Raw genomic sequence first — 57,671 nt, 5'->3', positions numbered from 1 at the left:
CGGGCTGGACCGGGCAGCCTGGAAGCGTCAACCGCAGGGCGACCTGGAGTTCGCCGTCCTCCCCGAAGCCACGTCGGAGAACGCGGTGGTGGGCCCCTTCGTCCACCACCTCGCGGCCCGCCTCGGGGACCACAACGCCCGCCCGGACGCCCCGCGGGTCAGACTGCGGATGGCCGTGGACATGGGCGTGGCCGCGGTCGCCGCTCTCGGCCACGCCGGTCCGGCCCCGGTCGCCGTGGCACGCTACGTCAACGCGGCCCAGCTCAAGGCCGTACTCGCCACCCTCACCACGGCGGATCTCGCCGTCATCCTCTCGGACCGGCTGTACCAGGACGTCGTACGGTGCGGGCGGCGCAACCTCGACCCGGGGCAGTATGTGCGGGCCCATGTGCGGGAGAAGGAATTCGGCGGTTACGGCTGGATCCGCGTGCCGGGCCACACGCCGGACGACGTGCGGTCGGCCCTGGCTCAGGCGCCGGAACCGAAGCCCTCGCCGGACGCCGCCGTCCAGGGCGGGACGAGCCTGTCCCAGTACGTCCGCCATGGCGCCGCTGTCGGTCGGGACGTCGTCGGCGGTCTCACCGTCGGCCTGCCCGTGCCCCCTCCGCCGACCGGCTCCGGGCCCGCCCGGTGACGGGCTCCCACAAGGCATCGCCCTGGCGTGAACGGGGCGACAGCCAGTGGGCGGACTACGGGGTGAACGTCGGTCACGCCGTGTACGGCGGAATTCACTTCCACCCGCCCGCCTCGCCCGCCCCCTCGTCTCAGTACCGGAACGGAACGGCGCACCGAACCCGCCTGGCATGGCACGCGGCTGCGGCGTCGGCTCTGTCCGACCTCGCACGCACCTGCGGCCGAGCCGCTGCCGCCCTGGCATACCTCCGGCCCGACGAGGCCGGAAAGGAGGAAGGATGACATCGACCGGACTCGGGAGCGTCTTCGCCCGGATCGACCAGGGCGTCCTCGGGCCGCCCGGCTCCCCGCGCCCCTCTCTCACCGTGCACGTCGGCTCCCGTGCGGTCCTGCTCTCTTTGGAGGAGAGCAGGAAGGCGTTGTACGGCCCGGGGCGGGACCCGGCGCTGGGCGCGGCGGTCTGGCGTCAGGCCGTCACCGAGGCCCGGCGGGAGCCGCGGGACGGCGACGGCACCGGACGGCTGCTCGTCGTCTGGCTGGCCCTCCCCGGGCTGTACCGGAACCTGCACCGGATCCTGCGCCTATGGGGGCGGCTCGACCGGGCCGACCTGGAGGCGGAGGCCGTCCTGGCCGTACTTGCCGCCCTCGACGCGGCGAACCCCGACAGCCCGGACGCGGGCGGCTGCCTCGTCAAGGAGGCGGTGAACCGGATGTGGGCGTACGCGAAGCGGGTCACGCGGGAGGTTCCCGTTCTCGACATCGGTGCCTTCGCCGAAGCCCGCAACGGCACTGCGCCGCCGGAGGAACGAACCCACCAGCCCGAGGGGTGGGAAGTGCACATCACGCCCCCGCCCCGCCGCGGGGGTCTGTACGCCACGCTCCGCTTCGCCGAGCCGCGCCCACAGCGCGACGGCCGGCGAACCGGTACCCGCCTGCCCGACCTGGTCTTCCGGGCCCGCCGCCACGAGGACGCCGACCTCATCGGCACAGTGGTCCTGCGCCCCGCGGGAGCCGGGCGGTGAGCGGGCGGTCCGGCCTGCCGCTCGGCTTCGCGGAGGCCCTCGACCTGCCCCTGAGCGTCGACCTGCGCACAGCCGCCCGCGCCTTCGCCATCTGCCCCGCGACGGCGTACAAGCTGATCCGCCTCGGCGCCTTCCCCTGCCCCGTGCTGCGGGTCGGCGGACGCTACCGCATTCCCACGGCCTACCTGCTGCGCACCCTCGGCATCGAGGAACGACCGGTGTACGCCATCCCCCTGGAGGACGACGCGGCGCCCGCAGCCCGGCCCCACGACATCCACGTCCGCGCATCGGAGGTTTCCCCATGATCACGTCGCAGACGCTCCGACAGGAGCCCGACCAGCCTCGGAGGTGCTTCGTCGTCGGCCCCATCGGCGACCCGCACGCCGCGCACGGCACCCCCGAACGCGAGGCGTACGAGCACCACCTCGGCATCTTCGAGCAGGTGATCGCCCCCGCCTGCGAGAAGTACGGCATCAGCGCCGTGCGCGCGGACGGCATCGCACATGCCGGTGACATCAACGAGCAGATCTGCCGGCACGTCGTCGAGTCCGACCTGGTCGTCGCGGACGTGAGTGGCGGCAACCCCAACGTGATGTACGAGCTGGGGCTGCGACACATCACCGGCAAGCCGACGATTCACATCGGGGAGGCCGGGCAACTGCCCTTCGACATCGCGTCGATCCGGACGATCCGTTACCAGCGGACGCGCAGCCACCTGGCCGGAGCGCGCAAGGAGATCGAGAGCGCCCTGGAGGCCGGGCTCCGGGACGGCTTCGAACTCCTCACACCGGCCCGAGTGCTCCGTGGCCTCCAGATCGGTGACGGACCGGCCTCCGCCACGGAGAACGGCGGCGGAGGGAAAGAGGAGGACGAGGACCCGCCCGGTCTGCTCGACGACTTCGCCGTGATCGAGGACGGGCTGGGTGAGATGGCCGCCGACATGGAGGCGATCACGAAGACGATCGAGACGATCGGAGCGCTGACCGAGCAGTCCAGCACCGAGTTGCTCGATCTGACCCAGGCGAAGGCGCCCGCGAGCGCACGGCTCGTCGCGGTCGCCCGGTACGCGGAGACGATCAGCGCACCGGCGATCGAACTGAACGCCGTGGCCGCCGCGTTCGCGGAGCGGATGGCGACCCTGGACAGCGGGGTGCGGGCCGCACTGGGGTTCATCGAGATGACGCCGCCCGGTGAGCGCGGCGAGGAAGCGGAGGAGTTCCTGGAGCAGCTGATGTCCCTGGACGCGGCCGCGCAGGAAGGTCTGGCACAGATCAGCTCCTTCGGCACCTCGGCGGGCGCCATGGTCCGGCTGAGCCGGCACCTTCGCAAACCGGTGAAGGAGATCTTCGCCGGAGTGAAGCAACTGACGTCCGCCATCACCAGGATGGGGGAGTGGGCGGCCAAGGCCCGTGCGCTGGCGCACAACCCCCTTGCGTGACACCGCCTGACAGGAACCCGGGCCTCCTCGGAGGCCCGGGTTCGGCAACGGCGTTGCGGGTGTCCCCCAAGCCCGGCGTCAGTCCCCGATGCGCGGTGGGCGCCGCCCCTGCCCGGAGGGGGTACGGGGCACTCAAGGAGGCACAGTGCGCAGGCTCAGCAACGCCGCCATAGCGGGCGTCACGGTCGTCGCCCTGTGTTCCGGGGCCTGGCTGCTGCGCAGCGGCACCGCGACGCACGCGCCGCCGCAGCCGACGGCGGGCCAGGCCCGGTCCGGCCCCGCCGACCCGCGCTGCCGCCCTCCCGCCCGACCGCATCCGGATCCCCGCGATCCGCGTGTACGCCCCCCTGGCGGGTCTCGGGCTGACGAGCACGGGCAGCCTCGACGTCCCGCCCGCCGGCCGCCGGAACCTCGCCGGGTGGTACCAGGCCGGCACCACCCCCGGGGAGCATGGCACCGCGATCGTCGCCGGCCACGTCGACAACGCCGACGGCCCGGCCGTCTTCTACTCGCTCGGCGCCCTGAAGAAGGGCGACACGATCGAGGTGGACCGACGGGACGGCGGCGTGGCCGTGCGAACCCAGCCCGACGGGCACGTCGTACGCCAGCACCTCCACCACACCGCCGAGGGTGTCGCCGTCCTTGTGGGCCTGGTCGATCTCCGCGACCATCGCCTTCGAGGCATCCGCGTCCAGGCAGCGCACCGGGTCCGCGTCCAGCTTCTCCACGTCCGCCGGCGTCGGGTACACCCCGTACGGCGCCTTCGCGCCCGCCAGCTCCACCACATGGGAGACGATCTCGATGCCGGCCGTCTCCTTCAGGTACGACCGGGCCACCGCACCGAGGGCGACGCGAGCGGCGGTCTCGCGGGCGGAGGCCCGCTCCAGAATCGGACGGGCCTCCTCGAAGCCGTACTTCTGCATCCCCGCCAGGTCGGCGTGGCCCGGGCGGGGCCGGGTCAGCGGGGCGTTGCGGGCCAGCCCGGCCAGGATCTCCGGGTCCACCGGGTCGGCCGCCATGACCTGCTCCCACTTCGGCCACTCGGTGTTGCCCACCATGACCGCCACCGGCGAGCCCAGGGTCAGCCCGTGCCGGACACCACCCAGGAAGGTGACCTCGTCCCGCTCGAACTTCATCCGGGCACCGCGCCCGTAGCCCAGCCGCCGCCTCGCCAGATGGTCCGCCACCATGTCCGTGGTGATCGGCACGCCGGCGGGAAGACCCTCCAGCGTCGCCACGAGTGCGGGACCGTGGGACTCCCCCGCGGTCAGCCAGCGCAGCGAGCTCACCGGCGCCCCCGCCGCCGCCGTGCGGTCTCCGTCAGAAACTCGGCGACCAGGAAGGCCAGGTCGAGGGACTGACGGCGGTTCAGACGCGGGTCGCAGGTGGACTCGTAGCGCGCGGTGAGGTCGACGAAGTCGATCTCGTGGCCGCCGCCGACGCACTCGGTGACATCGTCGCCGGTCAGTTCCACGTGAATGCCTCCGGGGTGGGTCCCCAGCGACCTGTGCACCTCGAAGAAGCCCCGGACCTCGTCGAGGACGTCGTCGAAGCGGCGGGTCTTGTGGCCGGAGGGGGCCTCGATCGTGTTGCCGTGCATGGGGTCGCAGATCCAGGCGACCTGAGCCCCGGAGGCGGTGACCTTCTCCACGAGCGGCGCGAGCGCGTCCCGTACCTTGTCCTTGCCCATGCGGGTGATGAACGTCAGGCGCCCGGGCACCCGGTCCGGGTCGAGGCGGTCCACCAGCCGCAGGGCGGTGTCGGCCGTGGTGGCGGGGCCCAGCTTGACGCCGATGGGGTTGGCGACACGGGAGAAGTACTCCACGTGGGCCCCGTCGAGGTCACGCGTCCGCTCGCCTATCCACAGCATGTGCCCGGAGGCCGCGTACCTGACTCCCGTACGGGCGTCCGCACGGGTGAGGGCGGACTCGTAGTCCAGGAGCAGTCCTTCGTGGGACACGAAGAACTCGGCGCTGTCGAAGTCCTCCGGAGTGCCTCCGGTGGCGCGCATGAAGTCCAGGGCATGGTCGATGTGGTCGGCCAGCCGCTCGTACTTGCCCTTGAGGGGCGATCCGGCCACGAAGTCCCTGTTCCACTCGTGGACCTGGCTAAGGTCGGCATAGCCGCCCGCCATCAACGCCCGGACGAGATTGAGGGTGCTGGAGGAGGACTGGTACACCCGCAGAAGGCGCTGTGGGTCCGGAACGCGTGCTTCCGGAGTGAAGGCGAATCCGTTGACCGCGTCGCCCCGGTAGGCCGGCAACGTGACGCCGTCACGGGTCTCGGTCGGCCGCGAGCGCGGTTTGGCGTACTGGCCGGCGAGGCGGCCCACCTTCACGACCGGCATGGCGGCGGCGTAGGTGAGGACGGCGGACATCTGCAGCAGGGTGTTCAGCTTGTTGCCGACGGCGTCGGCGGACACCCCGGCGAAGGTCTCGGCGCAGTCGCCGCCCTGCAGGAGGAAGGCGTCACCGCGCGCCACGTCGGCCAGGCGGTCGCGCAACCGGGCGCACTCACCCCACAGGACGAGGGGCGGCAGGCAGGCGAGCTGCCGCGTCACGGCGTCGAGGGCGACCGGGTCCGGCCATTCGGGCTGCTGGGCGGCCGGCCGGGCGCGCCAGGACTTCGTCATGTCCACCGGCGCCGGGTCCGTGGTTGCCGTGGTGGGCGAGGCGGGGGGAAGAAGGGTGTCCACGAACTCTCCTGAGCTGGTCGGGTCACGTCTCACGAGGTGGGGGCGAGAGGACTGCGGCGGCATGGCGGTCAGGACGCGTCCGCCAGCTCCATCACGTACCGCCCGTAGCTGGAGGACGCCGACAACTCCTTGCCCAGGAGCATCAGTTGTTCCTTGCCGACGTAGCCCATGCGGTAGGCGACCTCCTCCAGGCAGGAGATGCGGATGCCCTGCCGCTTCTCCAGCAGCTGGACGAACATCGCGGCCTCCAGGAGGCTGTCGTGTGTGCCCGTGTCGAACCACGCCGAGCCCCGGCCCAGGTTGACCAGCCGGGCCCGGCCCTCACGCACGTAGGTGAGGTTGAGGTCGGTGATCTCCAGTTCGCCACGGGCCGACGGGGTGAGGCGGGCGGCACGCTCCACCGCCTCGGCCTCGTACATGTACAGACCGGTGACGGCGAGGTTGGAGGCGGGCCGGGCCGGCTTCTCCTCCAGGGTCACGATGGTGCCGTTGTCGTCGACGGTCGCGACGCCGTAGCGCTCCGGGTCGCTCACCGGGTAGCCGAAGAGCGTGCAGCCGTCGAGACGTTCGATCTCCTGGCGGAGCATGTCGGGCAGGCGGTGGCCGTAGAAGATGTTGTCGCCGAGGACGAGGCAGACGTCCTCGCCGTCCGCGAAGGGGCCGCCGAGGACAAGGGCTTCGGCGATGCCTCGGGGGGCGTCCTGGACGGTGTAGTCGAGACGGATGCCGAGGCGGCTGCCGTCACCGAGGAGCGACTGGTACGTCTCCAGGTGTTCAGGGGCGGAGATGACCAGGATCTCGCGTATGCCAGCCTGCATCAGGACGGACAGCGGATAGTAGATCATGGGCTTGTCGTAGACGGGCAGCAGCTGCTTGGAATGCACGCTGGTGAGCGGGCGCAGCCGGGTTCCGGAACCGCCGGCGAGGATGATGCCGCGCATGGTGATTCCCTTCGTTCTCGTCGGGCGTATGGTGGGCGGGAACGCTTGCGAACCGGTCGGGGCCGGGCGGGAGATCAGGCGATGGCCGTGGTCAGCGGCTGCCACCAGGAGACGTTCTCCCGATACCAGGCGATCGTGGCGGCCAGCCCGTCCTCGAACGACACCTGGGGCCGGTAGCCCAGAGCCCGCAGTTTGCCGTCGTCCAGCGAGTAGCGCCGGTCGTGCCCCTTGCGGTCGGGGACGGGGCGCACGGACGACCAGTCGGCGCCGCACGCGTCGAGGATGAGACCGGTGAGCTGACGGTTGGTCAGTTCCTGTCCGCCGCCGATGTTGTACACCTCGCCGGGCTCCCCCTTTGCCAGGACCAGGTCGATCCCGCGGCAGTGGTCGTCCACGTGCAGCCAGTCGCGCACGTTCAGGCCGTCGCCGTAGAGGGGCACCTGACCGCCCTGGAGAAGCGTGGTCACGAAGAGGGGGATGACCTTCTCGGGGTACTGGTACGGGCCGTAGTTGTTGCTGCACCGGGTGATGCCGACGTTCATCCCGTGGGTGCGGCCGTACGCGCGCACCAGCAGGTCGGCGCCCGCCTTGGCCGCCGCGTACGGGGAGTTCGGAGCGAGCGGCCAGTCCTCGGTCCAGGACCCGGAGTCGATGGACCCGTACACCTCGTCCGTGGAGACATGGACGAACCGGGACACGCCGGTGCGCAGGGCGGCCTGGAGCAGGTTGTGGGTGCCGAGGACGTTGGTGGTGACGAACTCGGCGGAGCTGTCGATGGAGCGGTCGACATGTGTCTCGGCGGCGAAGTTGACCACGGCGTCGACCTCGGACAGCAGCTCAGGGACCAGCACCGGATCGGCGATGTCGCCCTCGACGAAGCGCAGCGCCGGGTGGCCGGCGACCGGGGCGAGGTTGGCCCGGTTGCCCGCATAGGTCAGCTTGTCGAGAACGGTGACGTGGTCCACTGCGAGGTCCGACCGGCCGTCGAGCAGCCGACGGACGTAATTACTGCCGATGAATCCGGCTCCGCCGGTCACCAAAACGTGCATGCCAAACTCACCCTTCGGCGGGTTTTACAGGATTTCTTCGGAGGGTTTGCACCAGGAATTAGAGGCCAGTCGGGACGGCACTGGCGTCAGGGCGGCCACCGGGTTTTGAGCGGCATCGGCGCAGCGGTCACCGGCAGCCCTACAAGCATCGTAGAACATCGAACATAGCTGCGCAACGCCATGATCTTGTAACCGTAAGTAGAGACCTGGCCCGGAGAGGGCGCACCCACGGCACGCTCCAGGTAATGACTTCTAAAAGTCACCACGTCAATCAACGGGGCGGAATGAATCGTTCCGGTAGCCGTGAGGAGGTGTAAAAAATCGGTTACAGGGAGACGGCTCGCACTGCCCTCGCGGCCAGCGGTCGGCCGCCCTTGCGGATTGACTCGAAGTGTCGTTAGTTTCATCCGTCATGGAAGATTCCGCCGAAATGCAGGGCGGTATTCGATGGCAGGGGGGATTCATGCCTGTACAGCCCGACCGCGACGCTGACGCCATGTCAACCGGCGTGCTGGAGCGCCGGAGAGTGGTCCCGCCGCGCGACGAGGCCGTCGATCCCCAGGCGCTGGTCGAAGCGGAGACGGAGCTGTCCGCCGGCACGGCCGTCGGACCGGGTGCCTGGATCCGCTTCGGCACGACCGTGCACGCGTCCCGCGTCGAAGGTGGCGTCTTCATCGGCTTCCGCTGCCGGATCGCCGCCGCGCACATCACCTCCGGATGCCAGATCGCCTCCCTCACCCGGATCGGCCGGCCCGGCGCGCGGCGGGTGGTGATCGAGGCCGGTGCCTGGATCGGCGCGCGTGTCGTGATCGAACCGGGGGTACGGATCGGACCCGGTGCCGTGGTCGCGGCCGGCGCGCACGTCACCTCCGACGTGCCGGCGGACGCGATCGTCGTGGGGCGCCCGGCGCGTGTGCTGCGCCACCGTGACGTGACCGAGGACGGCGCCCCGGACTTCGGCGCCATCATCGCCCGGGTACGCGCCCGCGCCGACTCCAACCGCAAGCCGCTGCCCCCGGGCTGGACCTCGGACGGCGGTGGGATGCTCGACGCCGACCTGTCCGGCGGCCCCCAGGTCCGCCTGGGCGCCGGGCTGATCGCCATGGGCCGCGCCGACGGCCCCTCGCCCCGGGGCGGCCTGCGCGTCGGCCCCGACGTGACGATCGGCGACGAGTCGGTCCTGGAGGCATCCGGCGGCATCGACATCGGTGCCGGCACGGTCCTCGGGCCCCGCACCCTCGTGTTGTCGAGCCGCCACGACCTGACACGGCGTTCACTGCCCTGGCAGGACGGGCCCGTCTCCATCGGCGCGGGAGTCAGCGTCGGCGCGGACGCGACCCTGGTCGGCCCCTGTGTGCTCGGCGACGGCGCCGTGGTTACCCCGGGGGCCGTCGTCGTCGGTGACGTCCCCGCACGGCACACCACCTCCGGAGTCCTGGAAAGGAAGAACCCATGAGGATCGTCTTCGCCCCCGCCCCGACCGGCTCGGGGCACAACATGCGCACCCTCGCGCTGGCCCGCGAGCTGCGCCGGCAGAACCCGGACGCCGAACTCACCGCCCTGCTCGGCTCGTTGCAGCCGACCTTCGGTCCGCTGTTCGAGGCGGCCGGTGTCCGGGTGATCGACATCGCCGGCGACCACGTCGACCACGCGACCCGCAGCAACCTCACCCGCGACCTGGGCTGGCGGACGTACATCAAGGACTACGTCGCCCCCGCCTTCGTCAACGGCGAACGGGTGCTGAGCTATCTGTCGTACTACCAGGACCTGGGAGCGGACCTGGTGGTCAGCGACTACAACACCTCCGCCAGTATGGCCGCCGCCCTCAGCGGCACCCCGCACGCCCTGGTGACGGAGCGGTACGACTTCACGCTCGTCCAGATCGACGACCGCACCCTGGAGGCGGGCGGCTTCCGGGTCGACCACGAGGACCTGCGGCGCGGCCGCAACGCCCTGCACGCCGTCTTCGACTGGATCGTCTCCACCGCCGAGATCGTGCTGACCGACAAGCCGTACGTCCCGGAACTCGACGAGGGCACGTCCGTCGCCCGGGCCATGGCGCAGGGCAGAGCGGTGTTCACCGGGCCCATGATCCGCGAGGTGCCCGAGCGCGGCGACGGCGCCGCCGTCCGCGCCTCCCTCGGCCTCGGCCCCGGACCGCTGATGGTCGGCTCCGTCGGCGGCACCAGCATGTTCTGGGAGAACAAGCAGCGGGTCATCGAGTCGTACATCCTCGCCCACCGGCGGCTGAAGCGCGAGCACCCCGACCTGCAGCTCGTCCTGCTGGGCCGGGAGTGGGTGGAGGCCCCCGACGACGTGGTGGTCCTCACCTACCTCCCGGACTGGATGCCGCTGCTCCAGGAGGCCGACGTCCTGCTGTCGGCGCCCGGCTGGATCACGGTGACCGAGGTGGCCGCCCTGCGCGTACCCACCGTGTTCGTGCTCAGCAGCCTCGGGGAGTACCACGAGGTCGAGGCCTCCGACCGGCTCGGCCGGCTCGGTTTTCCCTCGCTCGTCGCGCCCGGCACCGACGAACTCGTCGACGCCGTGCGGCCGTTCATCGAAAAGCGGAGTGCGGAGCCCGACGGGCGGCCGAGCGGGGAGCCGGCCCCGGCCCACCTCGCCGTCGCCCCGGAGGGCCCGGGTACGTCCAAGGCCGCCGCCCTGCTCAGGGACGCCGCCCTGGCCGCCCGCGCCCGGCGTGCCCGCCATGCCGAGGAGGTCCTGGGGTGAGCGACCCGGCCCACACCGACGTCTCCCTCATCTCCGGGGCCACCCGCATGCTGCTCGCCGGGGACGGCTCCACGACTCTCCTGCTGGAGGCGCTGCTCGACTGCCGGCTCACCGTGCACGTCGACCGCCAGGAACTCGTGCCCGCCGACCGGCTGGCCCCGGCCGCGCTCGCCGCCCTCGGTCTGGGCGCGGGAGACACCGCCGTCGAACGCATCTCGGCGCTGCGCACCCCCGCCGGCACGGTGGTCAGCCGTAACACCGTGGTCTTCACCGCACCGCCGGCGGGCTGGTCCGGCTCCGCGCAGGACCTGGCTCCCCTCGGCCGGCGGCTGCGCGAGGGACGCACTCGGCAGCACCGGGAGATCCTCTCGTCCGGGACCGCCGCATGGCAGGACGGCGGACGACAACGGGCCTGCGCGTACAAGGAGTACGTCATCACCTGCGACGACGGCAGGCGGCTGTACGTGCACGAGCGCTTCAGCCCCGACCACGTACACCCTCCGGCGGAGAACCGCACGGACCAGGACGCCGACTGGCGCGCCCGCCTGCCGCACACCGGCTGACACCCTCTCAGATAGCCCCGCGCACTCCTGTTGGCCGTCGGCCCGAGCACTGTTAGCATGGCCACTGTTTCGATGTTCTACGAACAATGAATAAAGAAAGCGGCTTCCCTGCCCCCTCACGCCCCAGAGTCAGGAGCCAACCCATGAGTCCCCCTACCCTGCGCGCGTTCGTCCTCGAACAGGTCCTGGACGCCCAGGCCCGCGTCCCCGCGGTCGTCGGCCGGGACGCGACCGACGTGATCACCCCCGACCGCACCCTGCGCGACGCGGCCCTCGCCCTGCTGGTGCTGCCCGGGCCGGACGACCAGGACCTCACCGCCCGACTCCTGTCGGCCCTGCGGGAGTTCACCGACCCGGAGCACCCCGGCTACCGCGAACTGCTCGATGTCACCGGTGCCCCGCACCCGGTGGGTGACGTCCGCACGCCCTCGGTCCAGGCGCTCGCCGCCTGGGCCCTGCACCGGGCCGGCGACCTGCTCGGCGACACGGATCTGGCCGCCGAAGCACGCACCGCGCTGCGTAGCGTCACCGACGCGGTGACCCGCCACGCCTGGCCCGCCCGCCTCGACCGGTCCTGGTCCACGGTCCTGGACGGGGCGAGCCCGCTGGAGGAGGCCGCCGTCCTGGTCCTGGCCGCCGACGCCGTGGACGACGGCACCCCCGAGTGGTCCGCGTTCCTCTCCGACGCCGCCCGGCACCTGGAGCGGTACGTGCACGGCGACGGCGTCTGGGCCTGTCTCACCCCGCGCGGCGAACCGGACACCGTGCACGGCCACCGCACCCGCGCGAGCGCCCTGGCCGCGCTCGCCTGGACCCGGCTCCACGAGCGCGGTCAGGACGGGGCGGACCGCGCCCGCAGGGCGCTGCTGCACGTCCAGGCCCACCATCCGCACGTGGGTGCCCGTGGCTACTGGGACCGCAGCGACGCGGCCTCCGTGGTCCGGGTCGACCCGGTCGCCGCCCTGCACGGCCGCCCGGACTCCCCCTTCCCCGCCAAGCTTGTCGCCGACCACGCCCTCCTGGCCCTGGCCGCCCGCCGGACCGCCGAACTCGGTGGAGGCGCCGACGGCGTGGACGTACGACTCAAGACGATGGCCGAGGAGGCCGCCGCCGAGGTCGAGCGCTACAGCGACCCGCGGGCCGGCGGTGTCTTCCAGGGGCAGGGCAGCTGGTTCTCCACGCCGGTCGACCCGACGGTCCCGCTGGCCCGGCACGTCATGGTGCCGCCCCGCACGACCGGCTCGTTCGCCGTCGGCAACACCACGTACGTGCCCTTCCACGGCAAGCACGCCCAGACCCAGCTCCTCGCCCTGGCTGCGCTCGGGGACCGGCGGCCCCCGGTCCCCGCGGCCCCGGCGCTCACCGAGCCGCCACAGCCGGAGCCGTTCGACAACGACCTCACCCGCGTCACGAGCGCCCCGCTCTCCGAGGGGCTGGTCGACATACCGGGCTACCTGCGCTGGCTGAGGTCGACCGCCTCCGGCCTCGGCTACGGTCTCACCCCGTACCGCGCCCCGCTCGGCCTGCGCTCGGACCGCACCGCGCAGACGTTCTCCGTGCTGCACGTGGTCTCCGACCTGATGGCCCTGGGCGAACCGGTGCCGAACGTACCGGGGGTGCTCGCCGGGGTCTTCGCCACCCAGAACACCGACGGCGGCTTCGGGGAGCAACCCTCCCTGCCGTCCGAGGCGTTCACCACCTACTGCGCCGTCCTGACGGCGGCCGTGCTGGGCGGTGCGGACCACCCGGACTTCGACCGCGAGCGGTGCGTGGAGTTCGTACGGGCCTGCCAGCGCCCCGAGGGCGGTTTCGGCAACGCGCCCGGTTTCCCCTGCGACGCCTGGCACTCCCACCTCGCCGCGCTCACCCTGGTCGCGCTCGACGCGCGCCCCGAGCGTCCGGACGACCTAGTGGCGTACCTGCTGAACTGCCAGAACCCCGACGGTGGTTACGGCAACCAGCCCGGCTCGCCGTCCGACACGTTCGCCACCTTCCGGGTGGTGGACACCCTGGTCGCGCTCGGTCTGCGTCCGCCGCACGCCGAGAAGACCGTCGCCTGGCTGCGGAGCCTGCAAACCGAGGCGGGCGGCTTCCGCTACCGGGACAACGGCGTGGAGAGCTTCGTCGGCTCCTACCACGCCATCGCGGCGCTCTACGTCCTGGGCGCCCTCCCTGCCGACACCGCCGCCTGCACGCGGTGGATCGCGGTCCGGCAGAGCGCCGACGGCGGCTTTTCCCGGACACCCGGCGGACCCTCCGAAACCACCGACGAAGGGTTCATCGCGATCCAGGCCCTCCACATGCTCGAAGGGAAGCTCAACCGCTCCTGGGCGGTGATGATGACATGACCGGTGTTTCCTCGACTCCCACCGTCGCCGCGGCGGCCGACAGCCGGCCCGCCCCCTCGGCGCGGACCGTCTCCCTCCTGTGCTTCGCGACGATGTTCGTCATCGGCACCGACACGTTCCTCGTCGCGCCGCTGCTGCCGACCCTGGCCGGCACCTTCGACGTCTCCTCGGACGTCTCGGGCTGGATGGTCAGCGCCTACGCGCTCGGCTACGCCCTCTTCGCGCTCGTCGCCGGCCCCCTGTCCGACGGGCGTGACCGGCGCAGGGTGCTGCTGGCCGGGCTGGTCGGATTCATCGTGATGACCGCGCTGTGCGGCTTCGCCCAAGGCCTGTGGACGATGATCCTCTTCCGGTTCCTGGCCGGTGTGAGCGCCGCGTTCGTCTCCCCGCAGATCTGGGCGTCCATCCCGGTCCTGGTGAAGCCGGAGGAGATCATGCGGACCATGGGCTTCGCCACGGCGGGTCTGTCCATCGCACAGTTCGCGGGCATCCCGCTCGGCAGCTGGCTGGCGGCCGTCTCCTGGCACCTGCCGTTCTGGGCGATCGGCGTCGCCTCCGCGCTGCTGTGGCTGCTCCTCGCCCGTCTCTTCCCGTCGGTCCCGGGCCGTCCGAACGCCTCCGGCAACGGTGCCCGGTCGATCCCGCGGACGTACGGCACGGTCCTCGGCGCCGGCCGCCTGCGCTGGTATCTCCTCGGCTACCTGGTGTTCCAGACCGGCAACTTCGAGGCCATCTCCTTCTTCGGCTCCTGGTTCACCAAGGACTTCCACCTGAGCGTCGGCTCCGTCGGTACGGCCATGATGGCGGTCGGCGCGGGCAACGTGATCGGCTCGCTGTTCGGCAGCCGGGTCGTACGGCGCCTGGGCCTGTACCGGTCGCTGCTGACGGCCGTGCTGACCCTCGTCGTCCTGTACTGCCTGGTGCCGCTCGCGCCGAACCTCCCCACGGCGCTGGTGCTGCTGGCGCTGGTGATGATGGTCGCCGGGTTCGTCTTCCCGGTGTTCATGAGCATCCTTCAGCAGCAGACCGAGACCGCCCGCGGCACCGTCTCGTCCCTCGCCAACGCGGCGATGTACGTCGGCACGACCGTCGGCGGCGCGGTCGGCGGTGTCCTGCTGGCCGATGTGACCGGCTTCTGGGGCGTCGCCGCCTTCACCGTCGCCGCGTACCTGGTCTCGCTCGCGGTGTACGCGGCGGCCGGGGCGTTCCGCCGCCGGCCGGCGGTACGGCCGCAGGGGGCCGGCGCGTGAGCACGGCCGTCCTCTTCGACCGGTACGGGACACCGGACGAGCTGTACCGGGCCGACGTCCCCGTCCACTCCCCGGGATCCGGCGAGGTGGTGGTCCGCTACACCGCGATCGGTGTCAACCCGATCGACTGGAAGCTCCTGCGGGGCGACCTGCGCACCCACGTCCCGCTGGGCCTGCCCGGCGGCTGCCCCGGGGTGGAGGCGGCGGGGGTGGTCGTCGACGTCGGCGCGGGCGTACGGCGGTTCCGCGTCGGCGATCCCGTCATCCGGCACGGGCGGCCCGGCACCTACCGGGTGCACGAGGTGGTACCGGCCTCCCAGGAGGCCGACGAACTCACCGCGTGGCCCGCCCGGTTCTCCGCCGAGCAGGCCGCCGTGCTGCCCGTGGCCGCCGGCACCGCCTACTCGGCACTGCGCCAGGTCGGGCTGCGTGCCGGGGAGCGGCTCCTGGTCCACGGGGCCTCCGGCGGCGTCGGCCTCGCCGCGGTGCAACTCGCCCTGCTGACCGGTGCCGCGGAGGTGATCGGCACGGCCTCGGCCCGGCACCACGAGCTGCTGCGGCGGTTGGGGGCCGTCCCCGTCGAGTACGGCGACGGGCTGCCGGAGCGGCTCGCGGGACTCGGCCCGTTCGACGCCTCGGTGGACTGCGCGGGCGGGCCGGGACCGGCCGAGGCGGCACTGCGGCTGGTGGCCGACCCGGGGCGCCGGGTCACCATCGTGGCCGACCCGGAGGTCCAGCGGCGCGGTGTGCCGTATCTCGAGCACGTACCGCTGGAGCTGGCCGCCACTCTCGACCTGATCGGCCACAGCCCCTTCGAGCTGCCCGTCACCGCGCGCTTTCCGCTGTCCCGTGCTGCGGAGGCGCTCCGGCTCGGGCAGCGGGGCGGGGTCGGGGGAAAGATCGTGCTCCTTCCGGAGGAGTGACGCGGCGACAAGCCGCGGCACCCCGTCCATGACTCCCCGCCCCACCATGCGACCCCCGCATCACCCCTCACCTGAACAGGGAACAGAACATGACCTACCGCTATGACGCCGACCTCGTCGAAGCCGCAGGGAACTTCGGGGTCTTCGACCTGACCGACCCGCAGGAGACCCGCGCCAAGCTGCTCGCGGCGAGCGCCGGGCGCCCCGCCCCCGACACCACCGGGGTGGAGGTGACCGACCTGAGGATCCCGGGCCCCGAGGACAACCCCCAGGTCCCGGTGCGGGTCTACCGGCCCGCCGGAGTCGAGGAGGACCTGCCGGCGGTGCTGAACATCCACGGCGGCGGCTTCGTCATCGGCCGGATCGAGGTCGACGACGCGACCTGCCTGGACATCGCCCGCCGGGTGAAGGCGGTCGTCGTCTCGGTCGGCTACCGCCTCGCCCCGGAGAACCCCTACCCGGCCGGTGCGGAGGACTGCTACGCGGCCCTGGAGTGGCTGGCCCGGACCGCCGGTGACCTCGGCGCGGACGCGGGCCGGATCGCGGTCCACGGGATCAGCGCCGGCGGCGGGCTGGCCGCGGCGGTGGCCCTCATGGCGCGTGACCGGGGAGGCCCGCGGCTCGCGTTCCAGTACCTGGACCTTCCGGAGCTGGACGACCGGCGGGACACGCTGAGCATGCGCCGGTTCACCGACACCCCCGGCTGGAACGCTGCGAACGCCGAGCTCAGCTGGCGGCACTACCTGGGCGAGCGGGCGGGGAGCGAGGACGTGCCCGTGTACGCGGCGCCCGCCCGTGAGAAGGACCTCTCGGGACTGCCCCCGGCGTACGTGACGGCGCTCGAGTACGACCCCTGCCGGGACGAGGCGGTGGCCTACGCGGAGAACCTCTTCGCCGCGGGCGTCCCCGTCGAGACGCACGTGTTCTCCGGCGCCTACCATCTGGCGTACCTCATTCCCACGGCCAGGGTCTCCCGGCGGCGGGCCGAGGAACGCGTCACCGTGCTGCGGCACGCGCTGCACGACTGACCGGGAAAGCGCCCGGGGCCCGCCGTCCGCGGAGACGGCGGGCCGTGGAGGCTACCGGACACCTCGACAATGTTCTACCATCGTGGAACATCGAATTTTGCCCGGACTTTGCCCGCCGGGGGACGGGGCACGGACCGATACCGACAAGGAGGTCGTGCATGCGCACTGCGCTCTACCACCCCGACCGGGACGACATCTCCCTGGACAAGGTGCTGCACGCCCTGAGCGACCCGATCCGCCGCGACATCGCCCAGGTCATGCACGAGCAGGGACCACGGGTCTGCGGCCAGCTCGACTATCCGATCGCGAAGTCGACGCTCTCGCACCACCTGAAGGTGCTGCGCGAGTCCGGCGTCATGCACACCGAGGTGCGGGGCACCACCCGGGTGATCACGCTGCGCCGCGAGGACATCGAGGCCCGCTTCCCGGGCCTCCTGGACGCCGTCCAGGTCACGGCCCCCGCTCCGGAGCGCGCCCTCACCGCGGTCTGAGGGCGACGTGGTCGTCCACCCCCACCTGACCGGCAGCAGGTGACTCTCCCAGGACGTTGGCCTTCCCCCACGCCCCCAGCGGTTCCAGTGCCTCGTTCAGGGACTCGCCCCGGGGCGTGAGGGAGTACTCCACCCGGGGCGGCACCTCGTCGTACGCATCACGATGCACGAGGCCGTCGGCCTCCATCTCCCGCAGGTGCGAGGCGAGCACCTTCTCCGTGATCCGCCGCGCCGAGGCCCTCGCCGCCGAGGGCGTGACCGTGGCCCCGACCGCCGCCGAGGCGGTGGCCGCCGACCGGCTCGTGATCGCCTGCCTCCTCGACGACGCCTCCGTCGGCCAGACACTCGAAGGGGCCGACCTGGCCGGGCGGGACCTGGTGAACCTCACCACCGGCACGCCCTCCGAGGGCCGTGTCCGTGCCGCCTGGCCCGCGGCACCCGTTTCCTGGACGGCGGGATCATGGCCGTACCGCCGATGATCGGGGACCCGGACTCCGGCGCCTACGTCTTCTACGGCGGCTCGCCCGAGCTCTTCGAGGAGCACCGGGAGACCCTCGCCGTGCCGGCCGGAACCACCTTCGTCGGCGCGGATCCGGGGTTCGCCGCGCTGCACGACGTGGCGCTGCTCAGCGGCGTGTACGGCACGTTCGCGGGGGTCACCCAGGCCTTCGCACTGATCCGCCGGGAGGACATCCCGCCGAAGGACTTCGCGCCGCTGCTCGCGTCCTACATCACCGCGATGACCTCGGTCGTGCAGGAGACCGCCGACCGCCCGGAGAGCGGCGACTACCGCGAGGCCGTCGCCTCCAACCCGGCCATGCAGGTCGCGGGCTACGGGACGCTCCTGCGCACGTCCGAGGACGCAGGGCGTCAGCACGGAGCTCATGACGCCGTTCATGTCCCTGATGCGGCGCCGCCTGGCCGACGGCCACGGCGACGAGGACACCACGGGGGTGATCGACCTGCTCACCGCTCGCTAGGCCACCCACTGCTCGTACGCCAGGTTCGCCACCAGAGCGAAGACGACCGTCAGCAGCACGATCCGTACGAAGCGGCTGCCCTGCTTCAGGGCCGTGCGTGCGCCCAGCATGCCGCCCGCCAGGTTGGTCAGGAGAATCGCCGGTTTGGCTAACCGGCGATCCGCCGCTATGCAGCCCCGCTGCCTCGGCCACTTACAGTCCTGGAACTGTGAGTGCCTCCTCCTTGGAGGCAGGAAACGAGGGGCCTGGGCCAGCTGCCCCATGGCGGCGCCCGTCCCACCTTCCGGTCGAGCGCCTTCGCTCCTGACTACCGTCCAGACCGTCCGAGGGATGGTGATCATGGACGTCCTTCGGGGGGTGCTGCGTAGGCTTGTGCCGTCGTCACGGGGGGCGCGAGAGTGGATGAAGTCCTCCTCCGGTGAGCTGGCGATACGTCAGGAAAGTCGGCAAGCGGTCAGCATGAGTCCTGAAAAACCTGGGGAAAGCTGCCGGACGTGCGACTCGTTGTAGGGTGTGGAAACAGCCCTTGACCTGCAAGAACGCAGGCAGGGAGCCTACTTGCGGGAGCGTCCCAATGTTGCGTACCATGTTCAAATCCAAGATCCACCGCGCCACCGTCACCCAGGCCGACCTGCACTATGTGGGATCCGTGACGATCGACGCCGACCTTCTCGACGCCGCCGACCTGTTGCCCGGGGAGCTGGTGCACATCGTCGACGTCACCAACGGGGCCCGGCTGGAGACGTACGTCATCGAGGGGCAGCGCGGGTCCGGCGTCGTCGGGATCAACGGGGCCGCCGCCCATCTCGTGCACCCCGGTGACCTGGTGATCATCATCAGCTACGCTCAGGTCACCGACGCGGAGGCCCGTGAGCTGCGGCCCCGCGTCGTGCATGTCGACGCCGGCAACCGGATCGTGTCGCTCGGCGCCGACCCGTCCGAGCCCGTGCCCGGTTCGGACCAGCAGCGCAGCCCGCAGGCCGTAGGGGCCTGACCGGCTGACCGGTGGACTAGGAGCGTGCGTGACCATGAGCGAGACCGAGATCCGCGACGACCGGGCGGCGGGCCGCCTGGAGGCCGTCGGCGACGGTGAGGTGGTCGGCCGCATCGAGTACTTCGTGCTGGAGTCGCCCGCGCACGCCCTGGTCCCCGTCCACACCATCGTCGAGCCCGCCCACGAGGGCAAGGGCATCGCCGGATCGCTCGCCCGCGAGCTGTACGCCCTCGCCGAGCGCGAGGGCGTCCCGGTGGCCCCGCTGTGCCCGTACGTCGTCAAGTGGGCCGAACGCCACCCGGAGACCGCCCCGCCGGCCGACCCCGCGCTCCTGTCGGCCGCCAAGGACTGGCTGCGCGCCCACCCCGGACGGTTCTGAGCGGATCGTCGTTCCGCGTACCGGAGACCACTCGCGCGGAGCCGTCCCGGTGGACCCGTCGAGTGCCCACGGGTGCCCTCGGGTGAGTGGCCGCGCGGGCTTCCGGGTAGGCGGGGGAGTAGTCCAGAGGCGACGTCCCGTGACAGCGCGGAGGGCATCATGACCAACCCGCATCCCGACCCGGCCCCGCCCGCCCCGGCCCCGGGCCCCGGACCGAGCCCGACTCCGCCGGATCCCTATCCGAGCCCGGTTCCGGAGCCGGAGCCGGTCCCGGCGCCGACCCCGGTCCCGCCGGGTCCCGAGCCCACACCGCCTCCGGCGCCGCCCCACCCGGGCCCGCCGGGGCCGTCCCCGTCCCCCATCCCGCCGGGACCGGAACCGGTCCCGAACCCCGAACCAGGCCCTCCCCTCACCTGAGCACCGGATCACCGGCGCACCGAGCGGCGCCCGTCGGCGCACGGGGGCGCGGGAAACCGCGCGTCCAGCCACCGCAGACCCCCGCCGGGCGCCCCGGCCGGGCCCGGCCGCCGTCCTGCGGCGCGCCCGGGTCAGCCGGGCCGTGCCGCCGTGCGTGCCGGCCGTCACGCGGTGGTCTCGCCGCGCGGGTCGCCCTCCCGGGGCTTCCCGCCCCCGGCATCGCGGCCACGGGCCCGCGTTCTCCCGTCCGGCACCGCGGCCGTGCCGTCGCCGTTCCCGCGTCGTACGGCCGAGCAGCGGAGGACGCAGACCCCAGCAGCGCGGCCGGTGGTGGTCTCTCGTCCGCGCGCGGCCGGGCGTACGGTCCGCGCCGAGACCGCGCCCCGGCCCCCGTCGGACGGCTTCGGCCCGCTACGCCGTGACCTCGTCCCGCTCCCCGCCCCACAGCGTGTGGAACGTGCCCTCACGGTCCACCCTGCGGTATGTGTGCGCGCCGAAGAAGTCGCGCTGGCCCTGGGTCAGCGCCGCGGGCAGCCGCGGGGAGCGCAGGCCGTCGTAGTAGGCCAGGGCCGCCGCGAAACCGGGCGTCGGCACTCCCTGCCGTACCGCCGCGATCTGCACCTCGCGCCAGTCGTCCTGCGCGTCGGCGATCTCGCGGGCGAACGTCTCGTCCGACAGCAGGCTCGGCAGGTCGGGGCGGCCGTCGTAGGCCGCGCGGATGCGGTCCAGGAACGCGGCGCGGATGATGCAGCCGCCCCGCCAGATGGAGGCCACCGCGCCGAGGTCGATGTCCCAGCCGTACTCCTCGCTGCCCGCCGCGATCTCGTGGAAGCCCTGGGTGTACGACACGATCTTGGACGCGTACAGCGCCTGCTCCACCCGGTCGGCGAAGGCCGCCGCCTCCGACTCGCTCAGCGCGGACGGCTTCGGGCCGGCCAGGTCCCGGGACGCGGCCCGCAGCTCCGCGTGCCCGGACAGGGACCGGGCGAAGACCGCCTCGGCGATGCCGGACACCGGGACGCCCAGGTCCAGCGCGATCTGCACGGTCCAGCGGCCGGTGCCCTTCTGCTCGGCCTGGTCCACCACCACGTCCACGAACGGCTTCCCGGTGGCCGCGTCCACGTGGGACAGCACCTCGGCGGTGATCTCGATCAGATAGGAGTCCAGCCGGCCCGTGTTCCAGGTGCGGAAGATGTCCGCGATCTGCGCGGGGGAGTACCCGGCGACATCGCGCAGCAGCTGGTACGCCTCCCCGATGAGCTGCATGTCGGCGTACTCGATGCCGTTGTGGACCATCTTCACGAAGTGCCCGGCACCGTCGGGACCCACATGCGTCACGCACGGCGCGCCGTCGGCCGCCTTCGCGGAGATCTTCTCCAGCATCGGGCCCAGCGACCCGTACGACTCCACGGACCCGCCCGGCATGATGCTCGGCCCGTGCAGCGCGCCCTCCTCGCCGCCGGAGATGCCCGCGCCGACGAAGTGGATGCCCCGCTCGCGCAGCTCCCGCTCCCGGCGCCGGGTGTCCGCGAAGTGCGCGTTGCCACCGTCGATGATCATGTCACCGGGCTCCAGCAGCGGGGCGAACTCCTGGATCACCGCGTCCGTCGGCTCACCCGCCTTGACCATGACGACCAGGCGGCGCGGGCGTTCGAGCGCCGCCACGAACTCCTCGGCGGTCTCGGCCGCGACGAAGTCGCCCTCGTGCCCGAACTCGTCCACGAGTGCCTTCGTGCGCGACACCGTACGGTTGTGCACGGCGACCGTGTAGCCGTTGCGCGCGAAGTTACGGGCGAGGTTGCGGCCCATCACCGCGAGGCCCGTGACACCGATCTGCGCTGAAGTGCTCATACCGCCTGCTCCCTGGTTGCCTCATGTCTACGGCTCCGTCAGTACGGGACCATGCCCATCCTGACGTGCCCCGACAGGGAGCGCACAGCCGACCCGCCCACGCGGACGCGCGGCCGGAGTGTCCTGCGTCTCGTCACCGGCCGACCCCGGCTCAACAAGGGGGTGTTCCCGGCCACTTGGGCGGTGCGGCAGACCGATTCCCTGTCTTGTCATGGCCTGTTCGCGGCGCTTACCTTTGCCCCTCCTGACGCATGCCGAGGGGAATTCGGACATGGCCGTACGCGGCCGGCACCGCCGGTACCAGCCGAACAGGATCAACCGCGCCTCACTCACCGTCACCGCGAGCGGCGCCGGCCTCGCGATCCCGCTGGTCGCCGCCGGCACCGCGCACGCCGCCGACGCGGCCACCTGGAGCAAGGTCGCCGCCTGCGAGTCCAGTGGCGACTGGAGCGTCAACACCGGCAACGGCTACTACGGCGGGCTGCAGTTCACCCAGTCCACCTGGGAGGCGTACGGCGGCACCCGCTACGCGCCGCGCGCCGACCTGGCGAGCCGGGACCAGCAGATCGCCGTCGCCGAGAAGGTCCTGGACGGGCAGGGGCCCGGCGCCTGGCCGGCGTGCTCGCCCCGCGCCGGGCTCGCCCGGGGCGGTGCCGGGCCTGACGTCCACCCCGACTCCGCGGGCGTGCGCCCGGTGTCCTCCGTCAAGGACGCGCAGCCGCAGACCACCCCGCAGTCCCGCGCGGGCCGGGCCCGGATGTACACCGTCGTGCACGGGGACACCCTCTCCGGCATCGCCGGCGAGCAGCGCGTCCCGGGCGGCTGGCGGTCGCTGTACGCGGCCAACCGCGCCAAGATCGGCTCCGATCCCGACCTGATCATGCCGGGGCAGCGACTCGGCCTGAACGGCACTCCCACCACACCCGCGCCCCCCAAGTCCCCGAAGCACAAGGCCCCTTCGGAGCATCCCGGTACGCACCACACCCCGTCCCCGACCCGGCACGCGCGCGTCGCCCCGGTGAGCGCGTCCGTCGGCACCGGCTACCGCGTGGCCGGTTCGCACTGGTCGAAGGGCTACCACACCGGCGTCGACTTCCTCGTCCCGACCGGCACCTCCGTGCAGGCGGTGGCGGCCGGCCACGTGGTGTCCGCGGGCTGGGGCGGATCGTACGGCTACCAGGTGGTGCTGCGGCACGCCGACGGCCGCTACACGCAGTACGCCCACCTGTCCGCCATCTCCGTGCGGGCCGGTCAGGACGTCAGCGCGGGCCGGCGCATCGGCCGCTCCGGCTCCACGGGCAACGTCACGGGCCCGCACCTGCACTTCGAGGTGCGGACGGGGCCCGGTTTCGGCTCGGACGTCGACCCGCTCGCCTACCTCCGGGCCGGCGGCGTCAGCATCTGACGCGGGCACGGTGCCGGCAGCGGGACCGGCACCGGCACCGGCAGCGCGACCGGAACGTGGAAGCGCACGGACAGCGGGATGTACGGCGCGGGGGACGCGCCGCCGCCCGCCGGTACGCACGGCACCGGGGGTGCGCCTTCGTCCGCGGCAGGGACGTACGCCGCCGAGGGCACCCCGTCGGCCGGCCCGGCGGCGCCGTCGGCTCCGGTGCCGCACCCGGTCTCCGTCCCCGTCCCGCTGCCGGCCGTGCCCGGCACGCGCGGCACCGTCCCGGCCGCCCCGGTCCCGGCGCCGCTCGTGGGGCACCCGGACCGGTCCGCCCCCGCGTCCACCGCCCCGCGCTGCCGTGGCATCCCGGGAGCCCGCGCCGTAGCGGCCGGCCGGACGTCCGCCCGGGTCCCGACCGGGTTCTCCGCCCGGGCCTCGCCCAAGCCCCCCGTGCTCTGCGCGGTCTCCGTGTTCTCCAGCCGTTCCGTCGTCAGCATGATCAGGCCCCCCGCCGCCACCACCCCGCAGCCGAGGGCGAGCACCGTGCCCGCCGTGCCGTGGCGGAACGTCTCGCCGAACATCAGGACGCCGACCGCGGCGGCCAGCACCGGATTGACCACCGTCAGCGTGGCCAGCGGGGCGGCGAGGCCGCCGTGCCGGTAGGACAGCTGGGACAGCAGGACCCCTGCGGCCGAGAACGCGGCGATCACCCCGAGCGAGGGCAGGTCGCCGAGGCCGATGCCGCGGGTCCAGTCCACGGCCACGGTCTTGGTGAACACCGAGGACATGCCGAAGGCGACACCGGAGGCGGTGGCGAGCAGCACGCTGCGCACCGCCGGGTGCCGGTGCACGGCCAGCCCGGCGAAGGCCAGCGCCGCCACCGCCACGCCGGTGACCAGCGCGACGGCCAGCCGCTGCCCCGCGGCCAGGGAGTGCGTGGCGGAGGAGCCGACCAGGGACAGCAGACCGGCGAGGCCCGCCGTGGCCATGAGGGCGCCGCGCCAGGCGGTCGCCCCGGCCCGGCGGCCGACGCACAGAGCCGCCATGGGCAGGGCGAAGACGATGGTCAGCGCGCCGAGCGGCTGGACCAGGCTGAGCGGCCCGCACGCCAGCGCCACGACGTGCAGCACGCCGCCGAGGCCGTTGAGCGCGAGCGCGCCCCACCAGCCGGGCCGGCGCAGCGGGAGGCTGCCGGTGGACGACACCGCCACCCGCTCCTGCGCGATCGCTCCGCCCGCGTAGGCGAGGGCGGAGACGACCGACAGCAGCACGGACAACGCCAGGGCGCTCATCGGCGTCTCCTCTGGGGGCGGTGGGGGTCCTGGGCCCGTATGCGATCGGCTTCCATGGTCACCACTCTGCCCGCCCGTGATCTTCCCGTCGTCGTACCTGAGCGCAATGCCTCCTACTGCTTTTGGAGTACACCGGAGCGCCGATCGTCCCTCGGCGGGTGACGCCCGGCGGACACCGCCCGCCGTGGCGGCCGAGCGGGTACCCGCCGTACCGGCCCGGCGGCACGCCTGGTAGGAGTGCCTGTCGTGCACCTCGATCCCGGTCTCGCCGCGCTCCGCCCGCTGGGCGGCTTCTTCGTCCTGCGCACGCCCGCCGACCCGTCCGGCGGCACGGCCCCGCAGCGGCTGCCGGCCCTCGCGGACGGCTACGCGCGAAAGACGCCGTGCGACCGGGACCCGGTGGCGGCGCGGGTCGCCGTCGTCGCGGAGCGGCTGCGGACCTCCGAGCCGCGGGTGGCCGCCTCCCTCGCCCACCAGGGGCTGGCCGCCCGGCTGTGGTCGGCGGCCCTGGGCTGCGCCGTCCTGTACGGCGGGCTGCCCGACCTGGACCCCCGCCTGCTGCGCTGGGACGTGCGCGCCACCGCCCCCGACGACCTGTGGCTCACCGAGGTGCGCCCCCTGCCCGGGGACGCGCCCGCCCTCGCCGACGCCGTGCTGCACGGCCATCTGGAACCCCTGGCGGCGGTGCTGCGGGCCCGCTACGGCGTCGCGGCGGGCCTGCTGTGGGGCAACGCGGGCTCCGCGCTGGCCGCGACCGCCCGGGAACTCGGCCGCAAGGCACGTGCCCACGGCCGCGGCGACGTGGCGGCCCGCACCCGTGCCCTCACCGAGGAACTGTTCGCCCATCCGCTGCTCCACGCCACCGGGGTGCGGGCCGGCACCTCGTTCCGGCGCCGCAGCTGCTGCCTGTACTACCGGGCGCCGGGCGGCGGTCTGTGCGGCGACTGCTGTCTCACCCGTCCCCCGCGCCCCGCCCCGCCGCCCGCGAGCTGACCCGCCCGGCTGCGCGCCCACCGGGCGCCCGAGCCGCGGACGGCCGTTCCGCGCCGCGGGGCCGAGCGCGACGCGTTTCACGTAAATCGCTCGGAATGCCCGGGTTCGCGCCGCGCGCCCCTCAGGATGCAGGCAACGATGTCCAACCCGCGGAGGTCATCCGACATGAGAGGGACCCGGCGCACGCGCTGGTGCATGGCCGGGGTGATGGCAGCGTCGGTGCTGATCGCCACCCCCGCCGCACGGGCCGAGGAGCGGATCGACGGCCGCCTCACCGAGCAGGTCAACCCGTTCATCGGGAGCCGGAACGAGGGCAACACCTTCCCCGGCGCGGCCGTGCCCTTCGGCATGGTGCAGCTCTCCCCGGACACCGGGCACAGCACCGGCTACGACTACGCGCAGAACCGTATCCGCGGCTTCTCCCTGGTCCATCTCTCGGGCGTCGGCTGCCGCATCGGCGGCGACCTGCCCGTGCTGCCCACCACCGGTGACGTCACCCGGACGGACTACGCGCAGTACGCGGCGGCCTTCTCGCACGCCGACGAGGCGGCGAGCCCCGGCTACTACCGGGTCGGTCTCGGCTCCGGCATCCGCGCCGAGCTGACCGCCACCGCCCGCACCGGTGTGCAGCGCTACACCTTCCCGGCCACGCGGAAGGCCAACGTCCTGCTGAACGCGGCCCAGGCGCTGCACAAGCCGGTGAGCAGCGCGGTGGAGATCCTGGACGACCGCACCGTGCGCACCGAGATCACCGGCCACGGCTTCTGCCGGGACACCGGCCCCTACACCGTCCACACGATCACCCGCTTCAGCCGGCCCTTCACCGCCTACGGCACCTGGGCCGGCCACACGGTCACCCCCGGCGCCCGCACCGGACCCGGCGGCGCCTATCTCCGCTTCGACACCACCCGGGACCGCACGGTCGAGGCGACCACCGCGCTGTCGTACGTGGACGCGCGCGGCGCCGCGGCCAACCTGCGCGCCGAGGGCGGCCGGTCCTTCGACGCCGTACGCCACCGGGCCCGCGAGGAGTGGGAGCGCCGGCTCTCCGCCGTCCGGGTGCGGGGCGGCACGCCCGCGCTGCGCCGGACCTTCTACTCCTCGCTGTACCGCGCCCACCTCGCGCCCAACGTCGGCGGCGACGCCGACGGCCGCTACCTCGGCTGGGACCGCCGGGTCCACCGCGCCCGGGGCTTCACCTACTACCAGAACTGGTCGCTGTGGGACACCTACCGCACCCAGGCCCAGCTGCTGGCCCTGCTCGCGCCCCGCGAGGCCCGGGACATGGCCCGGTCCGTGGTCGCGGTCGACGAGGACGGCGGCTGGCTGCCCAAGTGGGGCTACGGCCCGGTCGAGACCAACATCATGACCGGCGACCCGGTCACCCCCTTCCTGACCACCGCCTACCACTCGGGCCTGCTGAAGGGCTTCGAGGAGCGGGCCTACCGGGCGCTGCGCAAGAACGCCGACGGCGTGCCGCCGGCCGCGTACCCGGGCGTCGGCCGGGAGGCCAACGCCGAGTACATCGCCAGGGGTTTCGCCCCCTACGTCAAGGGCCGGCCGTACGCCAAGACGGGCGACTCCGACTACCACTACGGCGCCTCGGTCACCCTGGAGTACGCGCTCGCCGACGCCATGCTGGCGCAGATGGCCCGCGGCCTCGGGCACCACGAGGACGCCGCCCGCTACGCCGCCCGCTCGCGCGCCTACCGGAACATCTTCGACCCCGCCACCGGCTTCTTCCGCGCCCGGGACGCCTCCGGCGCCTTCGCCGGCCCGCCCGACCCGGCCCGCGGCACCGGCTTCCACGAGGGCACGGCCTGGCAGTACCAGTGGCTCGTCCCGCAGGACGTCCCCGGCCTGACGGCGCTGCTCGGCGGCGCCCGCGCGGCCGAGGCCCGCCTGGACTCCTTCTTCGCCTACGACCGGCTGCTCGCCGACCCGGAGCGGACCGCGCGCGAGGTGTGGGTGCACGGCGACCCGTACGCCTACTACAACGCCGCCGTCTACAACCCGATGAACGAGCCGGACCTCATCGCGCCGTACACCTACCTCTCCACCGGCCACCCCTGGAAGACGACGGACGTGGTGCACGCGGCGCTGACCCTGTTCACCGACAGCCCCGAGGGCCTGACCGGCAACGACGACCTGGGCACCATGTCCGCCTGGCACGTGCTGTCGGCCATCGGGCTGTTCCCCGTCCAGCCCGGCTACGGCACCTGGGGCCTGACCACCCCGGTGTTCGACCGGGTCGACCTGACCCTGGACCGCCGCTACTGGCCGGGCGGCCGGCTGACCGTGACCGCGCCCGGCACCTCGGCCACCCAGCGCTACGTCCAGGCCGTACGTACCGACGGGACACCGCACGCACGGACCTATCTGACGACCGGCGCGCTGCGCTCCCTCGGCTCCCTCGCGTTCACCCTCGGCCCGCGCCCGTCCGCCTGGGGCACCTCGCCCGGGGCGGCGCCGCCCGTGCTGAGGTGACCGTGCCGCACCGCCGATCCACCCGTCGCCGACGTGTGAGGCAAGCCCGTGACGTCCGACCTGCTCGCTCCCCTCGACCTGGCCTTCTGGAACATGGAGTCCGACCGGCACCCGATGCACCTCGGCGCGCTCGGGGTCTTCGGCGCGCTCTCGCCCACCGCCGGGGCGCACGCCGCGGACCTGCTCGCCGCCCGCGCCGCCGCCGTGCCCGGTCTGCGCCTGCGCATCCGCGACCTGTGGCAGCCGCTCGCCTTCGGCGGCGCCGCCCGCGAGACCGCACCGGACTTCGACCCGCTCGACCACGTCCGGCTGCACGCCCCCGCCGACGACTTCCACGCGGTCGCCGGCCGGCTCCTGGAGCGCCCGCTGGAGCGCGGCCGGCCGCCGTGGGAGGCGCATGTGCTGCCCGGCGCCGACGGGGTGTCCTTCGCCGTGCTCTTCAAGTTCCACCACGCCCTCGCCGACGGGCTGCGCGCGCTGAAGCTCGCCGCCGGCGTCCTGGACCCGGTCGGCCTGCCCGAGCGCGCGCCCCGCGCCGCCGGACCGCCGCGCGGCCCGCTGCCCGACGTGCGCGGGCTGCCCGCCCGGGTCCCCGGACTGGTCCGGGGCGCGCTCTCCGAACTCGGCCGGACCCTGGACATCGGCGCCTCGCTGGCCCGCTCCACCCTCGGCATGCGCCCCTGCCCCGCGCTCATCTCCGCGCCCAGCGGCACCCGCCGCACCGCCGGGGCCGTCCTCGACATCGACGACGTGCACCGGGTGCGCAAGAGCGCCGGCGGCACGGTGAACGACGTCCTCGTCGCCGTCGTCGCCGGGGCCCTGCGCCGCTGGCTGGACGAGCGCGGCGACGGCAGCGCGGGCGTGGCGCCGCGCGCCCTGATCCCCGTCTCCCGGCGCCGTCCGCACGCCGCCCAGCCGCAGGGCAACCGGCTCTCCGGCTACCTGATGCGGCTTCCGGTGCACGAGGGCGACCCGCTCGGCCGGCTGCACACCGTGCGCACCGCGATGGCCCGCAACAAGGACGCGGGGCCCGACCGGGGCGCCGGCGCGGTGGCCCTGCTCGCCGTCCACGTCCCGGCGCTCGGTCACCGGCTCGGCGGGCCGCTGGTCGGGCAGGCCGCCCGGCTGTGGTTCGACATCCTCGTCACCAGCGTGCCGCTGCCCGGCTTCGGCCTGCGGCTCGGCGGCCAGGAGCTGACCGAGGTCTATCCGCTGGCCCCGCTCCCGCCCGGCCAGGCCCTGGCGGTCGCGATCTCCACGTATCGCGGGCGCGTGCACTACGGACTGGTCGCCGACGCGCGGGCCGTACCGGACCTGGACCGGCTCGCGCGAGCGGTGCGGACGGAGATGACGGCGCTGCTGGCGGCCTGCGACCACTGAGGACCGGTCCAGAGCCGGCGTCCGGCACCGCCTGGTTCCCGCCGCGCAGGCCCGCCGCCCGGGCGGCCCCCAGTGGGCGCGGACCGGGCCGCGGCCGGGTTCCGGGGGCGCCGCCCGCGGGGTCTCGTGCGATGTGTCGTCGGATGGGAACGGGGCTTCCGGCGGCTCCCGGTTCCCGCCCGTACCCGGTGCGCGGCGGCTGTGCCGGCGGTGGTCCGCGGGAGCGGATCCGGCCGCGGTTTGGCCGACCGGCCCGGCGCTCCGTAAAATTCGCTGTTCGAAGGCGGGCGCGAGTCGGAGCGCTGCGCGGGTGACCAGGGAAACGGCAGCGCGATGACGGTGACAGAGGACGGCTCGGCGTCCATGGACGAGATGGTCTACGGGCCCGGTATCGACCCGGAGCGGCTCGCCGTCTGCCTCGGTGTGCTGGAGGAACTGGACCGGCTCGACGTCGACCACCCCGACGCGATCAAGGTGCGCCGGGCCACCTCGCACCTCTACCGCGTGGTCAAGCAGCGCCGCCGCCAGGAACGCCGGGCCGCCAAGACCGCCCACGACCGCGCCGTCACCGAGGCCACCGCCACCGGCTCGGCCGAGCGCATCGACGACGAGACGGAAGGCATCCTGCCCTCCTCGAAGGTCGAGGCGGGCACCATCGCGGGCATACTCCAGCGCCCGCGTTCCTGCTACACCTGCAAGACCCGGTACGTGGAAGTCGACTACTTCTACCACCAGCTCTGTCCCGACTGCGCCCGGCTCAACCGCGCCAAGCGCGACGCCCGGGCCGACCTGACCGGCAAGCGCGCCCTGCTCACCGGCGGCCGGGCCAAGATCGGCATGTACATCGCGCTGCGGCTGCTGCGTGACGGTGCCCACACGACCGTCACGACCCGCTTCCCCAAGGACGCCATCCGCCGCTTCAAGGCGATGGAGGACTCGGCGGACTGGCTGCACCGGCTGGAGGTCGTCGGCATCGACCTGCGCGACCCGGCCCAGGCCGTCGCGCTGGCCGAGCAGGTCGCCGAGGCCGGCCCGCTGGACATCCTGATCAACAACGCCACGCAGACCGTGCGCCGCCTGCCCTCCGCCTACGCCGCCCTGGTCGACGGCGAGAGCGCCCCGCTGCCCGCCGGCGAGCTGCCCGCCCACCACGTCATCGGCGCCTTCAACTCCGGCGCGGTGGACGGCCTGGCCGCGCTACCCGTCGGCACCAGCGGGCTGGACGCGCAGAAGGTGGCCGATCTCGCGCTCGTCGCGGGCAACGCCAGCGTCGCCCGGCACCTCGACGGCACCGCCATCGACGCCGGTGGCCTGCTCCCCGACGTGGTGGAGAGCAACACCTGGGTGCAGACCATCGACCAGATCTCCCCGGTGGAGCTGCTGGAAACCCAGCTGTGCAACTACACGTCGCCGTTCATCCTGATCAGCCGGCTCCGCCCGGCGATGGCGGCAGCCGCCGGGAAGGCCGCGAGCGGACGGGCGTACGTCGTGAACGTCTCGGCCATGGAAGGCGTCTTCAGCCGTGGCTACAAGGGCGCGGGCCACCCCAACACCAACGCCGCCAAGGCCGCGATGAACATGGTGACGCGCACCAGCGCCCAGGAGATGTTCGAGTCCGACCGGATCCTGATGACCTCCGTCGACACCGGCTGGATCACCGACGAGCGCCCCCACTACGACAAGCTGCGCCTCGCCGAGGCCGGCTTCCACGCCCCGCTCGACCTGATCGACGGCGCCGCCCGCGTCTACGACCCGGTCGTGCGCGGCGAGGCGGGCGAAGACCTGTACGGCGTCTTCCTGAAGGACTACGAGCCCGGCAAGTGGTGAGCGCGCGGCGGGCGTTGGCCTGAGCGGTGGCGGCCGGGCGGACCTCGGCCGGCCGGGCTTCAGCCGGTTGTGTCCCCGTCGGCCGCGCCTTGGCCACCGCGCCTCGGCCGCCGTGCCTCAGTCGACCGCGCCGAGCCGGGTCCGGTGGGCCGCCACCAGCTCCAGCACGGTGCGCCAGTCCTCCAGCACGCCCGCGTCGAAGCCGGGCGTGCGGCCCTCCTCCTCGGCCTGGCGCAGCCGCAGCACATCGTCGTCGGCCGGGTCCGCGTCCGCGCGGACCAGCCGGGACACCCGCTCCCCGAGCAGGGCGCGCACCGCCTCGGCGGCGCGGCCGGCCCGGGCCGCCTCGTCGCCCGGGCTCAGCACCGGCCCGATGCCCCGCACCAGAGCGGCCACCTGCAACTCCTTGTCGGCGGGACGGCTGCGGCGCAGCAGCGCGGCGGTCCGCAGCGCGTGCCGGTGCGGGCCGGCGTACAGCAGATCCATCAGCTCCTCGACGCTGCGCAGCTCCATGCGTCAGTCCTTCCGCGAGACAGCCGTTGCCGCGTCAGCAGATCATGGCCGGCTTTCCGTCCGGCCAACGGCATTTGAACTGCGCCCGGTCGGCCCACCACCCTCAACTTATTTCGAAGAGGCGTTCGTTCGCATCCGCCGTCCGGGTGATTTCGGATGTCGTACGAGTGAGCATCTTGTGTGAAAAGGCCCCATATTGGGGGTGATTGGGCGGCCGCGCGAAGCACAGCGGTTACAGCTTGTTTGCATTCCCTATCGAGCGGATGCCCGCTCATTTGGTTAATCTGGAGGCGACGGACAACAGCACGGGGTCTCACCCACACCCACCGTCCGTCCTGGGGCACGCCGGCCACAACGGCCCGCTCCGGCACAGCGGAACCGGCGCCACCGCGTCCGAACCTGGCTTTCCATCCAGACCCGAGCGGGCGTCCAGCGCCGTGGCGCAGACTGTCCGGTACGCCCCGAGGGTGACCCGACACATAAGGAGTGCGCGGTGACACCGGAGAAGACGAATCGCGAACAGCGGCCCGAGGAACGCGCGGAGCGCAGAGGCCGCCGCCCCGGAGAACTCGGCAGTCTGGAGGTGTGGGCCCGTTCCGCCCCGATCCGCCTCGCCGGATACGAGGAAGACCTGGCCGAGCCGCACATCCTGCCGAGCGTGGACTGACCCTCCCGGCCGGGCCGGCCGCGATCACCGCCCGCATGGGCGTGACAGACTCACGCCCATGCCGATCAGAGAAGCCACAGCCGGGGACTGGCCGCGGATCTGGCCTTTCTGGCACCGGATCGTCGCTGCCGCCGAGACCTACGCCTGGGACCCCGGCACCACCGAGGAAGCGGCCCGTGCGCTGTGGATGAGCCCGGCCAAGCGGGTCTACGTCGCCGGGGACGAGGACGGGAGCGTGGTCGGCTCGGCCTACCTCACCCCCAACTACGGCGGACCGGCGGCCCGTGTCGCGAACGCCGGCTTCATGGTCGACCCGGACCACTCCGGCCGGGGCATCGGCCGCGCCCTCGCCACCCATGTGCTGGCCGAGGCCCGTACGCACGGCTACCGCGCCATGGTCTTCAACGCCGTGGTCGAGACGAACCCCGCCGTCGCCCTGTGGACGTCCCTCGGCTTCACCGTCCTCGGCACGGTCCCGGAGGCGTTCGAGCACCCCCGCCACGGCAGGGTGGGGCTGCACATCATGTACCGGGCGCTGGACTAGCGACGGTTCGGCCGCCACCGGTGTTCCGCTACCGGTTCTCCGCCACCGGCGCCGTCCGCCGCCAGGGGATCAGCTCCTCCAACTCCTCGGCCACCCCCAGCAGTACGGACTCCGTGCCCGGCCGGCCCACCAGCTGCACGGCACAGGGCGCGCCCGAGGGCAGCGTGCCCACCGGGACGGACATCGCCGGCCAGCCGGTCAGGTTCCACGGTGGAGTGAACGGCGAGTAGGCGGAGTCGGCGAGGAGGTTGCGCAGCCAGCCGCGCTCGTGCCACGGCCCGGCCTGCGGGGAACGGCGGGCCAGCGCCGGGGTGAGCAGCACGTCGTACTCGGTGAAGAACGGCGTCAGCCGGGCGCGCAGCCGCTCCCGGGCCGCGCCGCCGCCGACCGCGCGCGTGAAACGGCGGCCCACGGCCGCGTGCACCCGGGTCCGGCGGGCCAGCCGGGCCGGGTCCATGCCCTCGGCGTCCACCGCCGTCCCGGCCGTCCAGTGCCCGAGCGCGGTCACGCCGAGGGACAGCGGGTACGGCGGCTCGGCGCGCCGCACCCGGTGCCCGGACCGCGCCAGCGCCCCGGCCGCCTGCCGGACCGCGTTCGTATACGGCCGGCTCACGGGCACCCCGGCGAGCGGGCTGCGCAGCGCGACGGCGATCCTGCGCGGACCGCGCTCCTCGCGCCGTACGGACTCCGGGCCGGCGAGGACGCCCAGCATCAGCCGCAGATCCTCCACCGTCGTGGCCAGCGGCCCGTTCTCCGCCATGCCGAACCAGTCGCCGTGCCCGATCCCGGCCGGCACCACGTCCGGCCCCGGCTTCAGCGTGACCAGCCCGCAGTTCGCGGCCGGGATGCGCAGCGAGCCCATCCCGTCGTTGCCCAGTGCCAGCGGCACCAGCCCCGCGGCCACCGCCGCCGCGCTGCCGCCGGAGGAGCCCCCCGCCGTGCGGGACAGGTCCCACGGATTGCGGGCGATGCCGTACGGGCCCTCCGTGGTGGCGAAGACGCACAGCTCCGGCACGTTCGTCACCCCGACCACCACCGCGCCCGCCGCGCGCAGCCGGGCCACTGTCGCGTGGTCCTCGGCAGCCGGGGTGTCCGGGGTGGCGGCGGAGCCGTTGCGGCACGACTCGCCGCGCACCGGCAGGTTGTCCTTGACCGCCACCGGCACGCCCGCGAGCGGCAGCCCGGCCAGATCCGCGCGGGCGGCCACCGCGTCGGCCTCGGCGAGCGCCGCCCGCTCCCGGACCTTCCGGAACGCCCCGATCCGGCCGTCGGACCGCTCGATCCGCGCGAGGTGTTCGGCCACCACCTCCCGGGGCGTGACCCGCTTCTCGCGGACGGCGGCGGCGATCTCGGCGGCACTCCGGCCGGCCCAGCTGCTCACGGACACTCCTCGGCTGGTCGTCGACTGCGCGCCCCATCGGTTACCCGTCGGTACGAAGGCGCGTAGGGAGAACTGTGCACCGCCGGGGCCGGTACGTCGAGGGTCCGGGCCGGTACGTCGAAGGGCCGTCGGACCCGGGCGGCGGCCCGGTCACTCGCGTGACGTGCCGCCGCCCGTGTCCTCGTCCGGACCTCCGCCGCTCGTCCCGTCATCGGCGCCGGCCGTGCGCGCCGGGCCCGTGCTGTCCCGTTCGATCAGCCGGGGGACCGGCACCCGCACCGTCCGGGCCGGCCCGCCGTCCAGCAGCGCCAGCAGCTCCCGCGCCGCCGTCGACCCGAACTCCACGCTGTCCCGGGACAGCGCCGACAGCCCCGGCATGACCATGCGGCACAGGGCCGAGTCCTCCCACGCCACCACCGACAGCCCGGCCGGCACCGAGAACCCCAGCTCGGCCGCGGCGGCGAGCCCGGCGACGGCCATCACATCGGTGTCGTAGACCAGGGCCGTCGGGGGAGCGGGGCCGCGCAGGACCCTGCGGGTGACTGCGGCGGCCTCGGCGTCGGAGTAGTCGGTCGTCACCGACTCCACCTCGGGGAGCCCCCGCCGCTCCGCCTCGGCGCGCAGCGTGCGGATCCGGCGCTGGGTGTGCGCGAGGCCCGGCAGGCCGGCGACGTGGACGATCCGGCGATGCCCCAGGGCCGTCAACTCGCCCACCACCGCGGCCATCGCGCCCGCGTCGTCCGCCCAGACCGTGGACAGCCCGGGGGGCCGCTCGTCCGGGGCGCCACCGATCACCACGGCGGGCAGGGAGAGTTCGTCCAGCAGAGCGGGGCGCGGATCGTCGGCGCGCGGATCGACGACCAGGACGCCGTCCACCCGGTGCTCGGCCCACCAGCGCCGGTACACCGCGCACTCGTCGGCCACGTCCTCCACCACCTGGAACAGCAGGCCCAAGTGGCGCTCGGCCAGCACCTTCTGGATGCCGGAGACGAGCTGGAGGAAGAAGGAGTCGACACCCAGCGTGGCCGCGGGGCGGGCCAGCACGAAGCCGGCCGTGGCCGCGCCCTCCCCGGACAGCGCGCGGGCCGCCGTGCTCGGCCGCCAGCCCAGCTGCTCGGCGACCCGGCGGACCCGGGCCCGGGTGGCCTCGGAGACCCCGGGGCGGTCGTTGAGCGCGAAGGACACGGCGCTCTCGGAGACACCGGCGCGCCGGGCGACGTCCTTCATCGTGGGCCGGCGCGCGGGGGACCGTCTGGTCGGCACGTTTCCTCCCCTTCGGCAGGGAACTGCTAATGCGCTTGAGTGTCAAGACCCTAAAGCGCATTAGTCAACTACCGCAAGGTCCCGGCCAGTAGACGCCCACCTGCACTGATGTCGGACGGAATGCTTCAGCCGCGACGAATGCATTGACTTTCTCCGAACGCCACGGGCAAGGTCTTTCGCGCGCCACCCACAGCCCCGACACAGCGAGGGAGCCGTGTCCGTGCCCATCTCCCGCAGAGCCCTCACCGCCGTCGCCGTCGCCCTCGTCCTGCCGCTGAGCGCCTGCGGCCCGGGCGGTGACGACGGCACGAGCGACGCCTCCGGCAAGGTCGAGGGCGACATCACCTTCCAGACCTGGAACCTGCGCGCCGGCTTCAAGGACTACTTCGAGGACCTGATCGCCGGCTTCGAGGAGAAGTACCCGGACACCCACGTCACATGGATCGACCAGCCCGCCGGGGGCTACGCCGACAAGATCAGCGCCGACGCGGCCGGCGGCACCCTGCCCGACGTCGTCAACGTCTCCCCGGACCTCCTCGCCCCGCTCGCCGGGGCGGGCCTCGCGCTGGACCTCGACAAGGCCGCCGCCCGCTACCGGAAGGAGTACCTGCCCGGCGCCTGGGCCGGCCACCAGGTCCCCGGCCTGACCGGCACCTACGCCTTCCCCTGGTACCTCAACACCGGCCCGCTCTTCTACAACAAGGCCCTCTTCGAAAAGGCCGGACTCGACCCCGGGCAGCCCCCGAAGACGTACGGCGAACTCTTCGCCGACGCCCTGCGGATGGCCGGCAGGAGCGGCGGCAAGGTCGCCACCCTCGCCAACGTCCCCACCATCGAGGACTTCGGCCGCTACGGCGTCCCCCTCATGAACGAGCGGGGCACCGCATTCGCCTTCAACCACCCCAAGGGCGTCGAACTCCTCACCGAGTACAAGCGGTTGTACGACGCCGGGGCCCTCGACCCGCAGGCGCTCACCGCCACCGGGGAGTCCGCCGGCAAGAAGTTCCTCACCGGCGCCGTCGCCATGAACCCCGGCAGCGCCCTGGACCTGGAGAACTTCAGGAAAAACGCCCCGAGCCTGTACCGGAACATCGGCATCACCGACCAGATCACCAGCACCGGACACGCCAACATGTACGTGATGGGCGTCATGGTCAACTCCCGTACCCGGCACGCCCCGGCCGCGGTCGCCTTCGCCCACTTCGTCACCGACGCGAGGAACCAGATGTCCTTCGCCAAGCGGGTCGCCATCTTCCCCAGCACCGCCGGCTCCCTGGACGACCCGTACTTCACCGAGGAGGACGGCACCGACGCCACCCGGGTGCGCGTCGCCGCCGCCAAGTCCCTGAAGAACGCCGTCAACTACACCCCCGTGCTGTTCAGCGAGCAGATGAAGACCGCGCTGCGCAACGAGGTCGCCAAGGCGCTCCAGGGCAAGGAGAGCCCCCAGGAAGCCCTGGACAACGCTGTCAAGGCCGCCGACCGGCTGCTCCGGCAGGGCTGACCGCCATGGCCGCGCCCCTCCGCGTCCGGCGTCAACTTCCCACCAGCCCCTGGCTGTTCGCCGCGCCCGGACTGCTGATCACCGGTACCTTCGTGCTCTACCCCTTCCTCTCCACCCTGGTGAACTCCCTCACCGACCGCCGCACCCTGCTCCCCGGCCGCTACGTCGGACTCGCCAACTTCCGCGAACTGCTCCACGACGACATGTTCTGGACCGGACTGCGCAACAGCGCCCTCTACGTCCTCGGCGTCGTCCCCGCGCTCGTCGTCCTGCCCCTGCTGCTCGCCCTGCTGGTGCACCGGAACATCCCCGGCATCACCTTCTTCCGCTCCGCCTTCTACACCCCCGTCGTCGCCTCGATCGTCGTCGTGGGCCTGATCTGGGTATGGCTGCTGGACGAACGCGGCCTGATCAACTCACTGCTGGAGACGGTGGGCATCGGCCACGTCGGATTCCTCAGCGACCAGTGGCTGCTCCTGCTCAGCGCCATGGCGGTCACGGTGTGGAAGGGCCTCGGCTACTACATGGTCGTCTACCTGGCCGCACTGGCCAACGTGCCGCGCGAACTGCACGAGGCCGCCGCCGTCGACGGCGCCGGCCCGGTCCGCCGCTTCCTGTCCGTCACCGTGCCCGCCGTGCGCTCCACCATGGTGCTCGTCGCCGCGCTCTCCTCCGTCGCCGCCTTCAAGGTGTTCTCCGAGGTGTATCTGATGGCGGGACCGAGCGGCGGCCCGGCCGGCGAGGACACCACCCTCGTCATGCTCGTCCAGCGCACCGGCACCGGCCTGTCCGGCCGCGTCGGCTACGCCTCCGCCCTCTCCGTCGTCGTGTTCGCCGTCACCGTCGCCCTGATGCTGCTCGTCCTGCGCGCCGACCGGAGGGAGGAACCGTGACCGTCCCGGAGAAGGTACGGCCCGAGCCGCCGGCCGCCGTCGCCCGCGGGCGCCGCGTCACCGACGAGCACGGCCGCCGGATCCGGCCCGGCGAACTGCTCTGGCGCTACCTGCTGCTCCTCGTCGTCCTCGCGCTGACCGCCGGCCCGTTCCTCTGGCAGCTGTCCACCTCCCTCAAAGGCCCCACCGAGGACATCTACAGCTCCCCGCCCCGCCTCCTGCCCGGCCACCCCACCCTGCACAACTACGCCCGGGTCGCGGACACCGTCCCGGTCTGGGACTACGCCCTGAACTCCCTGAAGGTCGCCACTGCCAGTGTCGTCACCAACTGCGCCGGTTCGGCGCTCGCCGGCTACGCCCTGGCCCGGCTGCGCTACCGCGGCCGGCGCGCCACCACACTCGTCTTCGTGCTGGCCATGCTCGTCCCCGTCGAGGGCATCGTCATCGCCCAGTTCACCACGATGCGCGAACTCGGCCTGAACAACACCCTGATCGGCGTCGTGCTGCCCGGGGCCGTCGGCGCGCTGAACGTCCTGCTGATGCGGGGCGCCTTCCGCGCCCTGCCCTACGAACTGGAGGAGGCCGCCTACGTCGACGGCGCCAACGTCTGGCAGCGGTTCCGGCGCGTCGCCCTGCCCTCGGTCAAGGGCACCCTCGCCGTCGTGGCGATCTTCTCCTTCATGGGCGCCTGGGACGACTTCCTGTGGCCGCTCGTCGTGCTCAGCGACCCGTCCAAGTTCACCCTGACCATCGGCCTCAACCATCTGCACGGCACCTTCGCCGGCGACGAACGCCTCGTCGCCGCCGGCACGGTCATCGCCGTGGCGCCGCTCATCGTCCTGTTCGCCTGCCTCCAGCGGTACTTCTTCCGGGGCGTCGGCGAGGGCGCCGTCAAGGGCTGAACCACGCCCGAGCACCCGAGCCCCCGACCCCCGAGCACAAGGACACCGCATGCCTCCTGCCGTGCGTTTCGGCGTCAACTACACGCCCAGCGAAGGGTGGTTCCACCACTGGCTCGACTTCGACCTCGACTCCGTGCGCGCCGACCTCGACGCGATCGCCGCGCTCGGCCTGGACCACATCCGCGTCTTCCCACTGTGGCCGTACTTCCAGCCCAACCGCACCCTGATCCGCCCCCGCGCCGTCGACCAGCTCGTGGCCCTCGCCGACGCCGCCGCCGAACGCGGCCTCGACACCGCCGTGGACGGACTGCAGGGCCACCTGTCCAGCTTCGACTTCCTGCCCGCCTGGACCCGCACCTGGCACCGCCGCAACCTGTTCACCGACCCGGACGTCACCGACGGCCAGGCCGCCTACCTGCGCACCCTCGCCGCCGCCCTCGCCGGCCGGCCGCACTTCCTCGGCATGACCGTCGGCAACGAGGTCAACCAGTTCGCCGCCGGCCCCCACCCCGACCCCGACCCGGTCACCCCCGAGGAGGCCGGACGCTGGCTCACCCGGATGCTGGACGCCTGCGCCGAGGGCGCCCCCGGCCGCCCCCACCTGCACGCCTCCTACGACGCCGCCTGGTACCGGGACGACCAGCCCTTCACCCCCGGCCACTCCGCCCGGCTCGGCGCCATGACCGCCGTCCACTCCTGGGTGTTCAACGGCACCGCCCAGCGGCACGGCCCTACCTCCGTGCCGACCGAACACCACGCCGCCTACCTGGTGGAACTGAGCAAGGCCTGGGCACACGACCCGCACCGGCCGGTCTGGCTCCAGGAGGTCGGCGCCCCCGCGCCCCTGGTGCCCGCCGAACACGCCGCCGCCTTCGCCGAGGCGACGATCCGCCACGTCCTGGACTGCCCCGGACTGTGGGGCATCACCTGGTGGTGCTCCCACGACGTCCCGCGCACGCTCGCCGACTTCCCCGAACTCGAGTACTCCCTCGGTCTGTTCACCGGCGAACGACGGCCCAAGGACATCGCCCGCACCCTGGCCGCCGCGGCCCGCGCCCCCCACCGCGCCCCGGCAGCCCGCCGTACGGCCCTCGTCGTCCCCGCCGCGCCGGACCACCGCTCCCGCTGCGCGCCCGGCGGCGACGTCTACGACGCCTACTTCCGGCTCGTCGCCGACGGCGCCCGCCCGACCACCGTGCTCGACACCCGCGCCGACGACCGGGATCACCTCGCCGCGCGCGGCATCACCGACGTCGTCACTCCCGGCCAGGTACGCCCCGTACACCAAGGAGGCACCCGCTCGTGAACCCCACCAGACGCACCGTCCTGATCGCCGCCGGTGCGGCCGGTGCCGCCGGTGCCGCCGGTGCCGTCGGTGCCGCCGGTGCCGTCGGTGCCGCCGGGCCGGCCCCCGTGGCGTCCGCGGCGGCGGCCCCGCGCGCCGCGTCCGCGACCCCGCCGTACGCCGCCTACTGGTACCCGGACTCGCTGCCCTCCGGCACCCCCGGTCCCGGCGTCACCTGGCGCAGCCTGAAGAGCTGGCGTCCCGACACCGACCCCGACCTCGCCTTCAACGCGGCGACCGTGCCCCTCGCCCCGCGCTTCACGCCGATCCCGGCGAACCCCACCGCCCGCTCGGGACAGGCCCGTGTCCAGGCCCTCGTCTCCTTCGGGCCGACAGCGGGCAACCCCTCGCAGGGCTCGGCCACCGCCGACCACTACGCCCTCACCCACTGGGCGTACATCGACGAGCTGGTGTTCTGGGGCGGCTCGGCCGGGGAGGGCCTGATCCTCGCCCCGAACGCGCCCGTCGTGGACGCGGCCCACCGGCACGGCGTTCCCGTCCTCGGGAAAGTCTTCCTGCCCCCCGCGGCCTACGGCGGACAACTCCGGTGGACCCGCGACCTGGTGCAGCAGGACGCCGCCGGCCGCTACCCGCTCGCCGCGCGACTCGTCGCGGTCGCGGCGGCGTACGGCTTCGACGGCTGGTTCCTCAACGCCGAGACGGGCGGCGGCAACACCGCGCTCGGCACGGCCGTGCTCGGCTTCGTCAAGGAGCTGAGGGCGCTGGCGGCGGCCGAGGGGCAGCGGGTGACGTGGTACGACGCGTTGACCGTGAACGGCACGGTCAACTGGCAGGGCGCGCTGACGAGTGGGAACCAGGCGTTCTTCCAGGCCGCCGACGGCATGTTCGTGGACTTCCGGTGGAGCGCGGCCACACTGGCGTCGTCCGGTACGAAGGCGGACGGACTGGGCCGCAGCCGCTATGAGCTGTGGGCCGGTGTCGACGTCGAGTCCCAGGGATCCGGGACGTATGTGAACTGGGACGCGATCGTGCCGTCCGGCAAGCCGCACGTGACGTCGATCGGGTTCTACCGGCCCGAGTGGACGCGCGACCACCTGCCCGCCGACCGCCGCGCCCCCGGGGACTTCCACGCGGCCGACGACCGGTTCTGGACCGGACGGTCCACGGACCCGTCGCGGCCCGACCCGGGCGAACCCTGGCGGGCACCGGCGGTGTCCGTGGCGGACCGGTCCACGGTCGCCTCGGTTCCGTTCGCGACCGTGTTCAACACGGGCCACGGGCTGCGGTGGTACGAGGAGGGGACCGTGGCCTCGGACGCCCCGTGGAACCACCTCGGGCTCCAGGACCGGCTGCCGTCGCGGCGATGGGTGGTCCGGACGGCCGGCGCGCGACCGGCGGTCTCCTTCGACTTCGGCGACGCCTGGCGCGGCGGGAGCAGCGTGCTGGTCACGGGTGAACTCGATCAACCGGTGGTCCTGGACCTGTACGCGACCCGGCTGCCGATCGCTGTGAACGCGGTTGTCGACCTGACGTACCGGAGCGAATCTGAGTCTGTGAACGTCGAGCTCGCGGTGGCAACGGCGGAACCGAACGGTCCGGGGGAGACCCCGCCGTACAGGTACCTGCCTGTGAACCCCGTCAACACGGAGATCCCCGGGCAACCGGCGGCTGCGGCGACGGGCGTGCACCCCGGCCAGGCGGCGACCCGTGTGAACCCGGCTCACGCCAACCCACCCGCCGACTCACGCGGCAGCGACCCCGCTGTGAACCCGGATGACACGCCACCACGAGCAACACCAGGCAACGCTCCCGTCGATGTGAACTCGATTCACACGCAAGCGCCCGGCAAGCCCCACACCCGCCACCCGCGTGTGAACCCGGTCAACGGCTGGCACACCGTCACCATCCCGCTCACCGGCCTCCACGGCACCGCATACGCCCTCGGCATCCGCCTCACCCCCACATCCGCCCCCACCTCACCCCCGCCCTCACCCCGATCCGCTGGCGGCTCGGCGGCCTCGCCGTCCGCCCCGCCGGCACCCCGCCCGCCCCCGCCGCCCCCTCCGCCGCCCGCGTCACCGCGGCGAACGGCGGCGACCTCCGCCTCGCCTGGAACCCCGCCCCCGGCCCCGTCCGCCACTACACCCTCCACCGCCTCCTCCCCGACGGCACCCGCCGCTTCCTCGGCGCCACCGGCCAGCGCGCCTGGTTCGCCGCCGGCCTGCGGCCCGAGCAGGGCGAGCCGGCCGCACGGTTCGAAGTGCGCGCCGTGGGGGAGCTCTACAACGCCTCGGCCCCCGTCACCGTCACCCACCCCTGGTAACCACCCCCGGTAATCACCCCGGAAACCCGCAGGGAGCACCCCGCATGCATGACGACCGCACGCTGGTGGAAGCCCGCCTCAGGCGCGTGCTCGACGAACGTATCCGCCCTGCCGTGTACCCCGAGTCCGTCCCGCTCCGGGTCGCGGTGTGGCACGCGCCCGGCGAACCCGTGCCGGTCGCCGAGGGACTCGCCGCCCAGCCCGAGCCGATCGAGGTCGGCGCCCGCTGGGGCGCTCCCTGGGGCACCAGCTGGTTCCGGGTCACCGGGACCGTGCCCGAGGCGTGGGCCGGCCGGACCGTCGAGGCCCTGCTCGACCTGGGCTTCGACGAGAACATGCCCGGCTTCCAGTGCGAGGGCCTGGTCTACCGGCCCGACGGCACCCCGGTGAAGGGCCTCAACCCGCGCAGCCAGTGGGTGCGGATCGGCGCGCCCGTCGCGGGCGGCGAGGAGGTACGGCTGCACGTCGAGGCCGCCTCCAACCCGGTCGTCCTCGACTACCACCCCTTCCGGCCGACCTGGCTCGGCGACAAGGACACCGCCGGGGGCGACCCGCAGTACACCCTCGCCCGCATGGACCTCGCCGTGTTCGACGAGAACGTGTGGCAGCTGGTCATGGACCTGGAGGTGCTGGGGGAGCTGATGGCCGAGCTGCCCGTGGACTCCCCGCGCCGCTGGGACATCCTGCGCGCGGTCGACCGGGCCCTGGACCTCGTCGACCTCCAGGACGTGAACGCCACCGCCGGCCGGGCCCGCCGGCAGCTCACCGGCGTGCTGTCGGCCCCCGCCGTGCCCTCCGCGCACCGGCTCAGCGCCGTCGGGCACGCGCACATCGACTCCGCCTGGCTGTGGCCGCTCAGGGAGACCGTGCGCAAGGTGGCCCGGACGGTGTCCAACATGACCGCGCTGCTCGAGGACGAGCCGGACTTCGTCTTCGCCATGTCCCAGGCGCAGCAGTGGGCGTGGGTGAAGGAGCACCGGCCCGAAGTGTGGGTTCGGGTGAAAGAGGCCGTCACCGAGGGGCGGTTCGTGCCGGCCGGCGGGATGTGGGTGGAGTCGGACACCAATATGCCCGGCTCGGAGGCGATGGCCCGGCAGTTCGTGCACGGCAAGCGGTTCTTCCTCGACGAGTTCGGCGTCGAGAACGAGGAGGCCTGGCTCCCGGACACCTTCGGCTTCGCCGCGGGGTTGCCCCAGATCATCAAGGCGGCCGGCTCCAAGTGGCTGCTGACGCAGAAGATCTCCTGGTCGCAGACCAACAAGTTCCCGCACCACACCTTCCACTGGGAGGGCATCGACGGCACCCGCGTCTTCACGCACTTCCCGCCGATCGACACCTACAACTGCTCGATGAAGGGCGGCGAGATCGCCCACGCGGTACGCAACTTCCGGGACAAGGGCAGGGCCCGGCACTCCCTGGCCCCCACCGGCTGGGGCGACGGCGGCGGCGGCACCACACGGGAGATGGTCGCCAAGGCGGCCCGGCTGCGTGACCTGGAGGGCTCCGCCACCGTCCGCTGGGAGACCCCGCGCGCGTTCTTCGAACGGGCCGAGGCCGAGTACCCCGAACCGCCGGTCTGGGCCGGCGAGCTGTACCTCGAACTGCACCGCGCCACCCTCACCAGCCAGGCCCGCACCAAGCAGGGCAACCGGCACTGCGAGCACCTGCTGCGCGAGGCCGAGCTCTGGGCGGCCACCGCGTCCGTACGCACCGGGTCCGCCTATCCCTATGAGGAGTTGGACCGCATCTGGAAGACGGTCCTGCTGCACCAGTTCCACGACATCCTGCCCGGCTCGTCCATCGCCTGGGTGCACCGGGAGGCCCGGGCGACCTACGAGCGGCTGACCGCCGAGCTGACCGCGCTCATCGACACCGCCCAGCGCGCGCTGGCCGGGGAGGGCACGGCCCCGCTGCTGTTCAACTCCGCCCCGCACGCCCGCCACGGCGTCCCGGCGGGCGGCGCCGGCACCGCTCGGGCACCGGGCACCAGCACCCTCACGCCCCGCGAGGACGGCGGGTTCACGCTGGACAACGGCCTGCTGCGGATCACCGTGGACGCCCGGGGCCTGGTCGTCTCGGCCTACGACCCCGCCGCCGACCGCGAGACGATCGCCCCCGGCAGGGCCGCGAACCTCCTCCAGCTCCACCCGGACTTCCCGAACATGTGGGACGCCTGGGACGTCGACTCCTTCTACCGCAACACCGTCACCGACCTCACCGAAGCGGAGTCGGTCACGGCCGGCGCGGACGGCGCCTCGGTGCGGATCGTCCGGGCCTTCGGGTCCTCCCGGGCGACCCAGCTGCTGTCCCTGCCTCCGGGGGAGCGCCGGCTGCTCATCGACACCGAGGTGGACTGGCACGAGACGGAGAAGTTCCTGAAGCTGGCCTTCCCGCTCGACCTGCACGCCGAACGGTACGCGTCCGAGACCCAGTTCGGGCACGTGTTCCGCCCCACCCACACCAACACCTCCTGGGAGGCGGCCAGGTTCGAGGCGTGCAACCACCGCTTCGTGCACATGGAGGAGCCCGGCTGGGGCGTGGCGGTCGTCAACGACTCCACGTACGGCCACGATGTGACCCGCGCCGTCCGCACCGACGGCGACGGCGGTACGACCACCACCGTCCGGGTGTCCCTGCTGCGCGCCCCGCGCTTCCCCGACCCGGAGACCGATCAGGGCGTCCACCGCTTCCGGCACGCCCTGGTCCCCGGCGCCACGGTCGGCGACGCGGTCCGCGAGGGCTGGCGGATCAACCTGCCGGAGCGGCGCGCGGCCGGCGCCGGCGCGGTCGCCCCGCTGGTCGCCGTGGACGACGACGCGGTCGTGGTGACGGCGGTGAAACTCGCCGACGACGGCAGCGGGGACGTGGTCGTCCGCTTCCACGAGGCCCACGGCGGCCGGGCCCGGGCGACCCTGACGGCCGGCTTCCCGTTCACCGACGTCACCGCCACCGACCTGCTGGAGCGCCCGCTGTCCGAGGCCCGGCCCGGCACACGCGAGGGCGAGCGGATCACCGTGCGCCTGCGCCCGTTCGAACTCGTCACCCTCAGGTTCGTCCGCCCCTGACCCGCGAGGCGCCGTCCACCGCGGGGCTCGGCGCCCGCTCGCCGAGCCGCGCCGGGCCCCGGCCGGGACGAGGTCTCACCGCTCACCGCCCCCGATCCGGCCCCGCAGCCACTCCTCCACCCCGCCCACGTGGGCCGCTGCCGCCGCGCGGGCCGCCTCCGGGTCGCGGGCGGTGAGGGCGCGGTGGATGGCGGCGTGTTCGCGGCGGGTGCGGGCGAGGGCGCCGTCCTCCTGGCAGCCGCGCCGGACCCGGGCGCGGAAGGTGCGGGAGGACAGGCCGTCCAGGATGGCGGCCATCGTCGCGTTGCCCGCGGCCGACGCGATCTCGCGGTGGAAGGCGAGGTCGTGGGCGAGGATCTCCTCGGGGTCGTCGGTGGCGTTCATCGCCGCCAAGTGGGCCCCGACGGCGGCCAGCCGGTCCGCGGTGATGCGCGCGGCGGCCAGCGCGGTCGCCGTGGACTCCAGCACCCGGCGCACCTCCAGCAGTTCCACCAGGCGCGGCCCCGGGGACAGGTCCGCGACCACCCCGAAGGTCTCCAGCAGGTCGCCGGCCTCCAGCGCGCCGACGTAGATGCCCGACCCGTGCCGCGCGTCCAGCACCCCCATGACCGTCAGGGCGCGGACCGCCTCCCGGGTCGAACTGCGCGAGATGCCGAGCCGTACGGCCAGTTCCCGTTCGGTGGGCAGCCGCTGGCCCGGTTTCAGGCGGCCCTCGGCGATCATCGCCTTGATCTCCTCGACGGCGCGCTGGGTCACCGTGCCCTTGCGCGGGGCCGCATCGTCCACGCCACTCCTCCAGTCACCGGGTGCGTCGCAGTCTAGCCAGGCCGGTGGTCCGACCAATCCGGGCAGCGGCAGGGGATTTTCCGTGCACGAGGGTGTCGTAGCGGCGCAGTGGCCTGATAAGCATGCGACGTTGCCCCACGCTCGGCTGGCCGCGCACGATCACCGCCCGGACCGAAAGGCCCCCCGTGTCCCCGACGCCCGCCCGCATCACCGCGGTCGACACCTACGACATCCGGTTCCCCACCTCGCGCGAACTCGACGGCTCCGACGCGATGAACCCCGACCCCGACTACTCGGCCGCCTATCTCGTGCTGCGCACCGACGCCGGGGACGGGCCCGAGGGGCACGGCTTCACGTTCACCATCGGACGCGGCAACGAGGTCCAGGTCGCCGCCCTCCACGCGCTGCGCCACCATGTGGTCGGCCGGTCCGTCGAGGAGCTGTGCGCCGACCCGGGCACGCTGTACCGGGACCTGACCGGTGACAGCCAGCTGCGCTGGCTCGGACCCGAGAAGGGCGTGCTGCACATGGCGATCGGCGCCGTCGTCAACGCCGTCTGGGACCTCGCCGCCAAGCGCGCCGGCCGGCCCCTGTGGCGGCTGCTCGCCGAGGCCGAGCCCGAGTGGCTGGTGAGCCAGATCGACTTCCGCTACCTCACGGACGCGCTGACGCCCGAGGAGGCGCTGACGCTGCTGCGCCGCGGCCGGGACGGCGCCGGCGAGCGCACGGCCCGCCTGCTGGAGCGCGGCTACCCCGCCTACACCACCTCGCCCGGCTGGCTCGGCTACGACGACGACAAGCTGGCCCGGCTCGCCGCCCGGGCCGTCGCCGACGGCTTCCGGCAGATCAAGCTGAAGGTCGGCGCCGACCTCGCGGACGACGTGCGCCGCTGCCGGGTGGCCCGCGCCGCCGTCGGACCGGACATCCGCCTGGCCGTCGACGCCAACCAGCGCTGGAACGTGGACGAGGCGATCTCCTGGACCAGGGCGCTCGCCGCGTTCGACCCGTACTGGATCGAGGAGCCGACCAGCCCCGACGACATCCTGGGCCACGCGGCGATCCGCCGGGCCGTGCAACCGGTCAAGGTCGCCACCGGCGAACACGCGCAGAACAGGATCGTCTTCAAACAGCTCCTCCAGGCCGGCGCCCTCGACATCGTGCAGATCGACGCCGCCCGCGTCGGCGGCGTCAACGAGAACCTCGCCATCCTGCTGCTCGCCGCCAAGTCCGGCGTGCCCGTCTGCCCGCACGCCGGCGGCGTCGGCCTGTGCGAACTCGTCCAGCACCTGGCGATGTTCGACTACGTGGCCGTCTCCGGAAGCACCGAGGACCGGGTCATCGAGTACGTCGACCATCTGCACGAGCACTTCCTCGACCCGGTGGTGATCCGCGCGGGCCACTACACGGCACCCATCGCGCCCGGCTTCTCCGCGGCCCTGCGCCCGGAAGCCGTCGCGCGCTACACCTTCCCCGGCGGCACCTACTGGTCCGCCGGCCCCGACGGCCACAAGGGGCGGTCCTCATGAGCGACTTCACGGGCCTCGGCGCCCTCGTCACCGGCGGCGCCTCCGGCATCGGCCGGGCCACCGCCGGCCTCCTCGCCGAGCGCGGCGCCCGGGTCGCCGTACTCGACCTGGACCCGTCCCCGGTCCCGGAGCCGCTGCTCGCACTGCGCGCCGACGTCACCGACGACGCCTCGGTGCGCCGGGCCGTGACGGCGGCCGCCGACGCCCTCGGCGGCCTCGACATCCTGGTCAACAACGCGGGGATCGGCGCCCAGGGCACCGTCGAGGACAACGCCGACGCCGAGTGGCGGCACGTCTTCGACGTCAACGTCCTCGGCATGGTCCGCACCGCCCGCGCCTGCCTGCCGCACCTGCGCCGCTCCGCCCACGCCGCGATCGTCAACACCTGCTCCATCGCGGCCACCGCGGGCCTGCCGCAGCGCGCCCTGTACAGCGCCACCAAGGGCGCCGTGTACTCCCTGACCCTCGCCATGGCCGCCGACCACGTCCGCGAGGGCATCCGCGTCAACTGCGTCAACCCCGGTACGGCGGACACCCCGTGGGTCGGCCGGCTGCTGGACGCGGCCCCGGACCCGGCCGCCGAACGCGCCGCCCTCACGGCCCGCCAGCCCACCGGACGGCTCGTCTCCGCCGCCGAGGTCGCGGGCGCCATCGCCTACCTGGCGAGCCCCCTGTCCGGCGCCACCACCGGCACCGCGCTCGCCGTCGACGGCGGCATGCAGGGCCTCAGGCTCCGGCCGGCGGCGGACCGGTGACCGCCCTCGGCCGCGGCGGCGTCCAGGTCACCCCGCTCGGCCGCGGCGGCGTCCAGGTCACCTCGCTCGGCTTCGGCGCCGCCGCCCTCGGCAACCTGTACGCCCCGGTGAGCGACGAGCAGGCGCACGCGGCGGTCGAGGCCGCCTGGGAGCGCGGTATCCGCTACTTCGACACCGCCCCGCACTACGGCCTCGGCCTGTCCGAACGGCGCCTCGGCGCCGCCCTGCGCGGGTACGACCGCGCCGGCTACACGCTCTCCACCAAGGCCGGCCGCCGCCTGGAACCGGCCCACGGCACCGGCGACGACCTCGCCCACGGCTTCGCCGTCCCCGCCACCCACCGCCGCGTCTGGGACTTCAGCGCCGACGGGATCCGCCGCACCCTGGAGGCGAGCCTCGGCCGCCTCGGCCTCGATCGGGTCGACATCGTCTACCTCCACGACCCCGACGACCATGCCGAACAGGCCTTCCGCGAGGGCTACCCGGCCCTGGAACGGCTGCGCGCGGAAGGAGTGGTGGGCGCGATCGGCGCCGGCATGAACCAGACCGGGATGCTCACCCGGTTCGTCCGCGACACCGACGTGGACGTGGTGCTGTGTGCCGGCCGGTACACCCTGCTCGACCAGGAAGCGGCCCGCGAACTGCTGCCCGAGGCGCTGCGACGAGGGGTGTCCGTGGTCGTCGGCGGCCCCTTCAACTCCGGGCTGCTGGCGGACCCGGCGCCCGGGGCGACGTACGACTACACCCGCGCCTCGCGCACGCTGCTGGACCGCGCCCTGCGGCTGAAGGCGGCGGCCGAGCGGCACGGCACCACCCTGCGCGCCGCCGCCCTGGCCTTCCCGGCCGGGCACCCGGCCGTGGCGAGCGTCCTGGCCGGGGCCCGCTCGGCGGCCGAGGTCCACGACTGCGCCGACCGTTTCGCCACACCCGTACCGGACGCCTTCTGGCAGGAGCTGCGCGCCACCGGCCTGCTGCCCCCGGAGAGCGGGGAGGCGCCGTGACCGTGGACGCCCACCACCACGTGTGGGACCTGACCGTCCGCGACCAGGACTGGCTGCACCGCCCCGAACTCGCCCCGCTGCGGCGCGACTTCCTCCTCGCCCACCTGGAACCCGAGGCCCGGGCCGCCGGGATCGGCCGCACCGTCGTCGTCCAGACCGTCACCGTCCCCGAGGAGACCCCCGAACTGCTCGCCCTCGCCGCCGGAAGCGGCCTGGTCGCCGGGGTCGTCGGCTGGACGGACCTCACCCGCCCCGACATCGCCGACGAGCTGGCCCGGCTGCGAGCCCTGCCCGGCGGCGCCCTGCTCAAGGGCATCCGGCACCAGGTGCAGTCCGAGCCCGATCCCGAGTGGCTGCTGCGGCCCGACGTGCTGCGCGGCCTGGCCGCGGTGGCCGACGCCGGACTGGTCCACGACCTCGTGGTGCTGCCCCGCCAGCTTCCCGCCTGCGCGCGGGCCGCCGCCCTGCTGCCCGGGCTCACCTTCGTCCTGGACCACCTGGGCAAGCCCCCTCTCGCCTCGGGCGCGCGCGAGCCCTGGGCGACCCGCCTGCGCGCCCTCGCCGCGCTGCCCAACACCGTCGCCAAGCTCTCCGGGCTGGTCACCGAGGCCGCCCCCGGCGCCTGGACGGCCGACGCCCTGCGCCCCTACGCGGACATCGCCCTGGACGCCTTCGGCCCCGGCCGGCTGATGTTCGGCTCCGACTGGCCGGTGTGCACCCTGGCCGCCTCCTACGCGCAGGTGCTGCACACCGCGCGGGAGCTGACCGCCCACCTCGCCGAGGCGGAGCGCACGGCATTGTTCGAGTCCACCGCGACGCGTGTCTACGCCCTCTGAGCCGGCCCCGCCAGCCGCGTCGGCGGCAGGTACTCCCGTACGAACGTCCGCTCCCAGCACGCCCCCGTCTCCCGCAGTTCCCGCGGGCTGGTGTACCGGTAGCGGAACAGCCGGGCCCGCACATGGCGGGGCGGGGTGTCCGGCGGGAACGGGGAGCGGCGCAACAGCCTCAGGGTGTCCCGGTCGTTCTCCAGCAGGCGTTCCACCAGGGCGCCGAACCACTCCCCGGCGTAACCCGGCGACAGCGCGGCGAACCACATCAGCCAGTCCAGGCGCAGGTGGTAGGGGGCGAACTGGCGCGGCCAGCGCCTCGGATCGCCGGGCTTGCCCTTGAAGGCGTACTCCCGCCAGTCCGAGTCCGCGCGCGGGGAGTCGTCCAGGGTGCCCTCGACCACCACCTCGTAGCGGACCCGGCTGACGCTGCCGAACGCGCCGTAGGTGTTCACCAGGTGCAACGGGTCGAAGGACCGGTTCATCACCTGGCGGCGGGAGATCATGTTCAGCACGGGGCGGTGGCTCAGGAAGAGCAGCAGCGCGCCGACCGCGAGCACCAGCACCTCGTACCACAGCGGCGCCGCCGGCACCGGGGGCGCCGTCGCCGGCAGCCGCAGCGCGGACAGGGCCAGCACGATGGTGATCCAGTTCAGCCAGGAGAAGTTCCCGGAGAGCACCAGCCACAGCTGGGTGACGATCATCAGGGCGGCGGCGGCCGACGCGAAGGGCCGCGGGGCGAACAGCAGGAACGGCACCACCAGCTGGGTGACGTGGTTGGCGGCCGCCTCCACCCGGTGCAGCGGCCTCGGCAGATGGTGGAAGAACCAGCTCAGCGGGCCCGGCATCGGCTGGGTCTCGTGGTGGTAGTCCAGACAGGTCAGCGTCCGCCAGCAGGCGTCGCCGCGCAGTTTGATCAGCCCGGCGCCGAACTCCACCCGGAACAGGATCCAGCGCAGCAGGAACAGCACGACGACCGGCGGCGCCACCTCGCCGTTGCCGAGGAACGCGGCCAGGAAGCCGGTCTCCAGCAGCAGCGACTCCCAGCCGAACGCGTACCACGTCTGGCCCACGTTCACGATCGACAGGTACAGCGCCCACGGCACCAGCCACAGCACGATCCCCGCCCACAGCGGCAGGCACGCGTCCGCCCCGGCCAGCAGCGCCGCCGACACCGCGCAGCCCGCCCAGGCACAGCCGGCGAAGAAGCGGTCGGAGTAGTGCAGCTGGAACAGGCTCGGGGCGCGGCGGAAGGGCACCCGGGCCGTGAAGCGGGGGACCGGCAGCATGCCGCGCTCGCCCAGCAGGGCCCGGAACTGCAGGGCCGCCGACAGGAACGCGACCAGGTACACGGCGGCCAGGGCCCGCTGGAGGACCAGCCGGCTCAGCCAGTAGTCGGGTGCGGTGAACCACTCCACGGCTGTGCGCGCCCTTCCGTACGGCTGTGCCGTCGCCGCTGCCGGCGCGGCGTTCCCCGAGTTGCCAGCCAAACCCGGGTAATGCCAACAATAGGGCGTAATCACCCATAGTGATGTGGAGTGTGCGGTGCGGATCCCCACCCGAACCCTGGTCGCGGCCTGCGTGCTCTGGGCCGCGCTGCTTGTGTCCGGCTGCGCGGGCACCGGCGTCAAGCAGACCCGGGTGGGCGATCTCGTCTTCCTGCAGGGCGTCGGGGACCGGGGCCCCGGGCCCTTCACCGACTCGGCGGCCACCGGCCCCGTCGGCGAGTCCCCCCGGATCGGCGCCAAGATCTCCGCCGGCGAGCTGGTGGCGCCCCTGCGCGCGGCCCGCACCGTGTCCGGCTCGACCCCCGGCCTGTACCGGGGCACCCCGCGCGTCGCCCGCTGCGACGTCGAGCGGCACATCCGCTATCTCACGGCGGACCCGGCCAGGGCCGACGCCTTCGCCGGCGTCGTCGGGGTCGGACGGGCGGCGCTGCCCGCCTACCTGCGCGGACTGACCCCCGTCGTGCTCGGCTCCGACACCCGGGTCACCAACCACGCCTACCGGACCCGCCGGGCGGACGACTACCAGGCCGTGCTCCAGGCCGGCACCGCCGTCCTCGTGGACGACCGGGGCGTGCCCCGGGTGCGCTGCGCCTGCGGCAACCCGCTCGCCCCGCCCGCGCCGACCCACGGCGGGGCCAGCGCCCGGGGCACGCCCTGGTCCGGCTACCGGCCGAACAAGGTGATCGTGGTGAGCCCGGCGCCCCGGGCCGTCGCCAGCCTCACGCTCGTCGACGCCGGGCACCGCACCTGGACCCGGCGACGGGTCGGCCACGACGTCCGGCACGACCGCGTCGTCCCGCCCCCCGCCGCAGCCACGACCGGCCCGTCCCCGGCCCCGACCACCCACGCGGCCCCCGGCCCGCCGCCCGCACCCCCGCCGGACGTACCCGCGGACCGCCCGGCGGCCTGAGCGGGGCCCCGGCCCGCCGCCCGCACACCCGCCGGACGTGCCCGTGGCCCCGGACCGCTCGGCGCCCTGAGCGGGGCGCCCGAACTCACCGGGCGTGCCGGCGACCCGGGACTGCTCGGCGGCCTGAGCAGGGCCTTGGATCCGCCGAGTGTGGCCACGGCTTCGGACCGCCTGTCCGCATGGGTGGGGCCTCAAGCGTGCCGAACGTGCCCGTGGCCCCGGGCCGTCCCGCCGTCCGAGCGAGGCCCCCGAACCCGCCGGGCGTGCCCGCGAGCCCGGGCCGGCCCGCCCGGCGGGGGTCCGCCCCGCGCCGTCCGCGGGGCCCGGGCGAGTCGAAGAATCGGCCGGATCCTGGCAAGGTGGCCCCATGGCCGATCGGGGTGCGAGCGCCCTGTCACTCCCGGAGGACCGGCCCGTGCAGCCGGACCCGATCCTCGCGCTCAACGGCATGGGCGGCTTCGACTGGGACCTGGACGCCGGTCTGTTCCGCCTGGACGCCCAGGCCCTCGAGGTGTTCGACCTGCCGCCCGGCGAGTACGACGGGCGCCTGGAGACCCTGAACGCCCTCCGGGTGCCCCCGCCGGAGGCCGCCCGGCTCGACGCGACGGTCGCCCGGGCGATCAAGGACGGCAGCGACCACTACAGCGCCTACTTCCGCATCCGCCGCCGCGACGGCACCATGCGCTGGACGCACACCCGGGGCCGCATCCGCCGCGACGGCTCCGGCCGACCGCGCCGGGTCCTCGGCATCGTCCGCGACGCCACCGAGGAACTCGCCGACAGCACGGCGCGCAGCCTGCGGGCCGCCCAGGACCAGGCGTTCCGGCAGCAGACCGGCGTCGTCCAGGTCATCTCCGCCGCCCTCGCGCACGCCCGCACCGTCCAGGACGTCATCGACGTGCTCAAGGACACCCACGGCGTGCGGCACCTGGGCGCGACCAGCCTGGTGATGGGCCTGGTGGAGGCGGGGCGGATCAGACTGGTGGCCGAGGGCCCCGGGGGCAGCTTCGTCCCCGGCACCCGCGTCACCCGGATCGACGAGCCGTACCCGATGAGCGAGGTCGTCCGCTCCCTCAGCCCCCGGTTCATCGAGTCACCGGAGGAGTTCGCCGCGCACTACCCCCTCCTGTGGCCGCACCTGGCCGGCCTGCGCATCACCTCGGCCGCCTACCTCCCGCTGATCGCCCAGGCCCGTCCGATCGGCGCGATGGGCCTGCTCTACGACGACCGGCGCGGCTTCTCCGCCGAGGAGCGCGCCGTCCTGGTCGCGCTCGGCAGCAGCATCGCGCAGAGCCTGATGCGGGCCATGCTCTACGAGCAGGAGAAGGACCTCGCCCAGGGCCTCCAGCAGGCCATGCTGCCCCGCTCCATCCCCAGCGTGTGCGGCGCCGACGTCGCCGTGCGCTACCGCGCGGCCGCCCTCGGCCGGGACATCGGCGGCGACTGGTACGACCTGATCCCGCTGCCCGGGGGCACCCCTGCCGGGGGCGGGCGGGTCGGCGCGGTCATCGGGGACGTCCAGGGACACGACACGCACGCCGCCGCCGTCATGGGCCAGCTGCGGATCGTGCTGCGCGCCTACGCCGCCGAGGGCCACACCCCGGCCACCGTGATGGCCCGCGCCTCCGTCTTCCTGCACGAACTCGACACCGACCGGTTCGCCACCTGCCTGTACGCCGAGGCCGACCTGACCACCGGAGTCGTCCAGATGGTCCGCGCCGGGCACATCGACCCGCTGGTCCGCCACCGCGACGGCCGCTGCACCCGGCTGTCCGTCGCGGGCGGGCTGCCGCTCGGCCTGTCCGCCGAGTTCGGCCGGCTGGAGTACCCCGTCGCCACCCTCGAACTCGACCCCGGCAGCACGCTGCTGCTGTGCACCGACGGACTGGTGGAACTGCCCGGCACGGACCTGGACGAGGGCATGTCCGCGCTCGTGACCCTTGTGCGCGAGGGGCCCGCCGAGGTGACGGCCCTGGCCGACCGGCTGATCCGGGCGGCCGAGGAGCACGGCGGCGACGACGATGTGGCGCTGCTCCTGCTGCGCCGCCGCACCGGGCGGGCGGCCCGGCCCGGCGGCCGGCTCCGCCGGCACGTGGCACCCGGCGACCCGGAGGCCCTCGCCCGGGCCCGGCACATGATCCGCGCCGCCGTCCGCGCCCGGGGCGCCCGCGCGCGGGCCGACGACATCGAGCTGGTGGCCGACGAGCTGATCACCAACGCCCTGCTGCACACCGAGGGCTCGGCGCTCGTCACCCTGCGGGTGCTGGAGGGCCCCGAGCGCCGGCTGCGCATCGAGGTCGAGGACTGCTCCAGCGTCCTGCCGCGCCGCCGGGACGCGGGCGGGAACGGGGCCTTCGGCCGCGGTCTGCTCCTGGTGGACCGGCTCGCCGACGCCTGGGGCGTGGCGGCGCGCGGCTCGGGCAAGGCGGTGTGGTGCGAGTTCCGGCTGCCGTAGGACCGTGCCCGGCTGCCGCGTGGCGTCCCCGGCGCCGGCTGGCACCCTGGACGTATGCCCGAACTGCCCGAGGTGGAAGCGCTGACGGACTTCCTGACCGAGCACCTGACCGGCCGCCGGGTGGTGCGGGTGCTGCCGGTCGCCGTCAGCGTCCTGAAGACCTACGACCCTCCGCCCGGCGCCGTCGAAGGCGCCGAAGTGACGGCCGTGCGCCGGTACGGCAAGTTCCTGGACATCGAGACCGGCGGCGGACTCCACCTGGTCGTCCACCTGGCCCGCGCGGGCTGGCTCCAGTGGCGGGACCGGTTGCCGGACGGCCCGCCGAAGCCGGGCAAGGGCCCGCTGGCGCTGCGCGTCGCGCTGGAGACCGGCGAGGGCTTCGACCTGACCGAGGCCGGCACCCAGAAACGCCTCGCCGTGTACGTCGTGCGCGACCCGGCCGAGGTGCCCGGCGTCGCCCGCCTCGGCCCGGACCCGCTCGCCGGGGACTTCACCGAGGACCGCCTCGCCGCCCTGCTCGGCGGCGAACGGCGGCAGCTGAAGGGCGCGCTGCGCGACCAGTCGCTGATCGCGGGCGTCGGCAACGCCTACAGCGACGAGATCCTGCACGCCGCGCGGATGTCCCCGTTCAAGCTCGCGGCCTCCCTCACCCCGGAGGAGACCCACCGGCTGTACGAGGCGCTGCGCGGCACGCTCGGCGAGGCGGTCGAGCGGGCCCGGGGCCTGGCGGCGGGCCGGCTGAAGGCGGAGAAGAAGGGCGGCCTGCGCGTCCACGGCCGCACCGGCGAACCCTGCCCGGTGTGCGGCGACACCATCCGAGAGGTCTCCTTCAGCGACTCCTCGCTCCAGTACTGCCCGACCTGCCAGACGGGCGGCAGACCACTGGCCGACCGCAGACTCTCCCGCCTGCTGAAGTGAGGGGCGGCGGGGCAGGGCCCGCGAGCCGGCAGAGAGCCCGGAGCCCGTGCCGCCCCGGGGCGGCCGTCAGCGCGCCGCGAGCGTGCGCAGCGGTCGTCCGTCCGCCGTCCGGATCTCGTACCGGGCGATCCGGTCCGCACGCGGCGACGTGGCGCCGAGCGCGGTGGTGGTCCGGGTGCCCGCCTCCGGGGCGGTCCAGCCGGCGGCGGTCCGCTCGGTGCCGTCACGGCCGATCACGACCAGCCGGCAGGTCCGCGGCCCGGCGCCGTCCCCGACCTCGACACGGAGCGCGCTGCCCCACTCCCCGTGCGCCGCGGTGACCCGCGCCCACACCCCGGTGCGCGGGTCGGCCGCCTCGGCGACCCGGCCGGTCCCCGCGTCCGGCGGTCCCGGACGCCCGGCGAACGCCACGGTCCCCGGACCGGCCACGGCCGGCACCACCGAGGCGGCCACGCCGTACAGCAGCCGCCAGCGGCGCATCCGCTGCCGGTGCGCCAGCTCGCCGAGCAGCCGCTCCGGCAGCCGGGGACCGGGCCGCGCCAGAGGGCGCACGAGAGGCGGAGTCGCCCGCCGGTACAGCGTCAGCTGCCGGGTGACGGGCCCGAACTCCGTCACCCGGGCCGCGCACCGGGGACACTCCGCGAGGTGGTCCTCGAAGCGGAGGGCCGCCGCCTCGTCCGGCACGCCGAGCGCGTACGCGCCGGCGTCGCGATGCCGTTCCAGGGACCTCATGCCGAATCCTCGCGCCGTTGGGTGCGGGCGGGGTCGCCCCGTGCCCCCACCCGTACGCAGCGGACCGCCGGATCACTCACGGCACGCACGCGATCGTGACCAAGGGGCGCGGAGCCGCCCGGCCCGCGGACCGGTGTGCGGCGCGGAGGATTCAGAAGAGGTGGATCGCCAGGTGCCCGAGCGGCAGCCCCAGCCGCCACGCCGGGGTCCACACCTTCGGGCCGTCGTCCTCCCCGACCACCGGGCCGCCGCCCGGCACCGCGTCCAGGTCCGGCGCCAGCAGCTCGGTCTCCTCCAGCCAGCGCCAGGCGTCGGCGGCCAGCGCCAGGTCCGGGCAGGGCGCGCCGGAACCGGCCGCCCGCTCGGCCCGCTCGGCCATCCGCGCCCGCACCCAGTCCTGCCACGGCCGGTCGTGGGCGGTCAGCGCCAGCCAGTTCTCCAGCTGGGAGATCACCCGGACGCCGGACGGCTCCCCGTCGGTGCCGGACAGGAAGACGGTCAGCGCGAGCGCGTCCCGGCCGGCCCGGTACTCGAAGGACGTCGGCGGCATCAGATCGCCGGTGCGCAGCAGCTCGTCGGCGATGTACTCGGCGTACAGCCAGGCCATCGGGACGGTCAGCCCACCGCCGTCGGTGCCGCCCGTGCTCTCGTGACCTCTGTGCAGCATCCCTTCCTGCCCTTCCTCCGGTGCGTGCGCGTCGCCCGGGCCTCCGGGGCCGGACCCCCGTCCGGAACGCGGATGAGGACAGCCCATGCCCGAACGCGGGCCGCGGCAAGGCGCTTTG

General features: G+C 73.8%; 46 protein-coding genes and 6 pseudogenes (1 of these 52 only partly in view). 37 read left to right on the top strand and 15 right to left on the bottom strand.

Annotation, left to right across the window (positions count from 1 at the left end; genetic code table 11):
- The 5 genes and pseudogenes from ACZ4W9_RS01030 to ACZ4W9_RS01010 all read left to right on the top strand — a co-directional run.
- Positions 1–634 carry the 3' portion of a hypothetical protein gene (locus ACZ4W9_RS01030; protein ID WP_467932299.1) on the top strand. The gene continues 158 nt to the left of window position 1, outside the view, so only the last 634 of its 792 coding nucleotides appear in the window; its start codon lies off the left edge, out of view; the stop codon is at positions 632–634.
- Positions 635–911: 277 nt separating this feature from the next.
- Positions 912–1,655 carry a hypothetical protein gene (locus ACZ4W9_RS01025; RefSeq protein WP_467932298.1) on the top strand — a complete coding sequence of 248 codons (744 nt, stop codon included), beginning with the start codon at positions 912–914 and terminating at the stop codon, positions 1,653–1,655.
- Entirely contained in the window at positions 1,652–1,960 is a 309-nt protein-coding gene (locus ACZ4W9_RS01020; protein ID WP_467932297.1) for a helix-turn-helix domain-containing protein, read from the top strand. Before ACZ4W9_RS01025 ends, ACZ4W9_RS01020 begins: the two co-directional genes overlap by 4 nt.
- A complete protein-coding gene (locus tag ACZ4W9_RS01015) occupies positions 1,957–3,093 on the top strand; it encodes a hypothetical protein (protein ID WP_467932296.1) in 1,137 nt (378 codons plus the stop codon). Before ACZ4W9_RS01020 ends, ACZ4W9_RS01015 begins: the two co-directional genes overlap by 4 nt.
- 145 nt (positions 3,094–3,238) lie before the next feature.
- Positions 3,239–3,674 (top strand): annotated as a pseudogene (locus ACZ4W9_RS01010) (sortase domain-containing protein); the annotation flags it as partial.
- On the opposite strand, the pseudogene aroC reads toward ACZ4W9_RS01010, so the two are convergent.
- From aroC to rfbB, 4 genes and pseudogenes are all read right to left on the bottom strand, one after another.
- A pseudogene (gene aroC, locus ACZ4W9_RS01005) lies at positions 3,621–4,331 on the bottom strand (chorismate synthase); the annotation flags it as partial. The pseudogenes ACZ4W9_RS01010 and aroC sit on opposite strands and share 54 nt — an antisense overlap.
- A gap of 47 nt (positions 4,332–4,378) precedes the next feature.
- Positions 4,379–5,725, bottom strand: coding sequence for a class II 3-deoxy-7-phosphoheptulonate synthase (locus ACZ4W9_RS01000; RefSeq protein WP_467932424.1), 1,347 nt, complete (start codon positions 5,723–5,725; stop codon positions 4,379–4,381).
- A gap of 131 nt (positions 5,726–5,856) precedes the next feature.
- Positions 5,857–6,729 (bottom strand): glucose-1-phosphate thymidylyltransferase RfbA, encoded by an 873-nt coding sequence (gene rfbA / locus ACZ4W9_RS00995; RefSeq protein WP_467932294.1) that lies wholly within the window; start codon positions 6,727–6,729, stop codon positions 5,857–5,859.
- Positions 6,730–6,803: 74 nt separating this feature from the next.
- Positions 6,804–7,778, bottom strand: coding sequence for a dTDP-glucose 4,6-dehydratase (gene rfbB, locus ACZ4W9_RS00990; RefSeq protein WP_467932293.1), 975 nt, complete (start codon positions 7,776–7,778; stop codon positions 6,804–6,806).
- 496 nt (positions 7,779–8,274) lie between these two features.
- Between rfbB and ACZ4W9_RS00985 the strand changes: the two genes are divergently transcribed.
- The 8 genes from ACZ4W9_RS00985 to ACZ4W9_RS00950 all read left to right on the top strand — a co-directional run bounded on the left by ACZ4W9_RS00985 (position 8,275) and on the right by ACZ4W9_RS00950 (position 17,114).
- Entirely contained in the window at positions 8,275–9,234 is a 960-nt protein-coding gene (locus tag ACZ4W9_RS00985) for an acyltransferase (protein ID WP_467932292.1), read from the top strand.
- On the top strand, positions 9,231–10,511 hold the full coding sequence (locus ACZ4W9_RS00980) for a glycosyltransferase family protein (RefSeq protein WP_467932291.1): 1,281 nt from the start codon (positions 9,231–9,233) through the stop codon (positions 10,509–10,511). The genes ACZ4W9_RS00985 and ACZ4W9_RS00980 overlap by 4 nt, the downstream gene beginning before the upstream one ends.
- The gene (locus ACZ4W9_RS00975; protein WP_466709924.1) at positions 10,508–11,074 is read left to right on the top strand and encodes a hypothetical protein; all 567 of its coding nucleotides are present in this window, start codon (positions 10,508–10,510) and stop codon (positions 11,072–11,074) included. Before ACZ4W9_RS00980 ends, ACZ4W9_RS00975 begins: the two co-directional genes overlap by 4 nt.
- A 143-nt stretch (positions 11,075–11,217) precedes the next feature.
- Entirely contained in the window at positions 11,218–13,422 is a 2,205-nt protein-coding gene (locus tag ACZ4W9_RS00970) for a prenyltransferase/squalene oxidase repeat-containing protein (protein ID WP_467932289.1), read from the top strand.
- On the top strand, positions 13,419–14,672 hold the full coding sequence (locus ACZ4W9_RS00965; RefSeq protein ID WP_467932288.1) for an MFS transporter: 1,254 nt from the start codon (positions 13,419–13,421) through the stop codon (positions 14,670–14,672). Before ACZ4W9_RS00970 ends, ACZ4W9_RS00965 begins: the two co-directional genes overlap by 4 nt.
- Positions 14,669–15,595 carry an NADP-dependent oxidoreductase gene (locus tag ACZ4W9_RS00960; RefSeq protein WP_467932286.1) on the top strand — a complete coding sequence of 309 codons (927 nt, stop codon included), beginning with the start codon at positions 14,669–14,671 and terminating at the stop codon, positions 15,593–15,595. Before ACZ4W9_RS00965 ends, ACZ4W9_RS00960 begins: the two co-directional genes overlap by 4 nt.
- Before the next feature lie 89 nt (positions 15,596–15,684).
- Positions 15,685–16,623: an alpha/beta hydrolase gene (locus ACZ4W9_RS00955; protein WP_467932285.1), complete on the top strand. Its 939-nt coding sequence runs from the start codon at positions 15,685–15,687 to the stop codon at positions 16,621–16,623.
- Positions 16,624–16,781: 158 nt separating this feature from the next.
- Complete coding sequence (locus ACZ4W9_RS00950) at positions 16,782–17,114, top strand: ArsR/SmtB family transcription factor (RefSeq protein ID WP_467932284.1); 333 nt, start codon at positions 16,782–16,784, stop codon at positions 17,112–17,114.
- On the opposite strand, the pseudogene ACZ4W9_RS00945 reads toward ACZ4W9_RS00950, so the two are convergent.
- Positions 17,101–17,337, bottom strand: a pseudogene (locus ACZ4W9_RS00945) (winged helix-turn-helix transcriptional regulator); the annotation flags it as partial. The gene ACZ4W9_RS00950 and the pseudogene ACZ4W9_RS00945 sit on opposite strands and share 14 nt — an antisense overlap.
- Here ACZ4W9_RS00945 and ACZ4W9_RS00940 point away from each other — a divergent pair.
- Positions 17,300–18,094, top strand: a pseudogene (locus ACZ4W9_RS00940) (NAD(P)-dependent oxidoreductase). The pseudogenes ACZ4W9_RS00945 and ACZ4W9_RS00940 sit on opposite strands and share 38 nt — an antisense overlap.
- On the opposite strand, the pseudogene ACZ4W9_RS00935 reads toward ACZ4W9_RS00940, so the two are convergent.
- Positions 18,091–18,219, bottom strand: a pseudogene (locus ACZ4W9_RS00935) (sulfite exporter TauE/SafE family protein); the annotation flags it as partial. The pseudogenes ACZ4W9_RS00940 and ACZ4W9_RS00935 overlap by 4 nt on opposite strands.
- 449 nt (positions 18,220–18,668) lie before the next feature.
- On the opposite strand from ACZ4W9_RS00935, the gene panD reads away from it, so the two are divergent.
- The gene (gene panD, locus ACZ4W9_RS00930) at positions 18,669–19,088 is read left to right on the top strand and encodes an aspartate 1-decarboxylase (protein WP_467932283.1); all 420 of its coding nucleotides are present in this window, start codon (positions 18,669–18,671) and stop codon (positions 19,086–19,088) included.
- Between the two features lie 34 nt (positions 19,089–19,122).
- On the top strand, positions 19,123–19,467 hold the full coding sequence (locus tag ACZ4W9_RS00925; protein WP_467932281.1) for a GNAT family N-acetyltransferase: 345 nt from the start codon (positions 19,123–19,125) through the stop codon (positions 19,465–19,467).
- Positions 19,468–20,295: 828 nt separating this feature from the next.
- On the opposite strand, the gene gndA is transcribed toward ACZ4W9_RS00925, so the two are convergent.
- Positions 20,296–21,735, bottom strand: coding sequence for an NADP-dependent phosphogluconate dehydrogenase (gene gndA, locus ACZ4W9_RS00920; protein WP_467932280.1), 1,440 nt, complete (start codon positions 21,733–21,735; stop codon positions 20,296–20,298).
- A 271-nt stretch (positions 21,736–22,006) separates the two neighbouring features.
- Between gndA and ACZ4W9_RS00915 the strand changes: the two genes are divergently transcribed.
- The gene (locus tag ACZ4W9_RS00915) at positions 22,007–23,140 is read left to right on the top strand and encodes a transglycosylase family protein (RefSeq protein ID WP_467932279.1); all 1,134 of its coding nucleotides are present in this window, start codon (positions 22,007–22,009) and stop codon (positions 23,138–23,140) included.
- Here ACZ4W9_RS00915 and ACZ4W9_RS00910 read toward each other — a convergent pair.
- Positions 23,110–24,420 carry a DMT family transporter gene (locus tag ACZ4W9_RS00910; RefSeq protein WP_467932277.1) on the bottom strand — a complete coding sequence of 437 codons (1,311 nt, stop codon included), beginning with the start codon at positions 24,418–24,420 and terminating at the stop codon, positions 23,110–23,112. The genes ACZ4W9_RS00915 and ACZ4W9_RS00910 overlap by 31 nt on opposite strands.
- A gap of 246 nt (positions 24,421–24,666) precedes the next feature.
- Between ACZ4W9_RS00910 and ACZ4W9_RS00905 the strand changes: the two genes are divergently transcribed.
- The 4 genes from ACZ4W9_RS00905 to ACZ4W9_RS00890 all read left to right on the top strand — a co-directional run bounded on the left by ACZ4W9_RS00905 (position 24,667) and on the right by ACZ4W9_RS00890 (position 31,107).
- Positions 24,667–25,413: a (2Fe-2S)-binding protein gene (locus ACZ4W9_RS00905; RefSeq protein WP_467932276.1), complete on the top strand. Its 747-nt coding sequence runs from the start codon at positions 24,667–24,669 to the stop codon at positions 25,411–25,413.
- 165 nt (positions 25,414–25,578) lie between these two features.
- Positions 25,579–27,900 carry a GH92 family glycosyl hydrolase gene (locus ACZ4W9_RS00900; protein ID WP_467932275.1) on the top strand — a complete coding sequence of 774 codons (2,322 nt, stop codon included), beginning with the start codon at positions 25,579–25,581 and terminating at the stop codon, positions 27,898–27,900.
- A gap of 48 nt (positions 27,901–27,948) precedes the next feature.
- Positions 27,949–29,280, top strand: a complete 1,332-nt coding sequence (locus tag ACZ4W9_RS00895) for a wax ester/triacylglycerol synthase family O-acyltransferase (protein WP_467932274.1) — start codon at positions 27,949–27,951, stop codon at positions 29,278–29,280.
- Positions 29,281–29,613: 333 nt separating this feature from the next.
- Positions 29,614–31,107 carry an SDR family NAD(P)-dependent oxidoreductase gene (locus tag ACZ4W9_RS00890; protein ID WP_467932272.1) on the top strand — a complete coding sequence of 498 codons (1,494 nt, stop codon included), beginning with the start codon at positions 29,614–29,616 and terminating at the stop codon, positions 31,105–31,107.
- Between the two features lie 117 nt (positions 31,108–31,224).
- On the opposite strand, the gene ACZ4W9_RS00885 is transcribed toward ACZ4W9_RS00890, so the two are convergent.
- Entirely contained in the window at positions 31,225–31,620 is a 396-nt protein-coding gene (locus ACZ4W9_RS00885) for a hypothetical protein (protein WP_467932271.1), read from the bottom strand.
- Positions 31,621–32,113: 493 nt separating this feature from the next.
- Between ACZ4W9_RS00885 and ACZ4W9_RS00880 the strand changes: the two genes are divergently transcribed.
- Together ACZ4W9_RS00880 and ACZ4W9_RS00875 are read left to right on the top strand one after the other, a co-directional pair.
- Complete coding sequence (locus ACZ4W9_RS00880; RefSeq protein ID WP_318200099.1) at positions 32,114–32,287, top strand: hypothetical protein; 174 nt, start codon at positions 32,114–32,116, stop codon at positions 32,285–32,287.
- Between the two features lie 58 nt (positions 32,288–32,345).
- Positions 32,346–32,831: a GNAT family N-acetyltransferase gene (locus tag ACZ4W9_RS00875; protein WP_467932270.1), complete on the top strand. Its 486-nt coding sequence runs from the start codon at positions 32,346–32,348 to the stop codon at positions 32,829–32,831.
- Positions 32,832–32,859: 28 nt separating this feature from the next.
- On the opposite strand, the gene ACZ4W9_RS00870 is transcribed toward ACZ4W9_RS00875, so the two are convergent.
- Entirely contained in the window at positions 32,860–34,212 is a 1,353-nt protein-coding gene (locus tag ACZ4W9_RS00870; protein ID WP_467932268.1) for an amidase, read from the bottom strand.
- 150 nt (positions 34,213–34,362) lie between these two features.
- The gene (locus ACZ4W9_RS00865; protein WP_467932267.1) at positions 34,363–35,475 is read right to left on the bottom strand and encodes a LacI family DNA-binding transcriptional regulator; all 1,113 of its coding nucleotides are present in this window, start codon (positions 35,473–35,475) and stop codon (positions 34,363–34,365) included.
- 220 nt (positions 35,476–35,695) lie between these two features.
- Here ACZ4W9_RS00865 and ACZ4W9_RS00860 point away from each other — a divergent pair, with 220 nt between their 5' ends.
- From ACZ4W9_RS00860 to ACZ4W9_RS00830, 7 genes and pseudogenes are all read left to right on the top strand, one after another.
- Positions 35,696–36,979 (top strand): ABC transporter substrate-binding protein, encoded by a 1,284-nt coding sequence (locus ACZ4W9_RS00860; RefSeq protein WP_467932266.1) that lies wholly within the window; start codon positions 35,696–35,698, stop codon positions 36,977–36,979.
- A 5-nt stretch (positions 36,980–36,984) separates the two neighbouring features.
- On the top strand, positions 36,985–37,872 hold the full coding sequence (locus tag ACZ4W9_RS00855; protein ID WP_467932265.1) for a carbohydrate ABC transporter permease: 888 nt from the start codon (positions 36,985–36,987) through the stop codon (positions 37,870–37,872).
- Positions 37,869–38,774, top strand: a complete 906-nt coding sequence (locus ACZ4W9_RS00850) for a carbohydrate ABC transporter permease (RefSeq protein ID WP_467932263.1) — start codon at positions 37,869–37,871, stop codon at positions 38,772–38,774. The genes ACZ4W9_RS00855 and ACZ4W9_RS00850 overlap by 4 nt, the downstream gene beginning before the upstream one ends.
- 49 nt (positions 38,775–38,823) lie before the next feature.
- Entirely contained in the window at positions 38,824–40,080 is a 1,257-nt protein-coding gene (locus ACZ4W9_RS00845) for a glycoside hydrolase 5 family protein (RefSeq protein ID WP_467932262.1), read from the top strand.
- Positions 40,077–41,711: pseudogene (locus ACZ4W9_RS00840) on the top strand (endo-beta-N-acetylglucosaminidase); the annotation flags it as partial. The gene ACZ4W9_RS00845 and the pseudogene ACZ4W9_RS00840, both read left to right, overlap by 4 nt.
- Before the next feature lie 257 nt (positions 41,712–41,968).
- Positions 41,969–42,403 carry a GH85 family endohexosaminidase C-terminal domain-containing protein gene (locus ACZ4W9_RS00835; protein WP_467932423.1) on the top strand — a complete coding sequence of 145 codons (435 nt, stop codon included), beginning with the start codon at positions 41,969–41,971 and terminating at the stop codon, positions 42,401–42,403.
- Between the two features lie 44 nt (positions 42,404–42,447).
- The gene (locus ACZ4W9_RS00830; RefSeq protein WP_467932261.1) at positions 42,448–45,468 is read left to right on the top strand and encodes an alpha-mannosidase; all 3,021 of its coding nucleotides are present in this window, start codon (positions 42,448–42,450) and stop codon (positions 45,466–45,468) included.
- Positions 45,469–45,543: 75 nt separating this feature from the next.
- Here ACZ4W9_RS00830 and ACZ4W9_RS00825 read toward each other — a convergent pair whose 3' ends face one another.
- Positions 45,544–46,254 carry a FadR/GntR family transcriptional regulator gene (locus ACZ4W9_RS00825; protein WP_467932259.1) on the bottom strand — a complete coding sequence of 237 codons (711 nt, stop codon included), beginning with the start codon at positions 46,252–46,254 and terminating at the stop codon, positions 45,544–45,546.
- 185 nt (positions 46,255–46,439) lie between these two features.
- Between ACZ4W9_RS00825 and ACZ4W9_RS00820 the strand changes: the two genes are divergently transcribed.
- Genes ACZ4W9_RS00820 through ACZ4W9_RS00805 form a run of 4 tightly spaced genes read left to right on the top strand, consistent with a single transcriptional unit; the run spans position 46,440 to position 50,372 of the window.
- Complete coding sequence (locus tag ACZ4W9_RS00820; protein WP_467932258.1) at positions 46,440–47,780, top strand: L-fuconate dehydratase; 1,341 nt, start codon at positions 46,440–46,442, stop codon at positions 47,778–47,780.
- Complete coding sequence (locus tag ACZ4W9_RS00815; RefSeq protein ID WP_467932257.1) at positions 47,777–48,535, top strand: SDR family NAD(P)-dependent oxidoreductase; 759 nt, start codon at positions 47,777–47,779, stop codon at positions 48,533–48,535. The genes ACZ4W9_RS00820 and ACZ4W9_RS00815 overlap by 4 nt, the downstream gene beginning before the upstream one ends.
- A complete protein-coding gene (locus tag ACZ4W9_RS00810) occupies positions 48,532–49,536 on the top strand; it encodes an aldo/keto reductase (protein ID WP_467932255.1) in 1,005 nt (334 codons plus the stop codon). Before ACZ4W9_RS00815 ends, ACZ4W9_RS00810 begins: the two co-directional genes overlap by 4 nt.
- Positions 49,533–50,372 carry an amidohydrolase family protein gene (locus ACZ4W9_RS00805; protein ID WP_467932254.1) on the top strand — a complete coding sequence of 280 codons (840 nt, stop codon included), beginning with the start codon at positions 49,533–49,535 and terminating at the stop codon, positions 50,370–50,372. Before ACZ4W9_RS00810 ends, ACZ4W9_RS00805 begins: the two co-directional genes overlap by 4 nt.
- On the opposite strand, the gene ACZ4W9_RS00800 is transcribed toward ACZ4W9_RS00805, so the two are convergent.
- On the bottom strand, positions 50,360–51,781 hold the full coding sequence (locus ACZ4W9_RS00800) for a lipase maturation factor family protein (RefSeq protein WP_467932253.1): 1,422 nt from the start codon (positions 51,779–51,781) through the stop codon (positions 50,360–50,362). The two genes, ACZ4W9_RS00805 and ACZ4W9_RS00800, sit on opposite strands and share 13 nt — an antisense overlap.
- Positions 51,782–51,908: 127 nt before the next feature.
- On the opposite strand from ACZ4W9_RS00800, the gene ACZ4W9_RS00795 reads away from it, so the two are divergent.
- The 3 genes from ACZ4W9_RS00795 (at position 51,909) to ACZ4W9_RS00785 (ending at position 56,154) form a co-directional block, all read left to right on the top strand.
- Entirely contained in the window at positions 51,909–52,781 is an 873-nt protein-coding gene (locus tag ACZ4W9_RS00795) for a DUF6777 domain-containing protein (RefSeq protein WP_467932251.1), read from the top strand.
- 367 nt (positions 52,782–53,148) lie between these two features.
- Positions 53,149–55,236 (top strand): SpoIIE family protein phosphatase, encoded by a 2,088-nt coding sequence (locus ACZ4W9_RS00790; RefSeq protein ID WP_467932250.1) that lies wholly within the window; start codon positions 53,149–53,151, stop codon positions 55,234–55,236.
- 54 nt (positions 55,237–55,290) lie between these two features.
- On the top strand, positions 55,291–56,154 hold the full coding sequence (locus tag ACZ4W9_RS00785; protein ID WP_467932249.1) for an Fpg/Nei family DNA glycosylase: 864 nt from the start codon (positions 55,291–55,293) through the stop codon (positions 56,152–56,154).
- A 66-nt stretch (positions 56,155–56,220) separates the two neighbouring features.
- Here ACZ4W9_RS00785 and ACZ4W9_RS00780 read toward each other — a convergent pair whose 3' ends face one another.
- A complete protein-coding gene (locus ACZ4W9_RS00780) occupies positions 56,221–56,886 on the bottom strand; it encodes a zf-HC2 domain-containing protein (RefSeq protein WP_467932248.1) in 666 nt (221 codons plus the stop codon).
- 151 nt (positions 56,887–57,037) lie between these two features.
- Complete coding sequence (locus tag ACZ4W9_RS00775) at positions 57,038–57,553, bottom strand: hypothetical protein (protein WP_467932246.1); 516 nt, start codon at positions 57,551–57,553, stop codon at positions 57,038–57,040.
- Positions 57,554–57,671: the final 118 nt, after the last annotated feature.

This window comes from Streptomyces sp. NPDC029296, assembly GCF_055569255.1.
This window is presented reverse-complemented; position numbering and strand designations above follow the sequence as displayed.

Coding starts and splice junctions, on each gene's coding strand:
- ACZ4W9_RS01000 (WP_467932424.1), bottom strand. CDS start 5,725: ATGACGAAGTCCTGGCGCGCCCGGCCGGCCGCCCAGCAGCCCGAATGG.
- rfbA (WP_467932294.1), bottom strand. CDS start 6,729: ATGCGCGGCATCATCCTCGCCGGCGGTTCCGGAACCCGGCTGCGCCCG.
- ACZ4W9_RS00980 (WP_467932291.1), top strand. CDS start 9,231: ATGAGGATCGTCTTCGCCCCCGCCCCGACCGGCTCGGGGCACAACATG.
- ACZ4W9_RS01015 (WP_467932296.1), top strand. CDS start 1,957: ATGATCACGTCGCAGACGCTCCGACAGGAGCCCGACCAGCCTCGGAGG.
- ACZ4W9_RS00890 (WP_467932272.1), top strand. CDS start 29,614: ATGACGGTGACAGAGGACGGCTCGGCGTCCATGGACGAGATGGTCTAC.
- ACZ4W9_RS00830 (WP_467932261.1), top strand. CDS start 42,448: ATGCATGACGACCGCACGCTGGTGGAAGCCCGCCTCAGGCGCGTGCTC.
- ACZ4W9_RS01025 (WP_467932298.1), top strand. CDS start 912: ATGACATCGACCGGACTCGGGAGCGTCTTCGCCCGGATCGACCAGGGC.
- ACZ4W9_RS00875 (WP_467932270.1), top strand. CDS start 32,346: ATGCCGATCAGAGAAGCCACAGCCGGGGACTGGCCGCGGATCTGGCCT.
- ACZ4W9_RS00855 (WP_467932265.1), top strand. CDS start 36,985: ATGGCCGCGCCCCTCCGCGTCCGGCGTCAACTTCCCACCAGCCCCTGG.
- ACZ4W9_RS00815 (WP_467932257.1), top strand. CDS start 47,777: ATGAGCGACTTCACGGGCCTCGGCGCCCTCGTCACCGGCGGCGCCTCC.
- gndA (WP_467932280.1), bottom strand. CDS start 21,735: ATGAGCACTTCAGCGCAGATCGGTGTCACGGGCCTCGCGGTGATGGGC.
- ACZ4W9_RS00950 (WP_467932284.1), top strand. CDS start 16,782: ATGCGCACTGCGCTCTACCACCCCGACCGGGACGACATCTCCCTGGAC.
- ACZ4W9_RS00785 (WP_467932249.1), top strand. CDS start 55,291: ATGCCCGAACTGCCCGAGGTGGAAGCGCTGACGGACTTCCTGACCGAG.
- ACZ4W9_RS00790 (WP_467932250.1), top strand. CDS start 53,149: ATGGCCGATCGGGGTGCGAGCGCCCTGTCACTCCCGGAGGACCGGCCC.
- ACZ4W9_RS00910 (WP_467932277.1), bottom strand. CDS start 24,420: ATGAGCGCCCTGGCGTTGTCCGTGCTGCTGTCGGTCGTCTCCGCCCTC.
- panD (WP_467932283.1), top strand. CDS start 18,669: ATGTTGCGTACCATGTTCAAATCCAAGATCCACCGCGCCACCGTCACC.
- ACZ4W9_RS00900 (WP_467932275.1), top strand. CDS start 25,579: ATGAGAGGGACCCGGCGCACGCGCTGGTGCATGGCCGGGGTGATGGCA.
- ACZ4W9_RS00985 (WP_467932292.1), top strand. CDS start 8,275: ATGTCAACCGGCGTGCTGGAGCGCCGGAGAGTGGTCCCGCCGCGCGAC.
- ACZ4W9_RS00915 (WP_467932279.1), top strand. CDS start 22,007: ATGGCCGTACGCGGCCGGCACCGCCGGTACCAGCCGAACAGGATCAAC.
- ACZ4W9_RS00925 (WP_467932281.1), top strand. CDS start 19,123: ATGAGCGAGACCGAGATCCGCGACGACCGGGCGGCGGGCCGCCTGGAG.
- ACZ4W9_RS00970 (WP_467932289.1), top strand. CDS start 11,218: ATGAGTCCCCCTACCCTGCGCGCGTTCGTCCTCGAACAGGTCCTGGAC.
- ACZ4W9_RS00965 (WP_467932288.1), top strand. CDS start 13,419: ATGACCGGTGTTTCCTCGACTCCCACCGTCGCCGCGGCGGCCGACAGC.
- ACZ4W9_RS00955 (WP_467932285.1), top strand. CDS start 15,685: ATGACCTACCGCTATGACGCCGACCTCGTCGAAGCCGCAGGGAACTTC.
- ACZ4W9_RS00885 (WP_467932271.1), bottom strand. CDS start 31,620: ATGGAGCTGCGCAGCGTCGAGGAGCTGATGGATCTGCTGTACGCCGGC.
- ACZ4W9_RS00775 (WP_467932246.1), bottom strand. CDS start 57,553: ATGCTGCACAGAGGTCACGAGAGCACGGGCGGCACCGACGGCGGTGGG.
- ACZ4W9_RS00780 (WP_467932248.1), bottom strand. CDS start 56,886: ATGAGGTCCCTGGAACGGCATCGCGACGCCGGCGCGTACGCGCTCGGC.
- ACZ4W9_RS00845 (WP_467932262.1), top strand. CDS start 38,824: ATGCCTCCTGCCGTGCGTTTCGGCGTCAACTACACGCCCAGCGAAGGG.
- rfbB (WP_467932293.1), bottom strand. CDS start 7,778: ATGCACGTTTTGGTGACCGGCGGAGCCGGATTCATCGGCAGTAATTAC.